60 protein-coding genes (1 of these 60 only partly in view) are annotated in these 57,671 nt (G+C 47.0%); 8 read left to right on the forward strand and 52 right to left on the reverse strand.

What is annotated here, in order from left to right; all coding sequences use genetic code 11:
• Positions 1-291, reverse strand: partial view of an ABC transporter substrate-binding protein gene (locus NST38_RS18880; protein ID WP_076250025.1) — the 5' portion only. 705 nt of this gene lie to the left of the window's left edge; the window shows 291 of its 996 coding nt (coding positions 1-291); it begins with the start codon at positions 289-291; its stop codon lies beyond the left edge, outside the window.
• 261 nt (positions 292-552) lie between these two features.
• Here NST38_RS18880 and NST38_RS18885 point away from each other — a divergent pair, with 261 nt between their 5' ends.
• The 7 genes from NST38_RS18885 (at position 553) to NST38_RS18915 (ending at position 7,980) form a co-directional block, all read left to right on the forward strand.
• Positions 553-1,761: a pyridoxal phosphate-dependent aminotransferase gene (locus NST38_RS18885; protein ID WP_076250024.1), complete on the forward strand. Its 1,209-nt coding sequence runs from the start codon at positions 553-555 to the stop codon at positions 1,759-1,761.
• Positions 1,762-2,122: 361 nt separating this feature from the next.
• Positions 2,123-3,226, forward strand: a complete 1,104-nt coding sequence (gene proB / locus NST38_RS18890) for a glutamate 5-kinase (RefSeq protein WP_047843533.1) — start codon at positions 2,123-2,125, stop codon at positions 3,224-3,226.
• 58 nt (positions 3,227-3,284) lie between these two features.
• On the forward strand, positions 3,285-4,532 hold the full coding sequence (locus NST38_RS18895) for a glutamate-5-semialdehyde dehydrogenase (protein WP_036671975.1): 1,248 nt from the start codon (positions 3,285-3,287) through the stop codon (positions 4,530-4,532).
• 36 nt (positions 4,533-4,568) lie between these two features.
• Positions 4,569-5,429 (forward strand): pyrroline-5-carboxylate reductase, encoded by an 861-nt coding sequence (gene proC / locus NST38_RS18900; RefSeq protein ID WP_036671976.1) that lies wholly within the window; start codon positions 4,569-4,571, stop codon positions 5,427-5,429.
• On the forward strand, positions 5,426-6,649 hold the full coding sequence (locus NST38_RS18905; protein ID WP_076250022.1) for a 2,3-diketo-5-methylthiopentyl-1-phosphate enolase: 1,224 nt from the start codon (positions 5,426-5,428) through the stop codon (positions 6,647-6,649). Before proC ends, NST38_RS18905 begins: the two co-directional genes overlap by 4 nt.
• Complete coding sequence (locus NST38_RS18910) at positions 6,646-7,323, forward strand: 2-hydroxy-3-keto-5-methylthiopentenyl-1-phosphate phosphatase (protein ID WP_076250021.1); 678 nt, start codon at positions 6,646-6,648, stop codon at positions 7,321-7,323. Before NST38_RS18905 ends, NST38_RS18910 begins: the two co-directional genes overlap by 4 nt.
• Before the next feature lie 3 nt (positions 7,324-7,326).
• Positions 7,327-7,980 carry a methylthioribulose 1-phosphate dehydratase gene (locus NST38_RS18915; RefSeq protein WP_076250020.1) on the forward strand — a complete coding sequence of 218 codons (654 nt, stop codon included), beginning with the start codon at positions 7,327-7,329 and terminating at the stop codon, positions 7,978-7,980.
• 163 nt (positions 7,981-8,143) lie between these two features.
• On the opposite strand, the gene NST38_RS18920 is transcribed toward NST38_RS18915, so the two are convergent.
• From NST38_RS18920 to NST38_RS19040, 25 genes are all read right to left on the reverse strand, one after another.
• Positions 8,144-9,433, reverse strand: coding sequence for a multi-tm2 domain protein (locus tag NST38_RS18920; RefSeq protein WP_076250019.1), 1,290 nt, complete (start codon positions 9,431-9,433; stop codon positions 8,144-8,146).
• A gap of 37 nt (positions 9,434-9,470) precedes the next feature.
• Positions 9,471-9,923, reverse strand: coding sequence for a hypothetical protein (locus NST38_RS18925; protein ID WP_047843538.1), 453 nt, complete (start codon positions 9,921-9,923; stop codon positions 9,471-9,473).
• Positions 9,916-10,416 carry an RNA polymerase sigma factor gene (locus NST38_RS18930; protein ID WP_237174728.1) on the reverse strand — a complete coding sequence of 167 codons (501 nt, stop codon included), beginning with the start codon at positions 10,414-10,416 and terminating at the stop codon, positions 9,916-9,918. The genes NST38_RS18925 and NST38_RS18930 overlap by 8 nt, the downstream gene beginning before the upstream one ends.
• A 247-nt stretch (positions 10,417-10,663) precedes the next feature.
• On the reverse strand, positions 10,664-11,368 hold the full coding sequence (locus NST38_RS18935; protein ID WP_076250018.1) for a DnaD domain-containing protein: 705 nt from the start codon (positions 11,366-11,368) through the stop codon (positions 10,664-10,666).
• Between the two features lie 20 nt (positions 11,369-11,388).
• Positions 11,389-12,684 (reverse strand): asparagine--tRNA ligase, encoded by a 1,296-nt coding sequence (gene asnS, locus NST38_RS18940; RefSeq protein WP_017687752.1) that lies wholly within the window; start codon positions 12,682-12,684, stop codon positions 11,389-11,391.
• A 101-nt stretch (positions 12,685-12,785) separates the two neighbouring features.
• A complete protein-coding gene (locus NST38_RS18945) occupies positions 12,786-13,991 on the reverse strand; it encodes an acetate/propionate family kinase (RefSeq protein WP_036671987.1) in 1,206 nt (401 codons plus the stop codon).
• Positions 13,988-14,860 (reverse strand): 3-hydroxyacyl-CoA dehydrogenase family protein, encoded by an 873-nt coding sequence (locus NST38_RS18950; RefSeq protein WP_017687750.1) that lies wholly within the window; start codon positions 14,858-14,860, stop codon positions 13,988-13,990. The genes NST38_RS18945 and NST38_RS18950 overlap by 4 nt, the downstream gene beginning before the upstream one ends.
• Positions 14,861-14,993: 133 nt before the next feature.
• Entirely contained in the window at positions 14,994-16,496 is a 1,503-nt protein-coding gene (locus NST38_RS18955) for an AAA family ATPase (RefSeq protein ID WP_047843540.1), read from the reverse strand.
• Positions 16,489-17,016 (reverse strand): hypothetical protein, encoded by a 528-nt coding sequence (locus NST38_RS18960; protein WP_017687748.1) that lies wholly within the window; start codon positions 17,014-17,016, stop codon positions 16,489-16,491. The genes NST38_RS18955 and NST38_RS18960 overlap by 8 nt, the downstream gene beginning before the upstream one ends.
• Positions 17,017-17,318: 302 nt before the next feature.
• Positions 17,319-17,849 (reverse strand): DUF5590 domain-containing protein, encoded by a 531-nt coding sequence (locus NST38_RS18965; protein ID WP_047843541.1) that lies wholly within the window; start codon positions 17,847-17,849, stop codon positions 17,319-17,321.
• A gap of 37 nt (positions 17,850-17,886) precedes the next feature.
• Positions 17,887-19,194 (reverse strand): amidohydrolase, encoded by a 1,308-nt coding sequence (locus tag NST38_RS18970; protein ID WP_076250017.1) that lies wholly within the window; start codon positions 19,192-19,194, stop codon positions 17,887-17,889.
• Positions 19,181-19,834, reverse strand: a complete 654-nt coding sequence (locus NST38_RS18975) for a redox-sensing transcriptional repressor Rex (RefSeq protein ID WP_076250016.1) — start codon at positions 19,832-19,834, stop codon at positions 19,181-19,183. Before NST38_RS18975 ends, NST38_RS18970 begins: the two co-directional genes overlap by 14 nt.
• Positions 19,835-20,053: 219 nt before the next feature.
• On the reverse strand, positions 20,054-22,915 hold the full coding sequence (gene dinG, locus NST38_RS18980) for an ATP-dependent DNA helicase DinG (RefSeq protein WP_076250015.1): 2,862 nt from the start codon (positions 22,913-22,915) through the stop codon (positions 20,054-20,056).
• 142 nt (positions 22,916-23,057) lie between these two features.
• Positions 23,058-23,681 (reverse strand): tetratricopeptide repeat protein, encoded by a 624-nt coding sequence (locus NST38_RS18985; protein ID WP_306068488.1) that lies wholly within the window; start codon positions 23,679-23,681, stop codon positions 23,058-23,060.
• 117 nt (positions 23,682-23,798) lie between these two features.
• On the reverse strand, positions 23,799-24,182 hold the full coding sequence (gene panD / locus NST38_RS18990) for an aspartate 1-decarboxylase (protein WP_017687742.1): 384 nt from the start codon (positions 24,180-24,182) through the stop codon (positions 23,799-23,801).
• Positions 24,175-25,071, reverse strand: coding sequence for a pantoate--beta-alanine ligase (gene panC, locus NST38_RS18995; RefSeq protein ID WP_076250013.1), 897 nt, complete (start codon positions 25,069-25,071; stop codon positions 24,175-24,177). The genes panD and panC overlap by 8 nt, the downstream gene beginning before the upstream one ends.
• The gene (gene panB / locus NST38_RS19000) at positions 25,068-25,946 is read right to left on the reverse strand and encodes a 3-methyl-2-oxobutanoate hydroxymethyltransferase (protein ID WP_076250598.1); all 879 of its coding nucleotides are present in this window, start codon (positions 25,944-25,946) and stop codon (positions 25,068-25,070) included. Before panB ends, panC begins: the two co-directional genes overlap by 4 nt.
• Positions 25,947-26,290: 344 nt before the next feature.
• On the reverse strand, positions 26,291-27,268 hold the full coding sequence (locus NST38_RS19005) for a biotin--[acetyl-CoA-carboxylase] ligase (protein ID WP_047843547.1): 978 nt from the start codon (positions 27,266-27,268) through the stop codon (positions 26,291-26,293).
• Positions 27,255-28,553 (reverse strand): CCA tRNA nucleotidyltransferase, encoded by a 1,299-nt coding sequence (locus tag NST38_RS19010; RefSeq protein ID WP_036672006.1) that lies wholly within the window; start codon positions 28,551-28,553, stop codon positions 27,255-27,257. Before NST38_RS19010 ends, NST38_RS19005 begins: the two co-directional genes overlap by 14 nt.
• A gap of 62 nt (positions 28,554-28,615) precedes the next feature.
• The gene (gene bshA / locus NST38_RS19015; RefSeq protein WP_036672009.1) at positions 28,616-29,776 is read right to left on the reverse strand and encodes an N-acetyl-alpha-D-glucosaminyl L-malate synthase BshA; all 1,161 of its coding nucleotides are present in this window, start codon (positions 29,774-29,776) and stop codon (positions 28,616-28,618) included.
• A 99-nt stretch (positions 29,777-29,875) separates the two neighbouring features.
• Positions 29,876-30,574, reverse strand: a complete 699-nt coding sequence (gene bshB1, locus NST38_RS19020; RefSeq protein ID WP_076250012.1) for a bacillithiol biosynthesis deacetylase BshB1 — start codon at positions 30,572-30,574, stop codon at positions 29,876-29,878.
• Entirely contained in the window at positions 30,571-31,011 is a 441-nt protein-coding gene (gene mgsA / locus NST38_RS19025) for a methylglyoxal synthase (protein ID WP_017687735.1), read from the reverse strand. The genes bshB1 and mgsA overlap by 4 nt, the downstream gene beginning before the upstream one ends.
• Positions 31,012-31,022: 11 nt before the next feature.
• On the reverse strand, positions 31,023-31,826 hold the full coding sequence (gene dapB / locus NST38_RS19030; RefSeq protein WP_036607633.1) for a 4-hydroxy-tetrahydrodipicolinate reductase: 804 nt from the start codon (positions 31,824-31,826) through the stop codon (positions 31,023-31,025).
• An 80-nt stretch (positions 31,827-31,906) separates the two neighbouring features.
• The gene (locus NST38_RS19035; RefSeq protein WP_017687733.1) at positions 31,907-32,431 is read right to left on the reverse strand and encodes a tetratricopeptide repeat protein; all 525 of its coding nucleotides are present in this window, start codon (positions 32,429-32,431) and stop codon (positions 31,907-31,909) included.
• A 50-nt stretch (positions 32,432-32,481) separates the two neighbouring features.
• The gene (locus tag NST38_RS19040; RefSeq protein WP_076250011.1) at positions 32,482-32,811 is read right to left on the reverse strand and encodes a nucleotide pyrophosphohydrolase; all 330 of its coding nucleotides are present in this window, start codon (positions 32,809-32,811) and stop codon (positions 32,482-32,484) included.
• Positions 32,812-32,982: 171 nt separating this feature from the next.
• On the opposite strand from NST38_RS19040, the gene NST38_RS19045 reads away from it, so the two are divergent.
• Positions 32,983-33,852: a YitT family protein gene (locus tag NST38_RS19045; protein WP_076250010.1), complete on the forward strand. Its 870-nt coding sequence runs from the start codon at positions 32,983-32,985 to the stop codon at positions 33,850-33,852.
• A gap of 121 nt (positions 33,853-33,973) precedes the next feature.
• Here NST38_RS19045 and NST38_RS19050 read toward each other — a convergent pair whose 3' ends face one another.
• The 26 genes from NST38_RS19050 to NST38_RS19175 all read right to left on the reverse strand — a co-directional run bounded on the left by NST38_RS19050 (position 33,974) and on the right by NST38_RS19175 (position 57,478).
• Positions 33,974-34,843 carry a sporulation protein YpjB gene (locus NST38_RS19050; protein WP_076250009.1) on the reverse strand — a complete coding sequence of 290 codons (870 nt, stop codon included), beginning with the start codon at positions 34,841-34,843 and terminating at the stop codon, positions 33,974-33,976.
• 66 nt (positions 34,844-34,909) lie between these two features.
• The gene (locus NST38_RS19055; protein ID WP_036607641.1) at positions 34,910-35,536 is read right to left on the reverse strand and encodes a DUF1405 domain-containing protein; all 627 of its coding nucleotides are present in this window, start codon (positions 35,534-35,536) and stop codon (positions 34,910-34,912) included.
• 113 nt (positions 35,537-35,649) lie between these two features.
• On the reverse strand, positions 35,650-36,534 hold the full coding sequence (locus NST38_RS19060) for a menaquinol-cytochrome c reductase cytochrome b/c subunit (protein WP_076250008.1): 885 nt from the start codon (positions 36,532-36,534) through the stop codon (positions 35,650-35,652).
• Between the two features lie 21 nt (positions 36,535-36,555).
• Positions 36,556-37,227 (reverse strand): menaquinol-cytochrome c reductase cytochrome b subunit, encoded by a 672-nt coding sequence (gene qcrB, locus NST38_RS19065; RefSeq protein WP_017687726.1) that lies wholly within the window; start codon positions 37,225-37,227, stop codon positions 36,556-36,558.
• A gap of 15 nt (positions 37,228-37,242) precedes the next feature.
• Positions 37,243-37,785 (reverse strand): QcrA and Rieske domain-containing protein, encoded by a 543-nt coding sequence (locus NST38_RS19070; RefSeq protein WP_017687725.1) that lies wholly within the window; start codon positions 37,783-37,785, stop codon positions 37,243-37,245.
• Between the two features lie 192 nt (positions 37,786-37,977).
• Positions 37,978-38,400 carry a DUF2487 family protein gene (locus NST38_RS19075; protein ID WP_076250007.1) on the reverse strand — a complete coding sequence of 141 codons (423 nt, stop codon included), beginning with the start codon at positions 38,398-38,400 and terminating at the stop codon, positions 37,978-37,980.
• Positions 38,401-38,553: 153 nt separating this feature from the next.
• Entirely contained in the window at positions 38,554-38,733 is a 180-nt protein-coding gene (locus NST38_RS19080; protein WP_017687723.1) for an IDEAL domain-containing protein, read from the reverse strand.
• A 23-nt stretch (positions 38,734-38,756) separates the two neighbouring features.
• The gene (locus NST38_RS19085) at positions 38,757-39,263 is read right to left on the reverse strand and encodes a gamma carbonic anhydrase family protein (protein WP_036607653.1); all 507 of its coding nucleotides are present in this window, start codon (positions 39,261-39,263) and stop codon (positions 38,757-38,759) included.
• A 44-nt stretch (positions 39,264-39,307) separates the two neighbouring features.
• A complete protein-coding gene (locus NST38_RS19090; RefSeq protein WP_036607656.1) occupies positions 39,308-40,426 on the reverse strand; it encodes a hypothetical protein in 1,119 nt (372 codons plus the stop codon).
• Positions 40,427-40,660: 234 nt separating this feature from the next.
• Positions 40,661-41,260, reverse strand: a complete 600-nt coding sequence (locus NST38_RS19095; RefSeq protein WP_036607658.1) for a histidine phosphatase family protein — start codon at positions 41,258-41,260, stop codon at positions 40,661-40,663.
• A gap of 43 nt (positions 41,261-41,303) precedes the next feature.
• Entirely contained in the window at positions 41,304-41,939 is a 636-nt protein-coding gene (locus tag NST38_RS19100; RefSeq protein WP_036607660.1) for an anti-sigma factor family protein, read from the reverse strand.
• A complete protein-coding gene (locus tag NST38_RS19105) occupies positions 41,936-42,529 on the reverse strand; it encodes an RNA polymerase sigma factor (protein WP_036607662.1) in 594 nt (197 codons plus the stop codon). The genes NST38_RS19100 and NST38_RS19105 overlap by 4 nt, the downstream gene beginning before the upstream one ends.
• Before the next feature lie 726 nt (positions 42,530-43,255).
• Positions 43,256-44,350 carry a prephenate dehydrogenase gene (locus tag NST38_RS19110; protein ID WP_076250006.1) on the reverse strand — a complete coding sequence of 365 codons (1,095 nt, stop codon included), beginning with the start codon at positions 44,348-44,350 and terminating at the stop codon, positions 43,256-43,258.
• A gap of 26 nt (positions 44,351-44,376) precedes the next feature.
• Positions 44,377-45,477, reverse strand: coding sequence for a histidinol-phosphate transaminase (gene hisC, locus NST38_RS19115; RefSeq protein ID WP_047843554.1), 1,101 nt, complete (start codon positions 45,475-45,477; stop codon positions 44,377-44,379).
• An 86-nt stretch (positions 45,478-45,563) separates the two neighbouring features.
• The gene (gene trpA / locus NST38_RS19120; protein ID WP_340029067.1) at positions 45,564-46,370 is read right to left on the reverse strand and encodes a tryptophan synthase subunit alpha; all 807 of its coding nucleotides are present in this window, start codon (positions 46,368-46,370) and stop codon (positions 45,564-45,566) included.
• Complete coding sequence (gene trpB, locus NST38_RS19125; protein ID WP_047843556.1) at positions 46,367-47,566, reverse strand: tryptophan synthase subunit beta; 1,200 nt, start codon at positions 47,564-47,566, stop codon at positions 46,367-46,369. The genes trpA and trpB overlap by 4 nt, the downstream gene beginning before the upstream one ends.
• On the reverse strand, positions 47,563-48,264 hold the full coding sequence (locus NST38_RS19130; RefSeq protein WP_341344267.1) for a phosphoribosylanthranilate isomerase: 702 nt from the start codon (positions 48,262-48,264) through the stop codon (positions 47,563-47,565). The genes trpB and NST38_RS19130 overlap by 4 nt, the downstream gene beginning before the upstream one ends.
• Positions 48,265-48,299: 35 nt before the next feature.
• Positions 48,300-49,088, reverse strand: coding sequence for an indole-3-glycerol phosphate synthase TrpC (trpC, locus tag NST38_RS19135; RefSeq protein ID WP_076250003.1), 789 nt, complete (start codon positions 49,086-49,088; stop codon positions 48,300-48,302).
• Positions 49,078-50,118: an anthranilate phosphoribosyltransferase gene (trpD, locus tag NST38_RS19140; protein WP_091034830.1), complete on the reverse strand. Its 1,041-nt coding sequence runs from the start codon at positions 50,116-50,118 to the stop codon at positions 49,078-49,080. The genes trpC and trpD overlap by 11 nt, the downstream gene beginning before the upstream one ends.
• A 68-nt stretch (positions 50,119-50,186) precedes the next feature.
• Positions 50,187-51,755 carry an anthranilate synthase component I gene (gene trpE, locus NST38_RS19145; RefSeq protein WP_036607674.1) on the reverse strand — a complete coding sequence of 523 codons (1,569 nt, stop codon included), beginning with the start codon at positions 51,753-51,755 and terminating at the stop codon, positions 50,187-50,189.
• Positions 51,756-52,258: 503 nt separating this feature from the next.
• Complete coding sequence (gene aroH / locus NST38_RS19150; protein WP_047843558.1) at positions 52,259-52,636, reverse strand: chorismate mutase; 378 nt, start codon at positions 52,634-52,636, stop codon at positions 52,259-52,261.
• 5 nt (positions 52,637-52,641) lie between these two features.
• Positions 52,642-53,736 (reverse strand): 3-dehydroquinate synthase, encoded by a 1,095-nt coding sequence (aroB, locus tag NST38_RS19155; protein WP_074095641.1) that lies wholly within the window; start codon positions 53,734-53,736, stop codon positions 52,642-52,644.
• A gap of 1 nt (position 53,737) precedes the next feature.
• Positions 53,738-54,907, reverse strand: a complete 1,170-nt coding sequence (gene aroC / locus NST38_RS19160; protein WP_017687707.1) for a chorismate synthase — start codon at positions 54,905-54,907, stop codon at positions 53,738-53,740.
• 178 nt (positions 54,908-55,085) lie between these two features.
• Positions 55,086-55,880 carry a CheR family methyltransferase gene (locus tag NST38_RS19165; RefSeq protein WP_047843560.1) on the reverse strand — a complete coding sequence of 265 codons (795 nt, stop codon included), beginning with the start codon at positions 55,878-55,880 and terminating at the stop codon, positions 55,086-55,088.
• Positions 55,881-55,905: 25 nt separating this feature from the next.
• Positions 55,906-56,349: a nucleoside-diphosphate kinase gene (gene ndk / locus NST38_RS19170; protein WP_017687704.1), complete on the reverse strand. Its 444-nt coding sequence runs from the start codon at positions 56,347-56,349 to the stop codon at positions 55,906-55,908.
• A 154-nt stretch (positions 56,350-56,503) separates the two neighbouring features.
• The gene (locus tag NST38_RS19175; RefSeq protein ID WP_017687703.1) at positions 56,504-57,478 is read right to left on the reverse strand and encodes a polyprenyl synthetase family protein; all 975 of its coding nucleotides are present in this window, start codon (positions 57,476-57,478) and stop codon (positions 56,504-56,506) included.
• Positions 57,479-57,671: the final 193 nt, after the last annotated feature.

Below are 57,671 nucleotides of genomic sequence, written 5' to 3' on the forward strand. Positions count from 1 at the left end.
GACAGGAACTACACCAAGCGCGAGCAGATCCCCTGTAACTTCTCCATGATAGATAACTCGCTTCGGATTTACAGGAATCTCAACTTCATGGCCAGTCCAGTCTTTGAATATCCGGGTCTCGCCCTCGTTCGTCTCTTTCGTTGCAGTTTGGGTCTCTGTGGTTTCTGTGGCTACTTTGGAATCATCTGCGCCAGCAGCAGGTGTTGCAGCCTGATTTCCACAAGCCAGTAGCAGGATGGATAACCATGTGATCGTTAATAATACTCCCGTATTTCGTATGCCCTTTTTCATTTCTATTTCTCCCCCTATATCATGTGCGTTGTGCTAGAAATTAATGATATTGATTATCATTATCGGATATTATCATAAAACATGGCTTCTCTCAGCTCAATGGACAAAACTAAATGAGCACTTTCAGTTTTGTACAATACTCCGCTCTTTGCCCCTATGTACTGTATATTCAAGTGCATTTCCCTCTATACAGCTCGGGATTGGCGTGATAAATTAATGAGAACTATTTGCCATTTTTAATAAACCGGAGTGATGAATATAATGACCCAATCAGACCATATAACTGCTCGTTCAGCTTTTAAGATACCGACTTCTGATGTGATGACACAGCTGCCAACGCAATTTTTTGCTACCCTTGTTCAAAATGTAAATCGTGAAATCGCAAGTGGACATGACGTGATCAATCTGGGTCAGGGGAACCCGGATACACCTACACCACCTCATATTGTGAAAACACTGCAAGAGTCGGCTGAGAATCCCCTCTACCACAAATACTCCCCTTTTAGAGGGTACTCTTTCCTGAAGGAAGCCGTCGCCAAACGTTATAAGGAAGATTACAACGTTGATCTGAACCCCGAGACTGAAGTCGCCATTCTGTTCGGAGGAAAAACCGGATTGGTTCAGTTACCTCAGGTCCTGCTTAACCCCGGGGACACCGTTCTCGTTCCAGATCCCGGCTACCCGGATTACTGGTCTGGTGTTGCACTCGCCAAAGCAAACATGTCATTTATGCCTTTGCTGGAGTCCAATGCATTCCTGCCGGATTATGAAACTGTTACAGCCGAAGATCGGGAGAAAGCCAAGCTGATGTTCCTGAACTATCCCAACAATCCAACGTCAGCAACGGCACCCCTTTCGTTCTACGAAGATACGGTTGAATTTGCCATTCAAAATCAAATCGTCATTGCCAGCGACTTTGCTTACGGTGCAATTGGATTTGACGGACATCGTCCCGTAAGTTTCCTGCAAGCCCCTGGTGCCAAAGAAGTGGGCATTGAATTCTATACGTTATCCAAAACGTACAATATGGCTGGATGGCGTGTTGGATTCGCGCTTGGCAATGCGGAGATTGTTTCTAAAATCAATCTGCTTCAAGATCATATCTATGTCAGTCTCTTCGGTGGAATTCAGGCTGCGGCAACGGAAGCACTTACTGGCTCTCAGGAATGTGTTACTTCGCTCGTTTCACGTTACGAATCCCGTCGCAATGCATTTTATGACGCTCTTTCCTCGATTGGCTGGCAAGCTTCGAAACCCGCAGGTTCATTCTTCAGCTGGTTACCTGTACCTCCAGGTTATACCTCCGCTTCATTTGCAGACTTGTTACTGCGAGAAGCCAAGGTAGCCGTAGCCCCAGGTATTGGTTTTGGTTCGCATGGCGAAGGCTATGTGCGCGCGGGGCTGTTAAGTGATGAAAACCGATTACGCGAAGCTGCCCAGCGGATTGGCAAGCTGAATTTATTCAAGTAATTTACAGGACGATAACCCCTTTGCATATGCCAAGTTTCCATGGTATGTTATAAGAAATATTGAACGAAACGTGATGACGGGACCAGTAAGAGAATATCAGTCGCGCCCAGAGAGTAAATTCCACCCTGCTGAAAGAATTTACCGCGGCTCTTCTCTGAAACCTACCCCTGAGCGGCCTGTTACGTGCAGGACAGTGCCTTCTGTTACAGGGCATGAAGCCGGATGATCTAATCATCAATAAAGGTGGTACCGCGGAAGTAACGAACTTTCGTCCTTTTTAACTAAAGGGCGGAAGTTTTTTTTGTACCCGCTAAAGCCTGCTCCAGAAGCACTTATTAATCATGTTTAAGGAAGTGAAACCATGACTTCACGTATTGTAGTTAAAATTGGAAGCAGCTCGCTTACAACGGAAGAAGGCGGTCTGGATCGCAGTTCGATCACTTTTTTTGCCGGAGAAATTGCAGCATTGGCTGATCAGGGCCATGAAGTACTTCTGGTCACCTCAGGAGCGGTAGCGGCCGGATTCCGGGAGATCGGTTACCCTCAGCGCCCCAAACTGCTACATGAGAAACAAGCCGCAGCGGCCGTTGGGCAGGCATTACTGATGCAGGCATATCAACAGGCTTTTGCAGCGCACCGCGTTACTACGGCGCAAATTCTGTTAACTCGTACAGACTTTCACAGTCGTAAACGCATGGGTAATGCAGGCATGACCGTAGAAGAGCTGCTCAAACAGCGAGTGATTCCGATTTTTAATGAGAATGATACGGTATCGGTGGACGAATTGAAGTTTGGTGATAACGATCTGTTGTCCGCATTGGTTGCAAATCTGGTGAAGGCTCAGCATCTGATCATTCTTACCGATACCAACGGCCTGTACACCGCAGATCCGCGTAAAGATCCTTCTGCCGTGCGTTACGACCGTATCCCCGAAATCACGGCTGAGATCTATGCTTTTGCCGGTGGTTCAGGATCATCGGTTGGTACAGGTGGAATGCGATCCAAAGTAGATGCAGCTAAGGTAGCTACACGTGGAGGCGTACCTGTATTTGTGGGAAGTGTGAAAGAACCCGGAGATATGCAGAAGGCGGTTGATGGCACGGGCAAAGGAACTTACTTTGAGACACGACTCGCTTCGTTATCCCGTAAAAAGCAGTGGCTTGGCTTCATGTCTACTCCGCTGGGAACCGTCGTTGTAGATGATGGTGCTGAAGAAGCACTTGTCCATGGGGGGCACAGTCTTCTACCTGTAGGGGTCAAGCGGGTACTGGGAACGTTCCACGCCGGAGACGTCGTAGAGGTCATCGGAATGGATGAAACCTTGCTCGGTCGCGGTATTGTCAATTATGATGATGACCAGCTTCGACTCATTGCCGGACTTCCCAGTGGCGAAGTGATGAAACAACTCGCTAGCATCCACAGACTTGAAGTTATTCATAGAGACGAATGGATTACGTTAAAATAAACATGAAGCTATATAGTGGTTGGAATACTCAACTTTATATATATGAGGAGGAATTACGATGAGTGAAGTCAGAGAAAAAGCCAGCAAAGCCCAAGCAGCGGTTCCACAGCTGAACCGATTGAATACAGAACAGAAAAATACGGCCCTGCGTGTCATGGCAGATGCTTTGATTAAGGAGACGGATTCCATCATTACGGCAAACGCCGAAGATCTGGCACGCGGCAGAGAACAAGGCACGCCGGAATCCATGCTGGATCGTCTCGCACTTAATCCAGAGCGGATCGCAGGCATTGCTGAAGGGTTACGTCAGATTGCAGATCTGCCTGATCCAGTCGGCGAAGTGTTAGAGACATTTACCCGTCCAAACGGATTACATGTTGAAAAATTAAGAGTGCCGATTGGCCTGATTGGCATCATCTACGAAGCTCGTCCTAATGTAACTGTAGACGCAGCCGGATTATGTCTTAAAACAGGTAATGCAGTGCTTCTGCGCGGCGGTTCCTCTGCCCTGTCCTCCAATCGTAAAATTGTGGAGGTGCTGCATCAGGCACTCACAACGACAGACATGCCTGCTGATGCTTTGCAACTGGTTGAGGATGCGGATCGTGCTTCCGTGGATGAAATGCTCAAGTTGAACGGACTGCTGGACGTCATCATTCCACGCGGCGGGGCTTCTCTCATTCGTAATGTGGTTGCCAATGCAACAGTACCTGTTATTGAAACCGGGGCAGGCATCTGTCATACCTATGTAGATGAATCAGCCGATCCAGTTATGGCAGCCGAAATTGCCATCAATGCCAAGGCACAACGTCCATCCGTATGTAACTCCATGGAAACGTTGCTGCTGCATGCCGCATACGCGGAAGAGCATCTGCCTGCTCTTGCCGAGCAATTCCGTGAGGCCAATGTGGTCTTGAAAGGTTGCGACACGGTGCGCCGTCTTGTTCCTTCTGCCCTTGAGGCAACCGAGGAAGACTATGCGACCGAGTACAACGACTATATTTTAAATATCCGGGTGGTCGAGAACCTGGACGAAGCGATGCAGCACATCGCACATTACGGAACCAAACATTCCGAGTGTATCGTAACCCGGGATACAGCCCATGCAGAGCGCTTTATGCATGATGTGGATGCAGCAGCCGTCTATCACAATGCGTCCACGCGTTTCACTGACGGATTTGAATTTGGCTATGGAGCCGAAATCGGAATCAGTACCCAGAAACTGCATGCACGTGGACCGATGGGACTGCCAGCACTGACGTCAACCAAATATCGTATTACAGGCAATGGACAGATCCGTCAATAATATCCCAGCAACAGTTATATAGGAGGAACGATAAATATGAGTCAAGAGCAACAGACGTTACTACAACAGAAGATTACTTTCCACGGAGCAGGCGCGATGGCTGAAGCCATCGTGCGCGGACTGATCTCCCGCCTAGTCGTTCGTCCTCAGGATATTACGATGCTGAACCGCAGCAACCAGAAACGTCAGGAGGAGCTCAGCACCCGTTATGCTGTACATACCGGAACTGCCTCGCAATCCTTGGATCACCTTGCCTCCACTCCGGTCATTGTACTCTGTATGAAACCCAAAGATGCTGCCGCAGCGCTGCGCGAGCTTGGTCCGCTGTTATCACCTGATCAACTGATCGTATCTGTCATTGCCGGATTATCGATCCGCACGATGCAGTCCTTGCTTGGTCGTAAACAACCGATCGCGAGAACCATGCCGAACACATCCAGTACCATTGGACTCGGTGCAACGGGTCTTGCCTTTTCTGCGGAGATTACGGATGAGCAGCGCAGTACGGTGATGACTATGTTTGAAGCGGTTGGTATCGTGACCATCGTGCCTGAAGATAAACTTGAAGTGCTCACAGGGATTTCCGGAAGCGGCCCTGCTTATGTATACTATTTAATGGAGGCCATGATTGCCGCAGGTATTCGTGGTGGTTTATCCAGCCAGCAATCTCGTGATCTCACTGTTCAGACGGTGCTTGGCGCATCACGAATGGTACAACAAACCGGTTTGGAACCGATGAAGCTTCGTAGTGATGTGACATCCCCGGGAGGGGCGACCCAAGCAGCACTGAAAACGCTGGACGAAGGAGATTTCTTTGAAAATGTAATCGCAGCCGTCAACCGCTGTGCAGAGCGCTCACGGGAGATGGGAGCTGCTTTGGAAGGGGATTTAAAATGAATAACATGTGCACAGCCACATATCGTCTGCATGATGATCATGCAGACTTTCGCAAGAAGGCTCAATCCATCGCGATTGGCATGACCGTGGGCAGTTGGACTGAGTTGCCGCAAGCCCAGCGTGAAGCGATGCAGAAACATCTGGGTGAAGTAATAAGCGTTGAAGTACATGAAGCTGATGGAATGGCTGCGGGTGAGCGTTACGCCGATATTACTATCGGATATCCTGATGTTAACTTCAGTCGTGACATCCCTGCCCTGCTCGTGACGGTCTTTGGCAAAATCTCAATGGATGGCCGGATCAAATTGACAAAGCTTGGTTTCTCGGATGGTTTCCTCCGTGCATTCCCTGGACCCAAGTTTGGACTGACTGGTGTTCGTGATCTGCTTGGGGTACACGACCGTCCACTGTTAATGAGTATCTTCAAGTCAGTTATTGGGCTAAATGCAGATGAACTGCGTGAACAATTTATTCGTCAGGCCCTTGGAGGCGTTGATCTGATCAAGGATGATGAAATTCTGTTCGAGAATAAATTGACTCCCATCGAAAAAAGAGTCGAGGTCTGCATGAAAGCTGCCGAACAGGCACGCCAGGAGACTGGCAAGAAACTTCTGTATGCAACCAACCTCACAGGGCCTACATCTCGTCTGAAAGAGCAAGCTGAACGTGCCATCGGCGCAGGAGCCAATGCCTTATTGTTCAACGTATTGTCCTACGGATATGATGTCCTGCATGAACTCAGCAGTGATCCAGATATCAGTGTGCCAATTATGGCGCACCCTGCACTTGCAGGTGCACTGTATCCTTCACCACATTACGGCATCTCAGCTTCGGTTGTACTTGGCCAGTTGATGCGTCTTGCGGGTGCCGATTTGGTGCTCTTCCCTTCTCCTTATGGTTCAGTAACGATGCCGAAGGAAGAAAATATGGCAATCACAGAGCAATTACTGACAGCTGATTTTCCTGTAAGAACCAGCATGCCAGTACCCTCAGCCGGTATCCATCCAGGCCTTGTACCGCTTATTTTGCGCGACTTTGGCACGGATGTCATCGTTAATGCTGGTGGCGGTATTCATGGGCATCCTATGGGAACTGAAGCAGGCGGACGTGCATTCCTGCAAGCCATTGAGGCAGCTCAGCGTTCCATTCCACTTGCTCAGTATGCAACAGATCATCCGGAACTGAAAAGCGCACTGGATCTGTGGGGTGGCGAACGATGAGAAGTGATAAAAAAACAGTCATTTTCTGTGATTTTGACGGTACGATTACCCTCTCGGACAATATTGTAGCGATCATGAAACATTTCAAACCTGAGGGCATTGAAGCGATTATGAAAGATACGATTGAGCAGAACATCTCGCTGCGTGAAGGTGTTGGAGCCATGTTTGCTCTGTTGCCTGCATCGCAAAAAGATGAAATTGTGGAATTTGTGCTTGGACAAGCGGGGATCCGTGAAGGATTCAGCGAGTTTCTTGACTACGTTCGCAGCGAAGGGATTGAATTCAATGTAACCAGCGGTGGTATGGACTTCTTTATCGAACCCTTACTCGCGCCATTCGATATCCCTAAGGATCATGTCTATTGCAATGGAGCTGACTTCTCGGGTGAAACCATTAAGATTGAATGGCCGAATCCCTGTCAGCCTCCTTGTGAGAATGGCTGCGGCATGTGCAAAACAACCGTGATTCGTACCTTCCCGGAAGAACAATACAATCGAATCCTCATTGGAGACAGTCTGACAGACTTTGAGGGTGCAAAGATTGCCGATCTTGTCTACTCTCGCTCCATTTTGACGGACAAATGTATTGAACTTGGTGTGGACCATGTGCCATTCGCTACCTTTTACGATATCATCGAAGATATGAAACAGAAGCAAACACAAGGAGTGCTGTAAACGATGGGCTTTGAAAAGATTACATTGGAACACAAACGTCAGGTCCTTGAAGAACTGGCTGATATTAAAGCGTTGTTCGCCAGTCGTAACTGGTTCCCCGGAACAAGTGGCAATCTGTCGATGCGTGTAGGAGAGTTTGACACGGAGCAATTTTATTTTGCGGTTACCGCCTCAGGCAAAGACAAATCTCTTCGCACACCGGAAGACTTTCTTTTTGTGGACAAACACGGCAAAGCGATTGAGACAACAACGTTGAAACCAAGTGCCGAAACATTGATTCACTGCGAAATCTATCGTTTGACGGGTTGTGGTGCTGTATTCCACGTGCATACTGTGTTTAACAACCTGATCAGTGAATTCTTTGGAGCAGATGGACACGTACCGATTCAAGGAATCGAATTGATCAAGGCTTTCAACATTTGGGAAGAAAATGCGGAGATTCGTGTACCCGTCCTGCCTAACTTTGCAGATATTCCATCTATCGCTGAATTGGTGCCAGGTGTACTTGATGCCAACGTACCAGGAATTTTGCTGCGTAACCACGGCATATATGCGTGGGGCAAGGATGCTTTTGAAGCGAAACGTCATCTGGAAGCGTTCGAGTTCCTGTTCGAAGTGATGTACCGTCAACTTCTGCTGAAGGGCGCTACGAAATAGCATTCATTTATTCGAAATCAAAGCTGTACAACCAAAAACACGCCAGAGGCTGATATACATAGCCCTTGGCGTGTTTTTCTGTTATGGGATAACAGCGATTGAAAGGTTGCTCTGTCATCGTAGTGTCAGTGTAACTAATCTTTAATTCAACTTGGATCGTAAATTACAGTCGATCATCCCGATCCTTGAATAAAAAGAGACTGTCTGCTCCCTCATCATTTCGATGAGCAGCACTTTGGATACCCGTCCCCCGTTGCTTGCCAAACAGCAGTTTCAAGCCGCCAAAAATGAGCAGCAAGGATACAATGACAGTGTTCAAATAGGAACGGATCTCGTATGTCATAAATGCATTAGGGAACAGCTCATTTAGCTGTGGAATGACAAGCCGGATCGTCAGATAATATAGACCCAGCGCGGCAATCCCGAATCCAATCAGACGCTGATGGCGGGCCCAGTCCTTGAAGATCGGTTGATCAACCAAAGGCTCGCGTCCATAGCGACTGGAGCACTGGAGCCCGTCAAAGAAGCTGTAAAACCAGATCAGTGGAATCATGAACAGAAACACCGATAAGTGAAGCAGGTCGAGAACATAGATGCTGCCCAGGAACAGGAACATCAATTGCATGCCTCTTTTTTGCAATCCCAGATATAGATGACCTGCACCTGGAAAAGCGGATAGCAGCGTTGCAAGCACTTTGCTACGTCGTCCGGCTACTCTGCCCATCTCCAATTCTTCGAACAATGTCCGATCCTGCAACACCTCACCAGCCTGCTTACGATGGACATGCTGCACCGCATCAAACATGCAGTATACCCATATTACAGGCAGTATGAGTAGAAACATCAAAAATACCGATTCATTGGTGATCGAAGCCACGAAAACCATCATGGCAAATGAACCAAAGAACGCCATCAGAAACGACAATCCGCGATGTAACAATCCCAGATGAAGATGTCCCAATCCCGGAACAAATGAGAGCAAAATGGTGAAGAACCGTTCACCCTCACTGCCTTTTCGGTACATGGGTTGACCATAGGGCCCCTCGGGCATACCATACACTCCACCATGATCCTGATGTGGCTCCTCCTGCTCCATCTGTCCGAGATGCCCTTCCTGACCAGCGTATGCTTCCTTGTAAGCGGGGCCTTGATGGAGACCACCGTAATGTGCCCCATAACCTTGGTAATGAGCATCATGCAGTGAAGGGGCACGGAGCAGAACGATAATCATATCCAGCATGCTGACACACCAGAAGAATATGGCCCCCAAAGCCCCGAAAATCATCAATTCCCTCTCACTCACCAACATGGCCAGCATGAACGAGCCAACAGCTGTTCCAAAGAAAAGCAATGGATAGATTACGGCTCTTGCGGCTCGACCCCAATACATAAAACCAAGACCGGGTATCAGGTTTAATAGAAATGCGAGTAATTTGTTACGATCTGAGTGCACAGTCGTCATCCTTTCTTTTCAGGCAATGCGAAACCATTTATGGTTTAGGCTTGAGGTTATCCAGCCATGAAGTGGCTGCCTCCGTCCATTTCTCGGTAAATGACCCTCTGTGGTCGCCATCCTGGAACTTGTGATATGGTGCTACCTTGTCAAAAAGTCCAGACGAGAGGAAGATCAATGTCAAACAGGCTGCTACCGCGTAATGGAACACTTTATGATCAAGCCAGCGCCGGTTTCGCCCAGCACGGGATTTGCGTTGTACCTTGGGTGATTGAATGCCCTCAATCCGATGCATGACTGAATCCGCAAACCCTGTTGGGTCATGTAGCGGAGGCAGTTCTCCATGGATACCAAGCGCTTCCAGATAGATGTCCATCGCATCCGGATCTTCCATCAGAAGCTGTTCCATTTGGTTCGCTTGAGTTTCACTCATATGGCCTTCAATATAATCGGTCCATTGTGCAGCGGTATACTTCTCCTGTTTACTCATACCATTCATCCTCCTTCCAATTTTTTCGAATCCACTGCCGGGCACGATACAAGCGGGATTCCACAGTCTTCACAGCCACCTGTGCATCACTGGCAATCTGCTCATAATTTTTTTCGCTTAGATAATACGCAGTGATAATGTCACGATGCTGAGCAGGCAACTGATTAATTCGTTCGCGAAGTTTATCCTGACGTTCTTCACGAACGAGACGGGTAAGAACGTCTTCATCCCGTCCGGGCATATTGATTATTTTTTCTTCTCCACCCAGATCCTCAGCAGTTCGTCTGCCCAGCTTGCGTTTGGCATCAATCGCTTTGTGAAAGGCAATTCGGGTTAACCACGTTTTGAAACCTTCAGAACGGTAGTCGGGGAGAGACTTATACATCTGTATGAACGCCTCCTGAGCTGCATCCTGTGCTTCCTGATCGTTCCTGAGTACGGAATAGGCCACATGGTATACATGCTGGCTATATTTATCAATCAGAGTACGCATCTGGGATGTATCTCCTTGACGGATTTGTTCGATTACGCGCGCTTCATCAATAACTCTCCCCTCCTCTCCAATACAATAGACGACAGCTTGTGCGTTAACCCCTGCGTGATCTATCAAATTTTTGTAAAACAAAATGAAATCATTGCCTGAAAGGTTGATGTTGCTGATCACTCATCCAATCTTTAATCCAAAAAAAACAGGCACAGAATGACTTCTGGCCTGTTTCTTGTCCCTGCCTACGCTGGAATTAACGTCCACCATTACGAAACCGCTGTGTGTACGCCTTCGCGTCTTGAACGGTCTTGACACGATTGCGACTCCACTCAAGCAGGATTCGATCGATATACCGGAAATGTACTTTGCCTGCAAAAACCGCTTCCTTCAGAGCCATTAGAATCAATTCCTCTTGATAACGGTCCTGATCCAACCAGCCGGATATCGTCTCGCACTCCATTGGAGAGAGCGGACGTCCAAATTCTTTTTCAAAGATGGAGAACATGTTCCGTTCTTCCTCTTCTTTTTGAACACTGTTCGAATCTTGACGTGCTGTATTGTTACTCTGCTGCTCCGCACGGAATGCGGCTACTTCTTCAGCAGTGCACTTTGCAAGCTTGGCATATAATCCATGTAAATCATATCGCTCGTACTGGATGTCCCGTTCTTCGTCACGGTGCTCGTCAATAGCAATATACCCATCCCTCATCAGACGTTGCAACATTCTGGCAATGCCTTCAGGTGCAAGTCCCATGCGCGCCGCAAGCTCTTCAAGCGTGGGAAACTCATTGAACTCTGCCTGACGGAACCCTAGCAGTTGAATCAGAAGAAGCACTTCTGCATCTGATAGACCAAGCTGGTGATAAAAACGTAACAAGGCATACGGCAGATGGGCTGTACCCGAAGTCATGCCATAAGCTGCTCCATCCAACCAAGCTTTGGATGTGGTGTCTTCCATAGACGCTCCTCGGTTAAACATTAAGGGTACAGACGATAGAGCATACGTGGGAATGCGATTGTTTCACGTACATGATCCAATCCACAGATCCATGCTACCGTCCGCTCCAATCCCAGACCGAAACCGGAGTGAGGAACCGATCCGTATTTACGCAAATCCAGATACCATTGGTAAGCTTCATCCGAGAGATTGTGCTCCTCAAAACGTTGTTGCATCAATTCCGGATCATCGATACGCTGCGAACCGCCAATAATCTCTCCGTAGCCTTCTGGTGCAATCATATCAGCACAGAGAACAACTTCAGGACGATTTGGATCTGGTTTCATATAGAAAGCCTTGATTCCAGCAGGGTAATGCGTAATAAAGACGGGTGTATTGTACTTCTCAGCAATTGCTGTTTCGTGTGGTGCACCGAAGTCTTCTCCCCAAGGAATATCAAAGCCTTGTCCATGCAGGAATTCAATTGCTTCATCGTACGTAATACGCGGGAATGGAGCTACGATGCCTTCGAGTTTGGATACGTCACGACCGATAGATTCCAGTTCTGCACGGCAGTTTTTAACCACGGATTGAACGACATGAGCGATAAATTTCTCTTGTACGCGCAAACTTTCCTCGTGATCTACAAATGCCATTTCCGGCTCAATCATCCAGAACTCAATCAAGTGACGACGTGTTTTGGACTTCTCTGCGCGGAATGTTGGACCAAATGAATATACCTTACCCAGCGCCATGGCTGCGGCTTCCATATACAATTGACCACTTTGTGTCAGATAAGCATCTTCATCAAAGTATTTGATGTGGAACAGGTTCGTTGTTCCTTCCGCAGACGATGGTGTCAAAATCGGAGGATCAACTTGTGTGAATCCGTTACCATCAAAGAACTGCTGAACAGCGCGAATAATCTCTGCACGAATCACCATAACAGCACGTTGCTTCGTAGAACGAAGCCACAGATGACGATGGTCCATCAAGAAATCAACACCATGCTCTTTAGGCGTGATTGGATAGTTTTCAGTCAGGTGAATGATTTCAACCCCTGTAACAGTCATCTCGTAACCGGACGCACTGCGAGGTTCTTCACGAATAATACCTGTAACATACAAAGAGCTTTCTTGTGTCAAGCTCTTGGCATTGTTCCAGATCTCTTCACTAACTTCACTTTTCACAACAACCCCTTGGATATATCCGGTTCCATCACGCAGCTGCAAAAACTGAATTTTACCGCTGGAACGTTTGTTGTTAATCCAGGCACCGATTGTTACGGTTTCGCCCACATGCTCGTTCACATTACGAATTACACAATTCGTATTCATGCCCATATCTCCCCTTGGTTCCTGAATTTGAAAATGCAGCGGGCAGGCTTATGCCTGTCCTCTGCACTTCCTTGTCATTCTATATTTACTTTACAGTTAGATTACTGAGAATTCAATACGATTCGGTGTGTATCGCGTGCAATTACCAATTCTTCGTTAGTTGGCACAACGAGAACTTCCACTTTGGAATTCGCTGTTGTGATCCGACGTGGTTCGCCGGAACGAATGGCATTCAGCGCTTCATCCAGTTCAACACCCAGATAAGTGAGCTGCTCACATACTTTTTGGCGAAGTACAACGGAGTTCTCACCTACACCAGCCGTAAAGACGATCACGTCTACACCGTTCATTGCAGCTGCATATGAGCCGATGTATTTACGCAGACGGTACTCGTACATTTCAAAAGCAAGCGTGGAGTTGGCATCGCCATTCTCCATACCTTCCGTAATCTCACGCATGTCACTGCTGATTCCGGAGATCGCAAGCAATCCACTGTGTTTGTTCAACATGGAGTTCACTTCGCTTACGCTCAGTTCTTCCTTGTTCATTACATAAGGTACGATGGCTGGGTCAAGGTCACCAGAACGCGTTCCCATCATCAGTCCTTCAAGCGGAGTCATACCCATCGAAGTATCCACGGATACGCCACCTTTAACTGCTGTTACACTACCGCCGTTACCGACGTGACAAGTGATAATTTTCAGATCTTCCACTGGACGATCCAGATATTCAGCAGCTGCCTTGCTTACGAAATCATGGGAAGTACCATGTGCGCCGTAGCGACGTACTTTATATTTTTTGTAAAGTACACGCGGAATAGCATACAGATATGCTTTTTCCGGCATCGTTTGATGGAACGCCGTATCGAAGACCATTACCTGTGGCACACCAGGCATATTTAATTCAGCCGCACGAATACCCATCATTGCTGCAGGGTTATGAAGTGGAGCCAAGTCGAACAAACGACGAATTTCAGCTTTGGCAGCATCATCTACCAATGCAGATTCTTTAAATGCTTCACCACCGTGAACAACACGGTGTCCAACAGCTTGAATTTCACTTACAGAATCCAGTACACCATTTTCTTTGTGAGTCAAAATATCAATGACTTTACGGATCGCTGTTGTATGCTCCAGAATCTCACTAACTTCTGTAACATCCTCACGGCCTGTCGGTTTGTGTGTCAGGATGGAGGAATCCATTCCGATCCGTTCTACCAAACCTTTAGCCAGTACAGATTCGTCAGTCATATTATACAGTTGATATTTGAGCGAGGAACTCCCCGCATTAATTACGAGTACTTTCACAGTCGGTCACCATCCTTGTCGTACTTGAAGAATCCTTCGCCTGTTTTGGCACCCAGGTGTCCTGCACGCACCATTTTCTTCAGGACTGTAGAAGGACGATATTTCAATTCTCCGAATTCACGGAACATTCTTTCGAGTGCAGCTTCAACAGAATCCAATCCGAAACGGTCAGCCATTTCGAGTGGTCCATGTTGGAAGTTGTATCCGATACGCATTGCATCATCAATATCTTCAGCAGATGCAACACCTTCTTGCAATACATGCAACGCTTCGTTAATCAGCAGGCAGATCAGACGGGAAGTTACGAATCCAGGGGATTCATAAATCATGACTCCTTTTTTGTCCGCTACTTCTTCAACAAAACGTCTGGTCTCTTCGAATGTTGTATCCGAAGTTTTCAGTCCACGAATAATCTCTACAAGATCAACCCGGGATACCGGGTGAATAAAGTGCATACCAATAACACGCTCTGGGTATTTGGTCGAGCTTGCAAGCTCGGTCAAACTCAGCGTGGATGTATTACTTGCCAGAATGACATTGCTTGGACAAACTTGGTCCAGTTGGCTGAATACTGCTTTTTTCGCATCCAGATCCTCTGAAATTGTCTCAATGACCATGTCGCAAGTTCCAAGTTCAGCTAAATGAGCTACCTTGGTAATACGGGAAAGAATTAATTTCTTCTCCGCTTTTGTAATCGCCCATTTCTCCAGTTGTTTATCCAGATTGGTTTCGATCATGTCATATGCATGATCCAGCTTTTGTGTTGTATGCTCCACGAGAAGCACATCAAGTCCTTTGGCTGCGAGCATCTGGGAAATACCTTGCCCCATCGTACCGCCGCCGACAACTCCTATTTTTTTGAAAAACATGGTTCTGCTCCATCCTTTCGGTTCTCTATTTCTCTATTGTACCCTGTTCGCCGAAAATTACAAATTTCGACCCAACATATAATAATATCTTAGCACGAGTGAAATGTAAAAAAAAATAACCAGCATAAATAAATTATGCTGGTAGAAGGGCACTGTCACGAAATTGACAACGAAATTGTTCGCCAGACAAAACTTCCTCACGAATCAAAATGTCGAGTGAATTGTCGAAAATTGTCCGTTGTTCTTCAAGTAACCGCTTTGTCTGCTCCATCAGTTCTTGCAGAATTAATTTATTCTCTCGCATCAGTTCCTCGGTTGTGACCATATCCATGTTCACAATCCCAAGTGAAGTCAACCCCGAAGCCATCATCGTCTGTACAACATTGGTTGCCTGATCAAAGTCATTGCGTGAACCCGTGGAACGACCACCGTAGTACATTTCCTCCGCAGCTGCTCCTCCGAGTGCAATCATGATCTGCTCTTCCAGAAAGCGCTTCGTATAGAGGAACTGTTCCTGTTGCGGGTTATGACGTACATATCCCAGCGCCTGACCACGCGGACTAAGTGCCACCTGACTAACACTGCCTGGACGAACGAGTTCAGCCATAATGGCATGTCCCAACTCATGAATGGCGACCCTTTTCTTCTCTTCCACGCTGGACTCACGGTCTGTCTTCTCACCCATCATGACTTTATCAATAGCCAGGGACAAATGCCGCTGTTCAATGTTTAACAGCCCGTCTCTCATGGCGTATATTGCTGCTTCGTTCATCACACTTTCGAGCTGTGCACCGGAGAAACCATATGATTCTTCCGCTGTTTTCTCCAGATTAACTTCCTTCAACAGAGGTTTGTTCACCGCATGCAGTTCCAGAATATGCTTTCTGCCCTTTTTGTCAGGCAAGTCCACTTGAATGTGGCGGTCAAAACGTCCCGGTCGCGTCAGGGCACTATCCAGCATCTCTTTACGGTTCGTTGCAGCGATAACCAGAATTCTTGGCGTATCGGAAGAATAGATTCCATCCATTTCCGTCAGGAGCTGATTGAGGGTCTGATCATATTCACGCTGTTGACCACCCTCACGTTTCCCCCCGATGACATCGATTTCATCGATAAAGATAATAGCGTTTTCCTTATTTTCCTTGGTGGCACGGGTTCTCGCGTCCTTGAACAAATCCCGAATTCTGCTGGCACCCACACCAACATACATTTCCACGAACTCACTACCCGATGCTGCTACAAAAATAGAATCGGTGTAATGGGCAGCAGCCTTGGCCATCAACGTTTTCCCTGTCCCTGGAGGGCCCGTCAGCAAGATCCCTTTTAACGGGCGAATCCCGAACTTCCGGATTTCTTCATGTTTGATCAGAAAGTCAAGCGCTTCACGCAATTCCTGCTTGGCACTGTCCTGTCCGCCAATTTCTTCAAAAGTAAGCTTGGAAGGTCCTTTTTTCTTCCGTTTACGTTCCTGTGCAGCGCCTACTGTAATCCCGCCACGCATTTGCATCATGAACAGCAAAGCTCCGACAAGCACTGCTGCAATCAGGATCGGAACAATATTAACACCAGTAAAAGCAAGGAAAATAATCAATACGGGAAAAAATCCGATGGCAACTTCTTTTGTCCACTTAGGCATTAGGCCACACTCCTATCTGACCGGGCACACGCGGCAGAATAATAAACTTGCTGGCATCTCCGTCTCTGAGACTGACATATACATTGTTGTCATCCATCGCTGTATTTACCTTAATTCCATTCGTCGCCATCTTGGACAACGTTGGTGTAATCTCGGTGTATTGCTTGTTCTCCATCGCCTGAGCTACGGTGAACATCGCATCCCCCCACCAACTTTCCAGTGCTTCACTGGAATGATCCACAACATCCAACTTTAGTGAGCGTGTTCCAATCAGGGTCTGTCCTTCTTTGTGAATATATTGTACCAGTCTGCCCAAATCAACATCAGGTTGCAGATCCAGTTTCAATTGTACGTCATTGCGGTTAATAGTTAATTGAACGTCGTTGACTCCATCGTACTGGGTTACCATTTTTTCAATCGGATTCTGCACAGCCACCTGACGATATACAAACCAACCTCCAAACAACACAACGGCTGAAATGACGGCAGTTAAAGCAATAGGCAATACTTTTAGCTTCAAGTGAATTACCCCTCCCAGAATTTGGCCCAACCTACTGGCTTATTGGTATATACGAATATGTGCACATTGACTCCTGCGAGAATTTCGACAGGATTATTTGTTTTTGAATGTAACTTTGAGTACATATCTGAGTATATCACATCGTATATACAATTTCGAAGGCGAAAATATGAATAAATTATTAATTTTAACTATTTAAATCAAATATATTTACAGGCAACACAAAGAACCGGTTCAGTCGGATATCCGTCTGCCGGTTCTTTCATTTCTTTACATTCTCTAGTTATGTCACTCTATTTGTTCTAGCTGTTCGGGAGTGTGTAGACCAGGTCCACCTGTTCTCCGTTGCTAAAACGATAAAAGCGATAGTGGTTATGCGTACCGTCTTTATAATACACTTGCCACACATATATTCCATTCACAACTCCGGGCATGATTCGTTTAATCTCACCGGCAGGAACTTCAGAACTGAAGCGATTGCGTATCTGCGCTTCGGACATGCCATTCTGCAGCAGCTCACTGTGTACAGCGTTTGCACCCTTAACCGGTTGATTGTTTGCGTCGAACTTAACCCAGACCATAACATCCTGGTTATCCTTGTTTTTGCCGATCAGGGTCCAGTAGATGTTGTCAGAGCCTTCTTTGTCTCCCCAGATGTACTTACGCAATTCATCATAGGATGTAATGCCCAGTTGCTCCTGTGCTGCTTGTATGGCGAGCGCTTCTTCCTTGCGTTGGTCCTGCGTGACATGAACGTAATAACGCTGAAGTCCAAACAGAATCAGAACCAGTGCAAGCAGCGAAATCCATATCCACTTCTTTTTTTTCTTCAAAAGCCGAACTTCCTTTCCCTATGATGCTGTCCTGCAATTAACGAGCAAGCAGACCATCAAATGCCAATTGAGACTCACGCAAAATGCGTTCTTCATCCAGCGTCAGACATTCGCCATGTTTCACTACTTGTTTTCCATCCACCCATACGTGTTCAACATCTTTGGCAGAAGCCGAGTAAATCGTATGTGAGATCAGGTCTGTATGTGGATAGAAATGTGCCTGTTCAATGTTAAGGGCGATAAAATCAGCCTTCATGCCAACCTGAAGTGCTCCGGTATTATTCAAGAAGATGGATTTGGCACCGTATGACGTTCCGAGTAATAACGCTTCGCCTGCTGGCACTGCCGTCGGGTCACCAGATACACCTTTGTGAATCAATGCAGCCAGTCTCATTTCCTCGAACATATCCAGGTTGTTGTTACTTGCTGGACCGTCTGTTCCGAGTGACACGGTAACTCCTGCTTTCAGCAACGCAGGTACCCGCGCAACACCGGAAGCGAGTTTCAGATTACTTCCCGGGTTATGGGATACAGCCACATCATGGCGGGCCAGAATCTCAATCTCTTCGTCATTCAGATGCACCGCATGTGCAACCAGGGATGGACGAGAGAAAAAGCCCAGTTTCTCCAGATGTGCCACAGGACGCAGTCCATAATCAGCCACGTTCTGCTCGACTTCACGAAGCGTTTCCGACATATGTGTATGAAGGGGAAGGTTTAGGTCGTTCGCGACCTGCACAAGCTTCTCTATGTAGTCAGGAGGGCATGTATATGGGGCGTGTGGCGAGATTACGGTTGTAATGCGACCATCTGCCTGTCCATTCCACTCACGTGCAAACGCTGCCGACTCCTCCAGCTTCCGCAATTGTTCTTCTTCCGAGCACAGCCCGATTACACCACGTGCCAGTGCCGCTCTAACGCCGGATTGCTCCACAACTTTGGCAACTTGATCCATGTGATCGTACATGTCCAGGAAAGCTGTAGTTCCGCCTTTCAACATTTCAAGCACTGATAGCGAAGTTCCCCAATATACATCTTCTGAAGTCATTTTCGCTTCCATCGGCCACATTTTTTCCTGCAACCATACTTGCAATGCAAGATCGTCTCCGTGCCCTCTGAGCAACGACATCGCTGCATGACCATGCGTATTGATCAGACCCGGCAGGAAGAACAGTCCTTTTCCATCCACTTTGGTACAATTTTTGTCTTCATCCGGCAATGTCTCACCAATATGCACAATCTTGTCATTCTCAACAACCATGTATCCTTGGACCACGTTCCATGTTGTGCCGCCTTCATTAACAGCAAATTTGCCATTGTGAATTACCCATCTATTTGTTGTCATCTTCCTCGTCGTCCTTTCCAGTATCCAAGTAATAGGCCAAACTAAGCAGATCTGTTGTAAAGTCAGCATGGTGAATGCGGATATGCGGCGGTGTTTTTAGAATGGTTGGTGCAAAATTAAGGATCGCTTCAATTCCTGATTCAATAAGCTGATCGGCTACATTTTGGGCTTCCGTATCCGGAACCGTGATAATTCCGATGCGAATGTTTTCCATTTTAACCGCTTCCGTCAATTCATCCATTGGTTTTACCGTCAAACTGTTGATTTGACTACCTATCTTCGGTCCATATGCATCAAATACAGCAACAATCTTCATGTTGTCTTTCAGATATGCGTTGTAGTTGGACAAGGCTTGACCGAGGTTACCCGCTCCTACCAGAGCTACATTAATTTGCTGATCGATTTTGAGAATGTGACGAATTTTCTCGATCAAATAGGATACATCATACCCGATCCCTTTACGACCAAAATCACCGAAGTAAGCCAGGTCTTTACGAATTTGGGCCGGATTCAGATCCAGCCTCTGTCCAAGCTCTTGAGAAGAAACAGTAGCCACCTCACGCTGATGCAACTCGTTCAAATAACGCAAGTAAACAGGCAGACGTCGTACCACCGCTTCCGAAATTTTATCCGATTTCATTCTTGCTCCCCCTTACCAAGGCCACGATAAAATAATAGATGAAAAGATGAGCATTCTGTATAAAACTCAAAGATAAACGTGACATTTTATACAGAATGCTCCTTGTAATTTAGGTTATAAGTTCTTACGTGCAACTACTTTAATCGGATACGGAAATATCTAATAAAGTTTAACGCCAAACGATAGTGTCATGCAATGATATAACGAACAAAACAACCATTATTTTTGTTCATTAGCAGGTTTTTCCAACCACTCGGTAATTCGTGGAACCATCTGCTCCGTGAGCATATGCTCCATTTTGGGTCCAGGTAATGAATATAAAAAGAATTTACCATAATACGCTTCAATCACCCGTGTATCATAAACAATGACAATTCCTCTGTCCTTTGCTGTACGTACCAATCGGCCAAATCCCTGTTTGAAACGAATGACCGCTTGTGGCACGGACAGTTTCATGAACGGATTTTTCTTCTGCTCCTGAAGCAACTCACTCTTGGCTTCCACCAACGGATGATTCGGTGGCTGGAACGGCAGTCGCACAATAGCGAGACAAGTTAACGCCTCTCCCGGGATATCTACACCCTCCCAGAAGCTGCTTGTGCCCAGAAGTACCGTTGCTTTGGCATCTTGGAACCTGCGAGTCAATTTGGAACGACTTCCACTGTCAACGCCTTGCCCAAGCAACGAGATGTCGTTGCCAGACAGTGCCTCCTTCAGCGGATCATAGACCTGTCGCAACATCTTGTATGAAGTAAACAGAACCATCATGCGTCCACGCGTAGCAATTGCCGTCTCTGCAAGTGATTGCACCAGCATATTAACAAAGTGCGCATCACCCACACTTCCCTTCACACTCGGGAAATCACGCGGAATCACCAGAAGTGCCTGATCGCGATAGTTGAAAGGTGATGGCAGCATCGACGTTAACAGCCGATTATTCTCAGAGGCTTCCTGTAAGCCAAGCTGCTCAATCATGAACTGGAATGACTTATCTACCGAGAGCGTAGCCGATGTAAGCACAACACTTTTCTTTTTGTCAAAAAATAAATCCTTAAGTTGGGCACTGACATCTACAGGTACGGCATACAGCTGAAGAGATTTACTGCGGAACTGACCGCTGGCTTCCATCCAGTACACCGTTTTGGCGTCATCCATACGCATGAAGAAACGTAGATTCTCCTTCAATGTGGTCAGATCTTTCAGCAATCCTGTAATGTCCGTGATCAGACTATCCGATTGATAATCATCCTGATCCTCTTTCACTTCAAGCAGCAATTTGTCCCCTTTGCGAACCAAATCGCCCAGAGTCACATAAATCTGGTTCTCCAGATCCTGCAACTCCTGCCATTTTGCAGGTTTCTGAGATGCTTTCAGACGCAGTGAAAATTGCCCCGTCTCTCCCGGTGAAGCATCACTTCGTTCAGGCAAGAGACCAAACAAGGCATCGCTCATACGATCCCACAGCTCCTTAACTTCAAGAGCAAGCGGGAACATCTGATCCACCATGGAGCCCCATTGCACCGAATTTTCATGCCCGGAAAACTGCGAACGAAGCATAGGTAGCTGACCATTACGACTGTCTTTAAATAGGCGGGTCAGTGTATGAACCAAGGTGAAATATTTCATATGCATTCCAAGATGTTTACCAGCGACATCCTCCAGATGATGTGCCTCATCGATCACAAGACTCTCATAGGCTGGCAGCAGCTGATGCGCGGCTTTCACATCCGTAAATAATTTGGAGTGATTGGTGATTACGATATCAGACAACCCTGCTTCATGTTTGGCACGATGGTAGAAGCATTTACGGAACCATGGACAGGATCTTCCCAGACATGATTCGGATTCACTCTGTACGGTCTCCCAGAAGTCCCCTCCGCGTCCGCTAAGGTTAAGTTCCTCATCATCTCCGGTTTCGGTCTGCGTAAGCCAGACGATCATCTGAGCAGCTGTGAAATAATCCTCTTTCGGTGTGGCGAATTCACGTTTATTGATTTTGTGTTCAAATTTGCGCAGGCACAGGTAATGTCCACGTCCTTTGAATACAGCAGCCTTAAACGGGAACGGAACCACTTGAGTCAGCATCGGAATGTCCCGCTCTCTCAATTGCTCCTGCAGATTGATCGTATGCGTGCTAACCATAACTTTCTGTTCTTGCTTCACACTTTCGTAAATAGCAGGCAACAGATACCCTAGAGATTTACCGGTACCCGTTCCAGCTTCGATCAAGAGATGTTTCTCTTCATCCAGGGCTTGCCTTACACTGCTGAACATCTGAGTCTGCGCTTCACGCTCTTCGTAATGATCCAGCGTATCCTTCAGGTTCTCCCGAACCTGGTCCATAAACTGTTCGAAGCTTACACCATCGAGGGGGTTAGCCTCCCGCTCATCGCGTGGTGCACCAATATCGGTCCAATCACTTACATTAAGAGCAAGCTGACGATAATAGGTATGTCCGTCCAGATCCTGAATCGGCTCTGCTTCCTTCTCACTGCGCATCCCGTCCAAGAACCAACCCAAGTCACTGTCTTCTGGTGCAAACAGGTCACTGAGGCGCTGAATCGTTATGAGCGGTAATTCCTTTAACTCATCCAGACACTTGAGTAGCACATAGGCTGTCGCCAGTGCATCACTGTCTGCCTGGTGAGGGCGATCATGTTGAAATCCAAATTCGGAAGACACATAACCGAGTTGATAAGAACCCAGTGATGGGAATGTGATCTTCAGAAAATCAATCGTGTCCAGAATGCGGCCAGTGAACGGCAAATAACCGCAACGGTCAAGAGCATTCTGCAAAAAGTGAAAATCAAAAGCGACGTTGTGTCCAACAAGCACCACATCATTAAGCAGCGGAACCATCTCCATCATCATCTCTTCGAGTGAAGGAGCGTCCGCCACATCTGCATCGGTAATACCCGTCAACCCCGAAATAAACGGGGGAATCGGTACACCAGGGTTCACATAAGAACTATATATTTGAGTTATGCTGTAGTCATGATCTATGATGGCAAGTCCGGCCTGTATAATCTCACCGTCGGACTGCGTGCCGGTTGTTTCGAAATCCAATACGGCAAATTTCATTGCAATGTACGGTCCCTTCCATTCCAGTCTATGTTACAGCATAGCAAAAAAAAGGGGATTTGAAAATTAACTAACAAAAAAGCGGTGTCCCCGCCGCTATGCCAAAGGAGGGAACACCGTTTTTTTGTCGCCGAATTCCCGCTTAATGAAGGGTCGTCAGCTGATTAGCATATTGCAATTTTCCCCTGTTCAACCTGCAAGCTTCCATGTTGTACAGTGGTTCGGTCAATGTCGGGTCATACTGAAGGGCCTGTGCAAAGAGTGAACATGCAGCTTCGGGATTCGCAAGCTTGACTTGAATACAGCCCAGGGCGTTACACACAAGCCCTTTCAAGCGAGGTGAACCTTTAAGGTACATGATCTGCTGTAAATGTGTTCCGGCTTCCGCCATTTGTTCCAGATTCAGATACGCCAGCGCCAGGTAAAAACGAGTTAATGCACTCTCCGGATGGTCGGTCACAACCCGGGAGAATTGCATGATCGCCTGCGGATACATCTGTAATTTGAAATAACCCTGACCTCGACTGAAACATTCCAGATGGAGTTCAGGCAGAGCGGTAACAGCTTCCTGTTCCGGTTCAAGGGAAGCAGGCTTATCCATCTCTCGCTCCCTCACCTGGCTCATCTTTTCTTCAAACATCAGCCATTCATCCAGCATTCCGTCACTCATCCGCTTAAGCAAGTTCCACTTTTGCAACAATTCTTGTTTGTTCAGGCCTTCAGCGGAAGGATAGCTCTTGATAATTTCATCTAACATGTCGTTCATTTCTGCGAAAACATGCTGGAACATCGATGCATCCCCACCCTTGAAAAAATGGATTAGTGCAGTGACCTGTACTCATTTTTTGCTTCAAGGGCCGATTTCATTCTCCTTACCAGTCGATTACATAATTGTTGCGTGGACTTCCTGTTTCATCGTTTGTACAGGTTTATTCTGTCCATCTACAAATACAACGGTTGGTTTGTGAGTATTTGCCTCTTCTTGCGACATCATGGCGTAAGAAATGATAATGACGTTATCTCCAGGCTGTACCAGACGTGCAGCTGCGCCGTTAAGACATATGACCCCGCTTCCGCGTGGTCCTGGAATCACATATGTTTCCAGACGTGCACCATTGTTGTTGTTCACAATTTGCACTTTCTCGTTTTCCATCAAGTCGGATGTTTCCATCAAGTCTTCATCTATGGTAATACTACCCACATAGTTCAAGTTGGCTTCCGTTACCGTAGCCCGGTGAATTTTGGATTTCATCAGTGTTCTAAACATGGGACAGTACCTCCGATTTTTGCAACCTTATATTGTCAATCAATCTTGTTTTTCCGAATTTCACCGCAAGTGCAATGAGCAGATCGTCACGGCCTTGAACTTCTTCCTGATCTGTGAGCGGCTCCAGACTTGGAAAAGCCTGAATCTCGGCGTAGTCGATAACGGCAAGCGGTGAGGTTGCAATGTGCTCGCGCAGAATACGACGGATATCTGCGGCTGTAGTAGCTACACCTGTATCTGCGGCTTCCTGAGCTGCACGTAGTGCCTTCGATAGAACCAAGGCCTGTGTGCGCTGTTCTGGGTTAAGGTAGACGTTACGTGAACTGAGGGCAAGGCCATCCTCTTCGCGAACAATCGGACAGGGTACAATTTCTACAGGCATATTCAAATCATTCACCATCTGTTGAATGACCGCAACCTGCTGAGCGTCTTTCATTCCAAAAAATGCACGCTGTGGCTGTACGATGTTGAAGAGCTTGGAGACTACAGTTGTTACCCCGTCAAAATGTCCTGGACGTGAAGCGCCACATAAGCGCTCCGTCAGTTTTGAGACAGATACGGTCGTTTGCGTTGCCTGTGGATACATCTCTTCAACAGAGGGAATAAATACGATATCCACTCCTTGTGAGCGTGCTGTTTCCACATCTCTGGCTTCATCCCGCGGATAGCTGTCAAAATCTTCATTAGGGCCAAATTGAATTGGATTAACAAATATGCTTAATACCACGATATCGCTCTGTTGTCTGGCTGCCTGCATCAAGCTTGCATGACCTTGATGAAGATAACCCATTGTTGGTACAAGACCTACAACAGACGCACTGGACCGAATCGCTTGACGCTTCAAACTTAGTTCCTGTCTTAACTCTGCGATTGTCCGTAATACTTTCATGAGTTACTCGCCACCTTTTCCTTGCGTTGTCCGCCGTACAGTTGATCCAGAACACCATCCGCCGCATTGAATACATGCTCTTCGGCCGGGAACGAACGATCTTTCACTTCTTTCACGTAAGCTTCGATGCTGGTTCTGATTAATGTACCCACATCTCCATAGGTTTTGACAAATCGTTTGGGCGTATACGGAGAGGCGTATTGAACCACATCGTGGAATACCAGTACCTGACCATCACAGCCTCGTCCTGCTCCAATTCCGATGGTAGGGATGGACAGTTCCTCCGAGATCGCCCGTGCAACTTCTTCCGTAACCAGTTCAAGCACAATGCCAAACGCACCTGCAGCTTCCAAGGCTTTGGCTTCGTCCATCAGACGTTTCGCATCCGCTGCATCCTTGCCCTGAATGCGGTAACCACCAATCTGATTAACCGATTGAGGTGTCAGTCCGATATGTCCAAGAACAGGCACGCCTGCTTGCACAACTGCTCTGACGGTGTCCGCTATCTCAACTCCGCCTTCCATTTTAACCGCATGGGCATGCCCCTCTTGCATCAGTCGACGGACACCCTTAAGCGTCTCATCCACGCTGCCATGATACGTCATAAAAGGCATATCAGCCACAATAAACGTCTTCTCAGCACCGCGCACTACGGAACGTGTGTGGTATACCATGTCGTCGATGGTCACCGGAAGCGTCGAATTATAACCCAGTACTACATTGCCGAGTGAATCACCAACCAGGATTAGATCGATACCTGCTTCCTCTGCGAGGAGCGCTGTTGGATAATCGTAAGCCGTGATCATGGTAAGCGGCACGCCATCCTGCTTATATTTTTTCATTTTCACAATATTCAACGCTTGTTTGTTCGCCATTTTTTTCATGGCTCCTTTCTTCTTTTCAAATAAACGCAACAAAAAAAACCTTTTAGTTTTCCACTAAAAAGTCCCGAAAAGTCAAAAAAGAGTCACTTGCGATCGTCCCTTCTGTCTCGGTCCTCTTCGGCTCAGAGCAGAATCCAACAACTCACTTAAACGTATTTCATTCTTGCACTGCGGTCTGCTTGTATAAAACACATCAAAGCAGAACAAAGGTTACTGTTACGGGAGTGCAATTCGGTCTGCATTTGCCGATATCGCCTCACGAACACAGTATACCAAAGTTCTGCTCAAACTTCACGTCTTATGTTCATTTTACCAGTGGAAATTCGACAAATTGTTTATGATTTCCAGGAAATCTCACCAGAGATGATTAGTGTATGTTCTCCATCGTGCTTCTCCACGATAAGTGCACCAGAAGGGTCAAGACCAATTGCCTTCCCTTCAATGACACCATGAGGATTCGTCACTGTAATCTCTCGATTCATCGATACGGACAGGGCCTCCCATAGAGCTGAGATTACGCCAAATCCTTCTTTTTGATACAAAAAATACAACTGTTCAAGCTCCGTCAAAATGGCAGCCGTTAGTTTGGTGCGATCAACGGATTGACCCGTCTCCATCTTGAGCGAAGTAGCGATTGTGGTCAGATCTTCCGGATAATCCTCGGGATCAAAGTTCACGTCAACGCCTATACCTGCGATACAGTATCTGACTTCATGATCTTCTACCGTAGATTCAAGCAATATGCCACATACCTTGCGTCCGTCAATCAACACATCATTTGGCCATTTGATGCCCGCATCAGCTCCTGAACAAGCTCGAACGGCACGACATACAGCCACTCCTGTTAATAAAGTTAGCTGCGGCGTATGCTGAAGTGGTAGATCAGGGCGTAACAGGACACTCATCCAGATTCCTTTACCCGGAGGAGAGAACCACTGTCGACCGAAACGTCCTCTTCCTCCTGTTTGTTCTTCCGCAATGACCACAGCGCCTTCTGCCTGCCCTTGCTCAGCTAGCTTGAGAACATCCCCTTGCGTAGACAGGGTCGAAGCCAACAAAACAGCCTTACGGCCAAATACGGTTGTATCCAGGGCCAATTGGAGGCCAGTAGCGTCAATGCTATCCGGCTTCGTTAACAGACGGTATCCTTTGCGGGATACCGCTTCAAACTCATAACCCATGTCTCGCAACTTGTTCACATGTTTCCACACAGCGGTCCGACTGATGGACAGATTACGGCTGATCTCTTCACCCGATACGAATCGTCCTTCTGCATTTAATAACATATGTAACAGATCTTCATGTTTGGTCATCTTGAACCACCCGCTTCACTTCTGCACTTAGTGCTTCATGCTGATTCGCTATCGTTCCAATCGCCGTTTCTCGTAACAAATGTTTCATTAGTTGCCCCAGCCAAGGCCCGCCTTTGCGCTGCACCATTTGTAACACTTGTTCCCCTGTAATATCCAACTCTTTCAAGTCATGCACAGGGATCGATTGACTCCATTCGGCTGCAAGCTCTTGTACTAATACAACCTGCATTTCTGCCGGTTCGGACTGATTCCGCCATTCTGCTGGCAGTGCAGACTGTATTCGAAGCCAATCATCCGCCGCCTGAACGCCACAAGCCAGAACAGTAACGATCCAATCGGAACGGAGACTGACCGTATCCTTCGGCTCCTGAACGGAAGTATGAATCAACTGTTCCACCTGAAGGACCCCTGTTATACGAGAACGATGTTCATTGGAGAATGTCCACTGACGTAATAATACATCTGCTTCATCCTTGCTATAACCGCCAGCAATCAGGATGAGTGACCAACGAAGCAACACATGCTGACCTGACAATTGTTCCAAATTGGATAACAACATCTTGTTAAATCGGGTCGAGCTTACCGGCGCTTTGATATGCGCAAGGGAATCACTTCTGTATAACAGCTCCAACCCTCTTAAAGGATGCGGTCCAGACATCATTTTTACCATCTCGGTACGTACCCGTTCCATTGCTATATGTTGAAGCAGGTCTTTCTGCCTTACAAGACCCTTCCACGTGTTATGGGCAATTTTGAAATCAAATACGGAAGCAAACCGGACACAGCGGAGCATCCGCAGTGCATCTTCACCAAATCGTTCCATCGCAGAACCCACACATCTGACTCGCTCTTCCTTGATATCTGCCTGTCCACCGAACGGATCAACGATTGTCCCAGTGACGTCCATAGCCAGAGCGTTCATCGTGAAGTCGCGCCGCTGTAAGTCTTCCTTGATATCCTGAACAAATTGAACCGCAGCAGGTCTGCGATTATCCTGATATTCGGATTCTGTTCGAAATGTGGTCACTTCAAAGTAATAACCGCCTGAACGAACGGTAACCGTACCGTGTTGTAAACCTGTAGGAATACAATCGTCAAACAGTTCCATGACTTGCTCAGGAGAAGCAGATGTCGTGATATCCATATCGTCCACAACACGTTCCAGCAATTCGTCACGAACGCAACCACCTACCCAATATGCCTTGTAGCCATGTTTGTTTAATGTTGTGAGTACATTCTCACTCTGCATTGCCATTTCACGATCTACCTGTGTCCATTGAACCACCACATATCACCTCTTCTCTTGCCTGTTGTGGTATGCACAGTATGATTTCGTCAAAGAAATGATTAACCGCAAACCGGCTTCAGATTCGGAACTTCCCTTCCCAACACCCGGTAATATATCTGTTCATATTCATGCCGAATAGCATCATTGCAAAAGTCGTGATGCGCGCGCTGAAGACATGCTTCCCTGAACTCAGCAGCCAAACGATCGTCCGTCAATAAACGGATGGTGTTCTCGGCCATGGATTGTGTATCCCCAATCGCGGATAAATACCCCGTCTTACCATGTAAGACCAGTTCCGGAATTCCTCCGGCCTGTGAACCGATTGTGGGTACGCCACAAGCCATTGCTTCGAGCGCCACAAGTCCGAAACTTTCCTTCTCCGATGGAAGCATCAACACGTCTGCCATGGAAATGACCTGAGCAATGTCATCCTGTTTGCCAAGGAAATGAACTTTATCATTCAAGCCGAGATCATTAATCTTCCATTGCATCTTCGGCAAATCAGGTCCTTCACCAACAAATAACAGTTTGGCAGGAACCTGCTCCTGTACCTGACGGAAGACCTCTACCACATCCTGAGTTCTTTTCACCGGTCGGAAATTGGAGATGTGCATTAATATTTTTTCGTCAGGCGTAGCAAAGTCTCTTCGCAGACTGGCAGCATCCCGCGGATAATATATTCGTTTGTCAATAAAATTATAGGTTAGATCGATTGGACGCTGAATATCCAGCAATTCGACCGTTTCTCGAATCAAATCTTGTGATACGGCAGTAACCGCGTCACTTTCATTAATGGCTAGACGGATCAGATCCTTCAGAGATTCATCCTGAGCCAGAACCGTAATATCCGTTCCGTGTAACGTGGTAACCACTTTAAGGCCGTCCCCTACCATTTGTTTCGCAAGAAAGGCACATACTGCGTGGGGCACGGCATAATGAACATGCAGCAGATCCAGCTGCTGTGACTTAGCCACCTGAGCCATCTTTGTTGCCAGTGACAGGTCATACGGAGGGTAACGGAAAACATAATAATCATTTACTTCAACTTCATGATAAAAAATATTTTTCTGGAACGTACCCAGTCTGAACGGGATACTGTTGGCAATAAAATGAACCTGATGCCCCTGTTCGGCAAGTAATTTGCCCAGCTCCGTTGCGACAACGCCAGACCCGCCGAGGGACGGATAACAGGTGATGCCGATTTTTAGCTTTTTATCCATCCTGTGGACGCTCCTTTGATCTCCCGCTTCATGCAGGTTGATATAATGCAATGGAATAATGAAACCCTTCGTTTCATTAAACGTAAAATGTGAAATCGTTTATTGGGCACCCGGGCCAAATTGATGAACCACGTAAGGTGTAATTGTAGCAAAACCTTCTGCAAACGGGATGAGACTGCGTTGTCCGAGCAAGGAATCACGGGCTCTTACACGTTCAATATACCCTTGATTCAATGGCGTCGAGACCGCTCCGTCTCCCAGTTCGAATTGGGAACGATAAGAGAGCAATGATGTTTCTTTTTGCTCATAGTGTTCCGTAATATCAACAATCAAATCCGTAGGCCCGATGTCATTAATAAAGTAAAAATAAAGTTCCTTCACCTGCACGGCAGGCATGTCCGGCATGTAGTTGCGAAGCTTGGCGTTAAATACAGCCTCCTGTACAAGCTTACTGCAATTGACATGATCCGGATGACGATCTTCCCAATACGGAGCAAACACCATCCGAGGGGCATGACGCCGTATCTCAGCCGTCACCTCCTGTACATGTTCAGGCGTAAGATATAAGCCACGATCAGGAAGCCCCAGATTCGTTCGACACGAAAGACCGAGGACGCGGGAGGCTTGCTCCGCTTCCTCGGTTCTGCGCTCTACTGTTCCGTTGGAAGACATCTCAGCACGAGTCAGATCACACACGCCTACTTTCAAGCCGGCAGCGGTATGTTTGGCAATCGTTCCACCCATACCAATCTCCGCGTCGTCTGCATGTGCTCCAAAGATGAGAATATCCAGACTCATTCGGAATCACCTGAATTCAATCCAGCCTCCGGCTTGTACTTATGTACCAGCTCTCTCCAGGCAAAATCGCCACGATCCAGAGCCTTAACCAGAATCTCAGCGGTTGCGATATTGGTGGCAAGTGGAATTCCCTGCACATCACAAAGACGTAGCAACGCATTAATATCCGGCTCGTGAGGTTGTGCCATCAATGGATCGCGCAAGAAAATAATCAGATCCATCTCATTTTGCGCAACCAAAGCTCCAATCTGTTGATCTCCGCCCAATGGGCCTGATTCGAATCGATGAATCTTCAGAGACGTTCCTTCCATAATACGAAGGCCTGTTGTTCCTGTAGAATATAATTGATGGTCCGTAAAAACAGGCTCATATGCCGTCACGAAGTTAACCATCTCTTCTTTTTTACGATCATGGGCGATAAATGCTATTTTCAACATGACAATCTCCTTTAGTCGATAAAGTGGTCAAATCCGTAGATCATTCCTGTATACTCCATAACCTTTTGCACACCAATCTTAACACCAGGCATATAACCTGCGCGCTCGTAGGAGTCATGCCGAATTTTGAGTGACTGTCCATAGTCTCCGAAAACAACTTCCTGCTGCGCGAATACACCAGGCAATCGTACACTGTGAATTCGGAAGCCATTGTAATACCCGCCGCGTGATCCTTCAATCGTTTCTTCCTCATTCGGATTACCTTGACGAAGTTCTTCCCGATTGGCAGCAATCAGTTCCGCTGTTTTGATCGCAGTTCCTGAAGGAGCATCCAGCTTCTGATCTCCGTGATATTCGATGATCTCCACATTTGGCATATGTTTGGCAGCCTGTGCTGCGAATCGCATCATCAAAATGGCACCAATCGAGAAGTTAGGGGCAATAAGCCCTCCAATTCCTTTGTCCTGGCACTGCTTGTCCAACTGTTCGATCTGCTCCGGCGTGAAGCCAGTAACACCCATGACAGGTCTGACTCCATGACGGATCGCGATCTCAGTATGTGCAAACGCAAATTGTGGTACTGTAAAATCAACCATAACCTGAGGTTTTGTTTCGGCAAAAGCCATTTCGATATCATCAGTCACCAGCACCCCACACTCTGGCAAACCAACAAGGGTTCCTGCATCCGTGCCTGCTCCGGAGCGGTTGACAGCCGCTGCAAGCTCCAATTCCGGGTCCTGAAGTACCAATTTCACAACTTCACGGCCCATACGGCCAGCCGCTCCGATCACGGCAACTCTGATTACTTCACTCATATTGACTGCATCTCCTCGCTATGTTGGATCATATCGTTGAATCCATTTCTACTCAAAAGAAATCTTTGCAAAATGAATTCTTATTGAATGGATTTCATACGTTGCTTGATTTCCTGTAACATCTGATGCAGTTGCCCATTCTGCGGGTCCAGCAAAATTGCCTCACGCAGCGCCTGAATTGCATAGTCAAATTCATTTAAATCACTATAAGCCAGCGCAAGCATAACATGAGCTTCCACTGAGAGCGGATCAAGTTTGACTGCTTCTTGCAGAAGCGTAGACGCTTCCACATAGCGCTCCTGTGTTGCAATACCCGCCTGCTCCAACAGCAACTTCGCTCTGGAGGTCAATTGTTTTGCTTCCAACGTCTGCAGATGTAAAATATACTCTTCGGTTCCTGGCGACAATTCAACCGACTTGCGCGCATATTCAAGCGCTGGAACCAGATGTTTGCTGCGGGCGTGTGTAATGGAACAGCGATAATATAACTCCGCATGTTTTGGATGAGCATGAATGGCTGACTCGAACCAACGAATCGCCTGCTCAAAATCATTTTGCAATATACAGCGGTAAGCCTGCTGCATATATTCTTCCGGTTTCATCATTAAGCTGACCCTCCCCGATCGGGTGATGGTACAGCATATGTAATCTACGCCTAATCGGTGTTTTTGGGAGTCCACCGATTGGCATCGCGGGTGTTAAATTTATGCATGACTTTGTCGTGCGCCTCAGCCAGATCAATTCCCAGTGAGTTCGCAAAACAAATCGTGATAAATAAAATATCTCCAAGCTCAAGTGCAATGGAATTGGCTGCTTCGGAAGATTTCTTCGGCTTCTCGCCGAATTCATGATTCACTTCCCTGGCGAGCTCCCCAACCTCTTCAGACATCCGGGCCAACATGGCCAGAGGACTGAAATACCCCTCCTTGAACTGGGAGATATACTGATCAACCTCACGTTGCATTTCTGCGATGCTTTTCTCCATGAGAACGGATTCTCCTTTGAAATGATGTCGTATTTGTTCCTAATAATATCAGTTATTTAGATTCACTTCCACCATCATCAGCGACAAATCATTTTTAAAGAATCAATAAACAGGTATACTAGATGGGAATGATTGCTTCTTCATTCTAATTTATCTACAGCGAGGGATCTTATGAGCACTGCCAAAGCCTGGATACAAGTTAAACTGGTTCTTCCCATCGTGCTGGGTACAGCCTTATATGCCTTTGGGCTCCTCTATTTCATTATCCCCAACCAGCTTATGGAAGGTGGCCTCACTGGGGTTACGGTGCTGATCAATTACGCTTTTGGCATCTCACCTTCACTTACAACCTTGATTCTGAATGTTCCCCTCTTTCTGATCGGGCTCAAAATTTTGGGCGGTAGACAGATGATCTATACGGGTATCGGAATCGGGGCACTGACCGTTTTTCTATGGTTGTTTGAGAAGTTGATTCACCTGGGCTGGATTGAACCATTACATACCGAGAATGACCTCCTGCTCGCAGCCCTATATGCAGGTGTCACCCTTGGAGCCGGCCTTGGCATTGTATTCCGTTGGGGCGGAACGACGGGCGGTTCAGACATCATTGCCCGTATTCTCAACCGCAAGTATGGATGGAGCATGGGCCGAGTATTACTGGGCATCGACTTTGTCATTATCGGGCTCTCTCTCATCTACATCCCCAAAGAAAAAATTCTGTATACGCTTGTAGCTGTATTCATCGCCTCCAAAGTCATCGACTTTATTCAGGAAGGTGCATATTCTGCCCGGGCATTTATGATCATTAGTGACCATGCACCCGAGATTGCGGATCAGATCACACGGGATATGGATCGTGGCGTTACTCTCATTCCAGCCATTGGCGCGTACTCTAAACAGGCCAAACACATGGCCTACTGCGTGATCTCCAGGCAAGAGTTCAGGCGATTGCAGACCATTGTACGTTCCATTGACCCGAGAGCTTTTGTCATCATCAGCGATGTTCACGATGTACATGGCGAAGGTTTCAAAGAAAGCTGATATAACACAGAAACTACAAGAAAACCTCTTTTACATGAAGAGCCGTTAGCGTGGCTATTCATGCGGAAAGAGGTCTTTTTTTTATATACCACTTATAGATCAGGATCAAGTTCATATCCGATTAGCGCCGAAAAGGAAAAATCCCCTGCTGCTGCGCACGATATTTACGATATCCGGCGTAACTTAACGTCGCCACAATGACTGAACTAATGAGCAGCCCGGCTGCCCTGCGATCGGGACCCTGTACAAACGGTACAAAGGCACTCTCGTCCTTCTCGCGACCAAACAACTTGTTCACCAGTTCCTCCCCATGGCCAACCATGCTCTTTAATTGAGCCAGATCAGGTTGCTTGGCAGCGGTAAGCCCTTTGGTATGAGATAACCAGGCGTCTATCTGAGCAATTTCATACGGTTCACGGCGAATCAGTGCGGCAGGACGAATCGTCTCATAATGCTCCTCCAGAACGGTGTAGCGGTTTGCCAGTACGGCCGCAGTTTGCCCTTGATTTGTAGCAGCGGATAAAGCGTCCAGATCGTTTTTCACGATTTTATAATATTGAAGCCATAAAGGCTTGGTTGGATTCGCGAGACTATCTGCTGCAAGTCTGAGCTTGGCTGAGGACTGCTGAAGAGAAGCATCGTCATTTTTCACCTTCACAACGGCTTGTTTCACTTCAACTATGGTTTCGGACAAGGCGTGAATGCCCTCGACTGTTGTTTGTCCCTCAAAGGAGATATGCTCCAGACTTTTACTGATACGCAGAATGCTTCCGCGCACTTCTTCAATATTATTCTCGAGCGCCTGACGATACAATATGGCTGCTTCCTCATTCAGTTGTGCAATTGAACTGCTTGTGGACACTTGCTGATTTGAATTCGAATTCAATGCTTCACTTTGCGCGGATACACGATATGCTAAGTTCGTCCACAGCATTAGAGCCATGAACGATACCACCAGTAAGCCAGTTTTGATCCCAAACGTTCTCTTCATGGACATCCCTCCCACCACCAATGTATGGCGGGGGACAGTTCATTAGAACAAGCTCAAGATCGGATATCAGGTTCGTTTCGCCTGTCTTAAGGCCAGCCACGCGCACAGAATGCTTACCAGTGTCAGTCCGAATGTGAAATTACGCACACCATCTACATGATCATAGAGTGATGCGGGTAACCAAGGGTAAATATCATATGTATAATCCATCGTATCGTTCAACAGCGTCCAGAGACCTGCAACGACAAGGGAAGTCCAGCGGAAGCCGAAAAAGCGTACAAAAATTAGAGCTTCTATGGCCATCGCACTATGCGAAGCAATCAACATCCAGTCTTGCCAGTGCTGTGTACCACCTTGCATCCAGCCAGCGAAAATAATGGATACGGCCCACACGCCATATTTCACAGATGTAACCACGGCAAGCGCCTGAATCACATGTCCGATCCGTTTGATAATGATGGACCGCGGTGGGTACAACACCCATAACAACGCTAAAGTAAAAAACAAACTCGCTGTTGGACTATCCGGCACAAATACGATCTGCCAAACCGGCTGCTCAGCCAGCGTCAATTTCATTTGCTCTCCGTACCAGATGTATCCGTATACCGTTCCTACCGCATTACACCAAAATAATAGCCACAGGAAATAACGATTGGTTAGAAATTCCCTACTCCAGAAATACGATAAAGCCACATTCCCTGCCCCTTCCTTCATCAATATTGTGCACGATACAGTGCTGTCCAAAAAAAAACACTTCAAAAAAACCTGACCGCATAAACGATCAGGTTTCATTGGTTATTTCGATTTTACTGTTCTGCTTTCTGTTTCGCAAGCCATTCGGTCAGATGAGTGATCTCTTCATCCGTGACACCTTGAGCGAGGGCGTTATTGTACTGAGGAGGCATCTGGTTATAACCATCTTTAATGATGGTCAGAATCTCTTCCTGGCTGTGCTTGTCACCCACACCCCGAAGTGAAGGTCCACTTGCGCCCTTCATATCAGCCGCATGGCAGCCAATACAACCGGCCTTCTTGTACGTTTCCATTGCAGGATCATCCTGTTCCACGATCGCAACTTCTTCTTGCTGTCCAGGTGCATTGGAAACGGGTGGGAGTCCCTGTTCACGCCTCTCCAGCGCTTCTTCTTCACGTTGAATGTGTTCAGGTTTCTGTCCACTTGCTTCCAACTCATGCTCGTAGTGCGTCCACGCTACATTTGTCAGGTAGAATACAGAAATGACCGACAAAATCATCAGTGATGAAGCAATTGGGCGTTTGTAGAAACGCCGCTCCTTGCCTGTGTCCAGGAATGGTGCCAGCAGCAAAGCTCCAAAAGCGACTCCGCTGACCCCCAGTACCCCGAGCAGAACGTAATCGCCCGATGCGTATGGATACTTTAAGTACTGATACAGAAAAAGGAAGTACCAGTCCGGCATAGGAATTACGGATGCGCTCGGATTGGCCGGATAGCCTAAAGGTGCAGGTTCTGAGATCGTGAGAACCAGAATCCCCACCAATACAACGACACCAACCATCCATTCTTTCAGCAGGAAGTTGGGGATAAAGGCTTCTGATTTGCCGGGATACGCCGTGTAATCAGGAGGGGTAATGAAACCCGCCCCTTTACGGACCCGTGAATCACCGACAAAGATAACCTTTTCCTCATCATCCTTCTTATGTCCGTGAGCCATTGCGATTCCTCCCTTCTCAGTTTATAGTGGTCCCGAAATGCCCTGTCTGCGGATCATGATAAAGTGTCCGACCAGAAGCACCAGAAGCACAGCGGGGAGGAAGAATACGTGCAGGGCAAAGAATCGGGTTAGTGTCTGTGCACCAACAATCGTACCGCCTTGCAGGAATTCTTTAATAATCGGTCCCAGCCAAGGAACCGTATTGGCAATCTCCAGTGTTACTTTTGTTGCAAAATAGGCTTTGTTATCCCATGGCAACAAGTACCCTGTCAGCCCCAGGCCCAACATGACGAAAAAGATCAGCATGCCGACAACCCAGTTCATTTCACGCGGTGCCTTGTAAGAGCCTGTAAAGAACACACGCATCGTATGTAAGAACATCATTACGATAACCAGACTGGCTCCCCAGTGGTGCATGCCGCGAACAATTTGGCCGAAGGCTACTTTGGTCTGCAGGTACTCCACACTTGCGTAGGCATTGATAATATCAGGTACATAATACATGGTCAGGAACATGCCTGACAGAATCTGAATAACAGTAATAAAGAACGTCAATCCACCAAAGCAGTACACGAATGCGGAAAAGTGATGAGCCGGATTTACATGCTCTGGAACTTCATGATCCGCAACGTCCCGCCAGATTGGCGTGATGTCAAGACGCTCGTCAATCCAGTCATAGACATTTTTAAACATCTGCGTTCACGCCTCCTAATTCACTCGGGTGTTCGGAACAATGTCGCCCAGATATACCCAACCCTGCTCTTCCTTGACTACGTACTCATCCAGCGGTTTGGGGGCTACGGCAAGATTCTTCCCTTCCTTGTCATAGTGCGCGCCATGGCAGGGGCAATGATACTCGTCAGGGTACTGCTTGTCACTATTCCAGCCTACTGTACATCCCAGATGTTTACAGATAGGTGAGAGTGCATAAATTTTACCCTGCTCGTCTTTGCGAATCCACGCCACTAACGATGCATTACTCAGATACCAACCATCCTGTTGTTTAAGTTCAAAGGTGAATTCTTGAGGCTCATTCGTAATTTTGCTGATTTCAGCTACTTTGACAGAGGTGCCTTCTCCCTTATGTTGCAAAATCGGGTCCACCGCAAAACGGACCATAGGAAGGATTGCACCGGCGGCCATGTAGGCTGTAGCTCCACCAAGCGTGTACGTCAAAAACTGCCTGCGTGACATCTCCATGCGGCTTGGCAATTTCAATGAAGCTTCGTGGTGGTCATGCTCACTGCTCATACTGTCTCCAACCCCCTTTTTCAGCCAACTCTCTCAAACGTTTTCATTTTCATAAATTCCACGACTTACTAGAACATACATAATCATATAGTAGCCCTAGAACACCGTCAAGAATTTGTCACACATTTTTAAGGTTCAATTGTAAGCGTTATTAAAAAATTGTTGTAAAATTGTCACATTTGTCGCTAAAAACTATTTTTTCCACAACTCTCGTATCTTTTCCCCTACAAATCTCGCAATCCCTTCTTCTCCAACCTCATGAGTTAAGACGGACCGACTCAAAACCAGGTCAGCAGCTGGAATTTCCACGCCATGCAAATGACCATCTGATGACATAATAACCACATATTTGAATCCTGAAGATTTAAGCTGTGCGGACAAGGAATTTAATGTCATTGACAATTCCGAATTAGAATAATGAAAGGCTGGATAAGTCATGATTCTCCCTTTGAAAGGAATTTCGACCAGATCCAGAAAATCTCTCAGCCGCTCCAACGCCTCGGTAGCTTCAACTGGCGACTGCTCACCGCTAAGAGCTGTGTATGGAATAAGGCATGTATCCAGATAGAGTTGCAGTTCAGCCCAGCTGTCTTGAGTCATCTCACTGAATTTCAATTCCCTATATCCCCTCTCTATCCATTTTATTCCCATATTATATATGACTATATCTTATAAATCCAGACATTCATTTCGGAATTAAACATATTAAAAAAAGGAAACACGCATCTGCGCATTCCCTTTTATCTCAGAAAGGAACTATTTTGCTAATCAGTTTATGGTCCTCAGTTCATCCGTCAGACTCCGGAAAGCTACTTCGTCTCCGGTAGCTAACGCTTTATCGATTTCCAAATAGAGCTTCTCGCTGCGCTGTTTGCGAAGCGCTTCGTCCCAAACCATCTCAGCTGCCAGCCCCAACATGACTTCATACGTAACTTTCATTTTATCCAATAGGATGCACCTCCAAAACGGATTTAAGAGCTCCTATATTCTTTTCCTTTGGTAACATAACCCAGTGAAGTTCTGGACATCCGCTCCAGATCGGCATCAGTCAGCTCACGTATCACTTTGGCAGGTGTCCCCAAAGCAAGAGTATAGGGCGGAATTTTACTATTCTCAGTAACAACAGAACCGGCTCCAATCAGCGTATATTCGCCAATATCGGCTCCATTCAGCAGAATGGCTCCCATGCCGATTAATGATCCTGTTCCAATACAACAACCATGAATGATCGCTGTATGTCCTACTGAGACATCATCTCCCACGATCAAAGGTTGATCAGTATTGACATGCCCGACAACGTTATCTTGAATATTACAGCGCTTTCCAATGATAATAGGAGCCAAATCAGCCCGAAGGACTGCATTGAACCAGACGGAAGACTCTTCTCCCATTCTCAAATCACCGATCAGTTTTGCACCTTCAGCCATATATACCGAAGGGTGTAACTGAGGTTGTAGACCTTTGTATGGAATTATCATTATTATCACTCCTTAATTTGGGAGTGATTTTAGCAACTTGTCCTTCACTTGTCAAACATAATAGGCGTAATGTCTCCTGAGATGGAGCGACAGGATGCAGCAAGACGTGTGCCCCAGGCTGTCATTTGAATAGTCCTGCCTTCCTCATGTTCCCCAATACGGACCATGCCAAGATGCAACATCATTTTAACAATTCTGTTATCATAAATGGCCTCGGCCGTATCATAGTAAAACGGCTGAATGAACGGACCGATCTGACGAAACAGCGACTCGGCGGTTGACCATTCTTGGGCACATTCGCCTGTCCAATACACAATAGAGGACAGATTGGGAATAGCACCTTTATACAATCTTAACCAAAACCTAAATAGCTGTATCATTTCGGCTGTTTTCTCAGCTCCCAGCTTGTCTTCTCCAGCTGGTGATAACTTCAGCGTGCCTTGCTCCTCACGAACCAGCCGATGGTGAAATGCATAGTCGTAGAGAAGTGCGAAACGATCCGGGTAATCCTTGAAGGAACGGCCATATCCGAATCTCCATCCACCTTTGCCCACCAATTCCTCACTAATGTGCAGATGCTCCATAATCTGCTGTTGAGAGCGACGGTACATCATGCCTTCAGCGTTAAGGGCAATTTCGTGCTGCTGGACAAACTGCAGGAACAACTTGAGATCATCCGCTAAGAGATGATACTCATCCCGATACATGGGTGGTTCCGTTGTTTTGGTAATCCCTGCTCGCAGATGTGTGGATAACACATCCCTGAATCTTAATTTCAGATCCTGGGGTACCTGATACAAATACCTGGTCTGCTGCGTTGTCCCATTGAACAACCATCCACTCTTATTGAAGCGAACGATGAGATCACGTGGACTCGCGCCAGCCTCACTCTCCTTTTTGTCCATCGATTGACGGGCTATGGCAATGAGTTCTTCCATACCATAATACTGGCGAGGATCAAACAACAAGTTGTTCAAAAAGCGCTGATCTGCTTGATTCAGTTGACGTACCTGCTGCTCAAAAAAGGGTCTGCTGCCCAATGTAGTGAGAATACTCTGGATGAGTTCATGTTTGGAATTGGGCTTGCATTCACATTGGTAATAGTCTGCTATTCGATTAAGCTGGCCAATATCGGCAAAAGTAAGCATATCCGCTAGATTCATGGGTCCATCGCCTCGCCCGTTAACTACTTCGACTACTGATTCAGAGCCTGAAATAGTTTGGTTTTGTAAACATCGTTGACGGAATTCCCATAATCTAAACCTCTTTTTGGAAATCTTTTATGTTTTAAACCATACTATGCCCCGAGTTGGTCAATCAGAAGAAAAATGAGAGGTTTGAAATCATATACAGTCTTTATTTCCCCATAAAACGCAAAAAAAACAACCCAAGTTGGATTACTCAGGTTGTTTCGCTGTGTCCAAAGACAGATGTCGTGTGCAATTATACAACAGCGGACTCCAGTCATCACGTTCCTTTTCCAGGATCGTCAGTGACAGGTTTCCAATGCGTTCTGTATACCGATCTTTAAACAAAGCTGTTAACAGGTTGGCTAAGAAAGCTCCGTGAGTGACAATGAGTACGTTTTGGTCCGAATAGGCAGACCATAGATCTTCCAGAAACGCCAGTGCACGAATCTGGATATCCGCTATCTGCTCCTGTCCCAAGTCCAATGTCTCCCAGGCTTGGCCCCAACGGGCAACCCGTTCTTCTGAAGTCAGACCTTCAATCTGACCAAAAGCCCTTTCTTTCAACCGTGCGTCCGGCTCAAGCAAAGGTACATTCAACAGCTTGGAGATAATCTCCCCTGTTTCCTGTGCCCGCGATAATCCACTTGTGATGATATAGTCCCATTGGTATTCTTCCGTCAGCAGACGTCTTCCCAGGCGCTCTGCCTGTTCACGACCTTCTCCATTCAGAGGAATATCCGTCTGACCCTGTATACGGCCCGCCGCATTCCAGTCTGTAAGACCGTGACGAATAAGTCCGATTCGCACTTACATCCCTCATTTCTCCACACGGCGAACGAAAGGTTATTACCTATGCACTCGCACCTTGTTTGCGTTTATTCGTTGTTCGATGCATACGTCCAAGAGAAAATAACGCCATTCCTATTGCAAGTAAAGAGAGGGCCATCCAATACTGCGGATAAGCAGGTCCCATGCTCACAACAAAAGGTTCTATGATACTTCCTCTGTCCGCTCCAGTCATGTTGTACTGATACATGCCAGAGGACGATGGTCCGCTTCCGGCAACCCCTGTCTCCAGGATACCCGTAGTAACAACTTTGGTTTGCTCAGCTTCTGATACGTCTGGCTTAAACATTGCCATATACAGAAAGCTGCATAAAAAAATAGCCAGGAACGCGGCAATCCACAAAGACATATGCTTGCGGATCACAGCAGAGAAACGATTAACCTTTACCTCTTCCGGCAGTAACCATGGAGACTCCGCGTAGATCCGGTCCATAACGTTACGGTTCACTCTCTCTGCTTGTTGTTCTGTCACTGGAACCGGAATGCTGTGCAGCAAGATCTGAGCTTCTTCCCAGACCTCAAACTGCTCGGAGCACTCTTCACAACCAGCGAGATGAGCATGAAATGCAATCCGCTGAGGATGAGTTTCCGGCAAGTCCCAGACCAGTGCAAACAGTTCCTGGGCTTCATTGCAATTCATCGGTTCTTCATCCCTTCATATGGCTCGTACACCGGTTCGAAGAAATAAGGTTCCAATTGAGTTTTTACGCTTGATCTTGCTCTGAATAATAGCGATTTCACAGAACTGACGCTCTGCCCAAGAATATTCGCAATCTCTTGGTAGTCTAGTTGATCATACTCACGGAGTATAATCGCAGAACGCTGCTTCTCCGGCAAATTGTTAATCGCATCCCTAACCAGCATCACCCGCTCGCTGCGAAGTACAGCATACTCCGGTGTATTCTCCGAAGGAGCAACGGGAACAATCCCGCTCTCTTCAAGTGGGACATTTCCGCTACGCTGTTTGCGAAGCTCACTCAGTACCGTATTTCTCGCAATGGTATATAACCATGTTGAGAATGAGGCATCCACCTCACGGAAAGAGTGCAGACTGCGGAACGCCTTATAGAAAGTCTCAGAACAGAGATCTTCCGCAAGCAGCTCCATATTGGAACTTTTCAACATATGATATACGAAAGCCAGTATTTTACGCTGATAACGACTCATCAGCTCGGAATATAACTCCAGGTTACCTTCCTTGATCTCTCGAATCAACTGGGAATCCGTCATTTGAGTGCGACCCCTCCTCGCCCATCCATGTGCTTCTCCCCGTTCGACTCTATCCATGTATTACCGAACAGGCACAAAAAAGTTGCGGTTCTCACCGCATATAAAAAGCGTTCAGCGCCATAACTGGCCTTCCCGCCAAATTCCCCTATGTAATGGCAATTTCCCCAACGTTTCTACATTAACAGTATTTATTGTACAACGGTCTGCATCATCCTGGCAAATCCATTGGTATCCACAGAACCCGACCTGTCATTCATATGCAGTCATTTTCACGTTCATGACTTCATTTTGAGCCTTTTTGGTAACTCTTGCTTATATAGACGGACGACATACCGAAAAGGTTACAAAAATGTGATATTTATTGGATCTAAGGTATCCTAACAGATTAAGGAGGGAGATGTAAATAGAGGATGTAAGTTCAAATGTAACTATTAACATATCAATGCCTTTCCCATAACTTTTTAAGACAAAAAAAAGACCGCTTACATAAGCGGCCATTGCTCACGTGGAGCAATACAGTTATTGGATAGGAGTGGAGAGAAACCATACTGTACCCTTATTATATGTATACGTTTTCATTTTGTCAACACTTTCAGTAAAATTGTTTGAATTAATTATATCTTTCGGTAAATCAGGATAATACATCCTTTTTTTGTGTGACTGAAAATCAAATAACAACTCCAATATAACCTCACAAAAAAGAGGGCTTTCGCCCTCTTTCTCGTCTTATATCCACACTTGATAGCCTAAGGAATCCAATAACGTCTTGGCTCGTTCCATATCTTCTTCCTGACGGAAAGACAGACGCATAATGCCCGGCACATCCACCCGGTTTTCGATAATCTCCAAGTTGCTCAAGTTGATATCATTCGCCCCAAGCTCAGTTGCAATCTTACCGATCATACCCGGTGCATCCTGAACATCAGTATATAGATCAAATAACGGCGAAATCATGCCTTTGCGTCGTTCTGGTAATATACTGCGGAACTCGCGGGCCTGACGGAATGCCTCCTCTATACCTTCACCGTTCTTATGTTCCAGCATATCCGTAAAGGCCGTCATCTGGCTATTCCAGTCCTTAAGCAAGCCCAGCAGTACATCACGGTTGCTAAGCAAGATATCTCTCCACACAATCGCATCACTGGACGCAATCCGGGTAATATCCCGAAAACCGCCTGCAGCCAGCATTTTATACAGTGGATTCGACTCATTATATTCACGTACCTGATTCACCAGCGCAACAGCAATAACATGTGGCAGATGACTAATCGCCCCCACGATGTCATCGTGCAGCAGAGGCTCCACACGCACGATCTGTGCCCGCGTATACGCAAGCAGCTCAGACAACCTGCTGTAGGCTTCCTCAGGTACATGTTCTGAAGGGGTTAAGACATAGTATGCATTCTCAAATAACACGGCTGAGGCCGCATCTACGCCTGCACGCTCCGACCCCGCCATAGGGTGACCACCAATGAAATAAGCGTCAGTCAACCGCACATGCTCGGCACAAGCGGCAATGGAAGCTTTAGTGCTTCCTACGTCCGTGATGATACATCCTTTTTTCAATGGCAGCTTGGAGAGCTTTTCGAAATAGGATTCTAGCAAACCTACGGGAACGCACAAAAAAATAAAGTCGGCATCCTCTACCGCTTCTTCCAGAGAGAGCGTAGCATCATCCACTACACCGCTCGCTATGTACTTGTCCTTCAGTTCATCCAAGTGGGCGTAGCCCATCACGGTTACACCTGGCTTGCCTTTGAAGCAGAGCGACAGTGAACCGCCGATGAGTCCTACACCAATCATTGCAATTTTTAGTTTCATGGGTCCTCACTCTTTCATCGCCAGTATTAAGGGCGTGCTACCGCCTTCTCAGCCAGCGTGTTCTCCAGTGCCGTGACAAATGCACGGTTCTGTTCTGATGTTCCGACGGACACACGAATGTAAGTTGGGTATACGTGGAATCCTGAGCGAACGATAATGCCTTGTTTGAGCAAGGATTGGAACGCATTTGCCGAAGGCATATTCAGGTCAACCATAATGAAATTACCCTGTGAAGGGAAATACGACAATCCGAGACGTGCAAATTCATTTTGCAGGTAATCCCGATCCGTTGCATTCCGCTTCGAGCACTCTTGAACAAAATCCTGATCCAGTAGTGCAGCTTTTGCCGCAACCTGTCCAAAACGGGAGGTGTTAAACGGTTCACGTACACGGTTAATCAAATCAATAATTTCGGGACGTGCAATACCATATCCGATCCGGAGCGAAGCCAAACCGTAAATTTTGGAGAATGTCCGCAGGATGACCAAGTTCGGATACCGTTCGATCAATGGTATACTTTGCGGGTATGCTTCATCGGTTACGAATTCATAATAAGCTTCGTCCAGTATGACCATCACATGAGCAGGCACACGGTCCATAAAGGCTGTAAGTTCCTGCTCGGAGATAATCGTACCTGTCGGATTATTTGGATTACACACCCATACTGCTTTGGTTTTGTCGTTAATTTGCGCGAGCATCGCGCTCAGATCATGCGTGCCATCTTTCAGAGGCACTTCGATGGACACGGCACCCTCAATATCTGCATTGCTTTTATATACAGAAAATGTCTGATCTGCCATGATGGTCTCGTCACCCGGCAAGAAGAAAGCTCTCGTGATCAAAGCAATAATCTCATCGGAACCACAACCAAATATTAAGTTGTTCCGTTCAACGCCAAGATGCTTGGCAAGAACTCCCGTCAGCTCAACCGAGCTACCGTCTGGGTATATGCTTATATTAGTCATTTCTCTCGTAATGGCTTCCAGGGCGGCAGGAGAACTGCCGTACGGGTTTTCGTTGGAGGCCAGCTTGATGACTTGTTCAAGCCCCAGTTCACGTTTCACTTCTTCAATCGGTTTGCCCGGCTGGTACACAGGCAGATTGACAATCTGGGATTTCGGTTTCAACCCGACCGCCTCCTGTTATTGAAATAATGTTAGACACGAATCAGCGTGCACCTTACGTGTCCAAAAGATGTCCTTTCAGGACATCTCTATCCCTTTAATTGTGCCACAAAGTTGCGAATTTGCAACAGTCCCGCTACACGCGTATCCGGATTTTCAAGCAGAGGAATCGCATCTTCCACCTGACGAACAATGGCACTACCTACAACAACGCCATCGCAGATGCGGGAGAAATGTGCTACCTGCTCATGACTAGAGATACCAAAACCCACCGCAACAGGGAGGTCTGTCAGACTTTTCACCGTCTCAATAAAGCTCTCTACGCCATCAAAGAAAGAAGCTCTCTCTCCGGTTACCCCAAGGGATGATACACAATAGATAAAGCCCCTCGCGCCCGTTACAATCCGCTCAATCCGGGCATTAGATGTAGGTGCAACAAGCGGCACCAGATGCACACCAGCACGATTTGCGCGTTCTCGCATCTCTTCCGCTTCCTCAATCGGCAGGTCCGGAATGATCATGCCACTAATATCGTGTTTGACCAATTCATCAAAGAATACATCCAGGCCTGTCTGCAATACCGGATTATAATAGGTGAACAGTACAAACGGCAGTTTCACACCTGCCTTACGAGCTTTTGCAGCGGTTTCCATAACAGTACGAATGGTAATCTGGCTTTTCAGCGCACGTTCGGAAGCGCGCTGAATGACTGGGCCATCTGCAAGCGGATCGGAATAGGGAACACCCAGTTCCAAAATATCCGCTCCAGCCTGTTCAAGCTCCTTGATGATATCAATCGTTGTGTCCACATCCGGGTCTCCCACGGTTAAGAATGGAATAAGTGCCGTACGATTCTGTTCCTTCAATTGCTGGAAGGTCTGGTCCATCAGATTCATCCCAAGTCACCTCCCGTGTATTTCATGATGGATTCAACATCCTTGTCTCCACGTCCCGACAGACAAATGACTACAATATCATTTGCTGTAAGTTCAGGCGCCAGTTTGACAACTTGGGCAACCGCATGTGCAGACTCCAGAGCAGGAATGATTCCCTCCGTCCGACATAGGAGTTGCAGGGCATCCAGTGCTTCCTGATCCGTGATCGGTACATATTTTGCCCGTTCAATATCCTTGAGATAGGAATGCTCTGGACCAACACCCGGATAATCAAGTCCGGCCGAGATGGAATGCGCTGGCTGAACCTGTCCATACTCATCCTGCAACAGGTAACTCATAGATCCCTGGAATACACCATGCGTGCCTTTGGTCATCGTTGCAGCGTGATACTCGGTTTCGACCCCTTTGCCTGCGGCTTCAACACCAACAAGTTTCACATCCTGATCACCGATAAATGGATAGAACATACCGATCGCATTACTTCCTCCACCAACAGCGGCTACAATTACATCCGGCAAACGCCCTTCGATCTCCTGAATCTGACGACGGGTCTCATCACCAATCACACGTTGGAAATTCCGCACCATCATCGGATATGGATGAGGACCAACGACTGATCCGAGCACATAGAATGTATCCTCCACATTGCTGACCCAGTAGCGAAGTGCTTCATTACCAGCATCCTTCAGTGTCCGTGTTCCAGACGTCACCGGAATCACTTCTGCTCCGAGCAGCTTCATCCGAAATACGTTTAACTGCTGACGCTCTGTATCTTCTTCGCCCATAAATACTTTGCATTCCAGTCCAAGCAATGCGGCTACGGTTGCGGTCGCAACGCCATGTTGACCTGCACCCGTCTCGGCAATAACTTTCTTTTTGCCCATCCGTTTGGCAAGCAAACCTTGTCCAATGGCGTTATTAATTTTGTGCGCGCCTGTATGATTGAGATCTTCACGTTTTAGATAAATTTTCGGTCCGCCCAATCGGCGTGACAATTGCTCTGCATGATACAATGGCGTTTCACGTCCAGAATACTCGCTTAGCAGATAGTTCAGTTCCTTGTTAAATTCCTCATCTTCAGAGAAGTGGCTGTATGCCTCCTCCAACTCAATAAGTGCGTTCATTAGTGTCTCAGGTACAAAGCGGCCTCCGAAGTGACCGAAACGCCCGTGTTGATCCGGCAATTGATGTGTCATGCCTGCTTCACCCTTTCTACGAATGCTGTAATTTTGGCAATATCCTTCACACCTTCAGTCTCCACGCCGCTGGATACATCGACGCCGAAAGGTGCATATGTCTGTATTAGTTGTTGTACATTGTCCGGCTGCAAACCTCCTGCAACGAACAGAGCAATTTCGCGACTTTTCGCCCATTCAGCATAGGCAGGGATTCGCTCCCAGGCAAACGTTTTCCCGGAGCCCCCTCCATATAGAGGATCATGGGTATCGAGCAATATCGCATCCACGAATTTATCATAAGTATCAAGAGCCCTTATGGCTGCATCATCAGCTTCCGGTCCCGTTTCATCTTTGGGAAAAGAAAAAACTTTGAACACTGCGACATTCCACCGCTGCTTCACCTGCTGGCAAAATTCCGCAGTCTCCTGTCCATGCAGTTGAATAACATCCAGCTGAGCAATGTCCATAATGTGTTCCAGTTCTTCGAGCGTAGGATTCACAAATACACCCGCAAGCTTCGGCCGATCATAGGTAGACCATTCGAACAACACCGTTCTTAATGCAGCAGCCTGCTCGGGTTCGATTCGGCGGCGTGATTTGGCAAAAACAACACCAATGTAATCCACAGGCAAGTTTATCATCGATTTTAGCACTTCAACGTCCTGAAGTCCACATATTTTTACGGACGCTGGCAGCGGGTTTCTCAGTTCTGACATACTGTCGCCTGTGCCATCGTGTATGGAAGTATTCATCATTTTGGTCCCATCAGATCATATACAGCCGCCTCGACATCATCCTTGCGCATGAGATGCTCACCTACGAGAATACCATGAACACCTGCCTGAATCAGAGGGACTGTTGATTCTGGTCCGTCAATACCACTTTCGCTAATCAAGGTAACGCCGCTTGGAATCAATTCCATCAAATCCAGTGTCGTGTTCAGACTGGTTTCGAATGTTTTCAAATTACGATTGTTGATGCCCACTAGTGTTGCCTGCGGAATCTCCAATACCTGCTCCAGTTCTGTTCGATCATGGACTTCAATCAAGGCATCCAGCCCCAAACTTTTGGCAAATTCCAGATATTGACGAATCTGTTCAGGTGTCAGAATGCTGGCAATCAACAGTATCGCATCCGCACCCAGTAATCTTGCCTCGGCAATCTGTCGTTCATCTATAATAAAATCCTTGCGTAATAGCGGAATGTTCACTGCTTGATGGATAGCCTGCAAGTACTCGTTGCTGCCTTGAAAATACGACACATCTGTTAATACGGAGATGCAGTCTGCACCCGCTCGCTCATAAGCAGCAGCAATCTCTACCGGATGAAAATCCGGACGAATTAACCCTTTGGATGGCGAAGCCTTCTTCACTTCAGCAATAAGGCCGAGTTTGCGATTGCGTCCGCTCGATAGTGCTTGTTCAAACCCCCGAGTTGCGGGTAGTTGTTCGATTTTTTGGATAGCTTCATCCATGCGAAATGTCTGTGCAAGAACTTCAACTTCTTTATGTTTGGTTGCAACGATTCGATCAAGATACATGACTATACGCCTCCGTTGTATGAATTAACTGTTCAAGCTTCCCGGCAGCTTTGCCCGAATCTACCGCTTCTGCGGCAAGTGTCACCCCTTCAGCAATGCTATCTGCAAGACCGGATACATAGATGCACGCTCCGGCGTTCAACAGAACGACATCGCGGTAGGCACTCTGCTCACCCTGGAAGATCCTCTTAATAATTTCGGCATTCTGTGCCGCATCTCCTCCAAGTACCGCTTCAAGCGGGTGCAGAGACAAACCCATATCACGTGGATCAATATCATAGGTGTGCACTTCACCATTGCGAAGTTCAGACACCTGAGTTGGTGCCGAGATACTGATTTCATCCAGACCATCATGGCTGGCCACAACCAACGCTCTTTTGAGACCAAGACGATTCAGTACTTCAGCAATCATCGGCGTCCGGGAACGATCATACAGGCCAAGCAATTGGCGATCTGCTCCCGCAGGATTCGTTAACGGTCCGAGCATATTGAAAATGGTACGAACCCCCAGCTCTTTTCTTGGTCCTGCCGCATGTCGCATGGAAGGGTGATATACTTGGGCAAAACAGAAGCAGATTCCGATATCATCCAGACATTGTCTGGCCTGCTCACCGTTCAGATGGATATTTACACCCAGTGCCTCTAATACATCTGCACTACCCGCTTTGCCTGAAGCTGAACGGTTGCCATGTTTGGCGACCCGAACCGAGACGGCCGAAGCAATGATGGCGGATGCTGTGGAAATGTTGAATTTGTGAATACCCGATCCACCTGTTCCACAAGTGTCCAGCAAGCCGCTGCCATCCGTTAGAATTCGTCCGCCCTGACCACGCATGGCTTCAGCAAAACCGGTGATCTCATCTACCGTTTCACCCTTCATCCGTAGCGCCATCAGCAAACCTCCGATTTGAGCCGGCGTTGCCTCACCTCTCATGATCGAGTACATCAAATCTCTTGCTTCGGCTTGCTCCAGATGGCTGCCCTCTAGAATCTTCGCCAGGCCATTTTTCATGCCTTCCTCACGAGTAATCTCAGCAATAGGGGTTACAGGGTTCTCATTCATTATTGGGTTTATGTTCATCTCCGGTCTCTCCTCTCTCAGTTCTTAGCGGCCGCTGGTGTGACAAAGTAGTCTGCATTCGCCAGTCTCAACGTGCTGTCCTTTTCTTTGGCAGGAAACATTGCTTCTGCTGTTCGAATCGCCTTGAGCAATGCTTTAGCTTTGTTAACCGTTTCCTCATATTCATTCTCAGGCACAGAATCCCATACGATTCCCGCTCCGGCCTGTACATACGCTTTTCCTTTTTTAAAAATAATCGTACGAATCGTAATACAGGAGTCCATGTTACCCGAGAAACCAAGGTATCCGATTGCTCCTGCATAAGCTCCACGTGCCTCTTTCTCCAGTTCCGCGATAATCTCCATTGCACGCAGTTTCGGTGCTCCGGATACAGTACCCGCTGGCAAGCAAGAGAGGAATGCATCGAAGAAATCCTTATCTTCTCTAAGCTCGCCCGTAACGTTGGATACCATGTGCATAACGTGAGAATACCGTTCAATCTCCATGAACATGTCACACTTCACACTGCCGAAACTGGATACCCGGCCCAGATCGTTACGCCCCAGATCAACCAGCATCAGATGCTCCGCGCGTTCCTTCTCATCCTGGAGCAGATCAGCAGCGAGTGCACGATCTTCCGCTTCTGTTGCCCCTCTTGGACGTGTACCTGCAATCGGTCGTGTCTCCACACGATTCCCGTCCACCTTGACCAGCGCTTCTGGCGAAGTACCCACGATAATCTCATCATCCATTTTGAGGTAGTACATATAAGGTGATGGATTCAGGGTCCGAAGCACACGATACACGTGAAGCGGAGAAACTTCCGTATCAATGTGGAAACGCTGGGATAATACCACTTGAAAAATATCACCTGCGCGAATGTAATCTTTGGCTTGCTCCACATTACCGATAAACTGCTCTTTCGTGAGGTTGGAGCGAATATCCCCCAGTTCCACGTCTCCCGGAATGGAACGCGGATTCAGGTTCTCTCCTGGTCCTTGCTGCTGCAAACGTTCTGCCGCCTGCTCCAGCTTCTCCGAAGTCACTGCATACGCTTGGCGTATCTCATCATCCGTTGCACCGTCCTTGACGTGTACATTACCAACGAGCAACATCTGCTGCTTCACATGGTCAAAGACGATAATCTGGTCACAGAACATAAAGCGAATGTCATCCATATTCAGGTCATCCAGCGCGTGGGCTGGAAGCTTCTCATAATAGGACAGCAGGTCATATCCGAAGAAACCAATTGCCCCACCTGTGAATGGTGGCAGTTCATCATCTTTTGGACTGCGGTACTTACGCAGCAGTGCTTTCAGTTCTTCGATCGGTTTGCCTGGCAATTCACGGGTTTTCCCTGCTTCTTCTACAACAATCCGGCCTTTCTTGGCCGAAATCATCAGGAACGGATCTGTACCGATGAACGAGTATCTCGCCCATTGGATACCGCCCTCTACACTTTCCAACAGGAATGCCCGGTCGTTGTCAGCATAACGGCGGAATATTCGAATCGGAGTCTCCATATCTGCCAGAATCCGTTTGACTACCGGAATCAGATTATACTCATTCGACATTTTCAGTACTTGATTAACGTTTGGCGTTATCATCAGATCACGTCCTTTCAGATTTAGGTAGAAGAAAAGGTTATATGTACAAAAAAACCTCTACCATCAGGTAGAGGTTTGGTTATAAGCTGTATTTAACAGGGTGATGCTTCATAAATAACAAGTCCCTATACTTCGCTGTCGGATTATTCACAGGTCGCTGAATTGATGCATCTCACATCATCCAAATCGGGAAAATAAATTAGTTATAACACTTCAACTACTCATTCCAATATTACGTAAAATATAGGAGAGTGCATTGATTGTGTTTGTACCAAAATATATCAAAACAAAAGATGTCCTATGACACGTTTGTTTTCCCTATTCCTGTTACCTATTCCGTAGCACGACGTACCGTGAATCAGTTGACCGGTTTCTGTTGCCCCGGTTACCACCCACTGGACTCTGCTATATACTCCACTAGCTCAGCTGCTCTCAGCTCAATCTCAACTCTACTCAACTGGTTCTCACTATACATCATTATGATCGGTTTGACAACCCACTACTTAAGAGCCGGAAGGTGCTGCCAAATCGGGACGTAATGCCTGTGCACCGTTCAGATACACATGGTTGATTTCATTCTGAGCTTTGTTTGTATTCACATGCACCATGAAACGAATGCACTGCGCCAAGGCACCTTTAACAGGAACCTCCAGTGCACACATTAGTGGTACGAGTTCCCAACCATCCAGTTGACGAATAGCTTTTGCCGGGAAAGCAGCATCCAGATCCCCAGTTAACGTAATCCACACACTGCAGATATCTTCCGGTTGGATCTCATTGCGATCCACGATCTCCTGCAACAATACAGCCGTTTCCTTCAAAATCTGTTCTTCGTTGTTCTGCGTGACTGTTGTAGCCCCGCGAATTCCCCGTGTGACCATTGCTGTTATTCTCCCTTCCTGAGCATTTCAATGACGTCCCGAACTTCCGACACAGGTACGTCCTTCACAATTCTTGCAGCTCCAATCCGATCAGGAATGATAAACACCATATGACCTTCACGGAACTTTTTGTCATGCATCATCGCTTCCATTAATGCATCCGTGTCGAGATGCGCAGGCATCGTTGTTGGAAGGCGAAGTGAACGCAACATGCGGACCGTATCTTCATAGAGCCCTGCTGGCGCACCAAGCTTCTCACCAAGCAATGCTGATCCAGCCATACCGATCGAGATCGCTTCTCCGTGCAGGAATTCTCCATAACCGGCAATCGCTTCAATGGCATGACCAATCGTATGTCCCAGGTTCAACAACGCACGTTCTCCATTTTCACGTTCGTCTCTGGATACAATCTCTGCCTTAATGCCACATCCACGTTCCAAGCCGTATCCAAGTGCTTCCGGATTAAGCGCAAGCAGTTCTTCCGCATGTTCCTCACACCAATGTGCAAAAGCCTCATCACGGATCAGCCCGTGCTTCAGCATCTCTGACAACCCTGCCGATACATCTCGTGGCGGCAAGGATTGAAGTGTGTCCACATCATAGAGCACTAGCTCGGGCTGGTGGAATGCACCAATCATATTTTTGGCCAGCGGATGATTGACAGCCACCTTGCCGCCTACACTGCTGTCATGCGCCAAAATCGTTGTAGGTACTTGAACAAACTTGATTCCACGCATATATGTAGCGGCAACAAAACCAGCCAGATCACCTACGACACCACCACCTAAGGCCAGAATCGCAGAACTCCGATCCAGTTTGCCTTCGATCGCAACGGTCATCATATCCTGGTACACCGAAAGGGATTTCGACGTTTCACCAGAGGGTACAACCGCCGATACGACTGTATAACCAGCCGTACGCAGCGTTTGCTCCAAACCTGACAAGTATTTGGGAGCCACATTTTCATCTGTAATGATGAGCAACGGACTTTTTTTGGTCAACCCATATTGCTCAAAATATTGAGGGGCTTGTGCCAATAGACCGCTGCCAATCAGAATCGGATATGAGCGTTCCTCCAACTGTACCGTCAGCTGACGCATATTAGTAATTCTCCAGTTGAGCATTATAACTAGCAACATTAGCACGGATCTCTTCCATGGAATCCCCGCCGAATTTCTCCAGGAATGCTTTGGCAATTTCCCACGCTACAACATGCTCCATAACCACACTCGCTGCTGGTACAGCACAAGCGTCCGAGCGCTCAACCTGAGCCGTAAATGCTTCTTTTGTATCAATATCGACACTTTGCAGTGGCTTATACAACGTTGGGATCGGCTTCATCACACCACGTACAACGACTGGCATACCGTTTGTCATACCACCTTCGAATCCACCCAGACGGTTGGTTGCCCGGTGGTAGCCGCGCTCATCCGTATGCATGATTTCATCATGCACCTGTGATCCTCGAATGACTCCGGCTTCGAATCCGATACCAATCTCTACACCTTTGAATGCATTAATGGACATTACGCCTTGAGCGATTCGTGCATCCAGTTTGCGATCGTATTGAACATAACTACCCAGACCAATAGGTACACCTTCAACGATACATTCCACTATTCCTCCGATGGAATCGCCTTCTTGTTTAATCTGGTCGATGTAGGCTTCCATCTTCTTCTCTGTCTCAGCATCCGTAACACGTACAGAGGAAGCTTCTGTCACTGCGATCAGTTCATCAATCGGAAGGTCCTGATATGGAGCTTCGATCTCTCCAATGCGAAGTACACGTCCAGCTACCTTGATTCCGAATTCAGCCAGGAATTGACGAGCAATGGCACCACATGCCACACGTACCGTTGTCTCACGTGCACTGGAGCGCTCCAGTACGTTACGCAAGTCTTTAAGATTATACTTGAGTCCACCGTTCAGATCAGCGTGTCCGGGACGTGGACGATGAACGCGACGTTTCTCTTCGTCACTGCCTTCAATCGGCTCAATATTCATAATATTCTGCCAATGTTTCCAGTCGTTATTTTGAACAACCAGCGCTACCGGAGCACCTGTTGTATATCCGTGACGGATACCACCAACGAAATTCGCCTGATCCTTCTCAATCTGCATCCGGCGTCCACGGCCATATCCCTTTTGGCGGCGGTGAAGCTGGAAATTCAGTTCTTCAAAATCAATCGTCAAATTACTTGGCAATCCTTCAATAATAGCGGTCAATTGGGGTCCGTGCGTCTCCCCTGCGGTTAAATAGCGTAAACTCATAATACGTTCCCCCTTTAAACTGTTAAACTTCACATTGCTAAAATCCCATAATTTCTTTGCTTATTATAGTATAGCTGACCGGCTTTGACAAGAAAGTCGGCTCTTTCTTGTACTTGGTATACAAATAACCGCCTGAACACATGTACATGTGCTTCAGACGGCTGAACAACCATTATCATTATTTTTTCCGATAGAAGAATGTCTCTGCTGTCTCCAGACCATATTGTCCCGGGGAGAAGATCTGCTCCGTACTGCCCACAAACAAAATACCGCCTGGACGCAAACTTGCTGCAAATTTGTGATACAACAGGTTTTTGGCTTCCTCGGTAAAATAGATCATGACATTTCGGCACACAATCAGATCGTACCCATCGTCAAAACGGTCCACCAGCAAATTTTGTTTCATGAACTTGATCGAATTTTTGAGTTGCTCATCAATACGGTATACCAAGCCATCCTGCTTGAAGTAACGGTTCGCCGTTTCCTTTGGCACATCCTTAAGCGAGCGTTCCATATAACGCCCTTCCTTGGCTTTGGCCAATGCACCTTCATCCAGATCACTTGCCGTAATGGAGCTGTCCTTCAAAATGCCCATCGTGTCCAAAATCATGGCAAGTGTATAAGGTTCTTCACCTGTTGAACAGGCCGCACTCCAAACTTTAGCACGACGCTTGGACCCCAGCAGCTCAGGCAGGATCTCGTCCCGCAGCACTTCCCAACGATTGGGATTACGCCAGAATTCCGACACGTTAATCGTCATACGATCAAGGAATTCGTAAAACAATGATTTATCTTTCTGCATAGCTTCAAAAAAGTTAGAAAATGTATGAAACCCGTTTTTGTTGCGAAGTGTGGTCAGCCTTCTTTTCATCTGGCCTTCCTTGTATTGAGCAAGATCAATGCCTGTGCTCTCTTTGATTTTACGAATGAATCCGGTGTAATCCGGGTCTAGTAGTTGTTCTTGCTCCAGCATCGTGTATCACCCTTTTGGCTAATAATTACAACCAGGCTGCGATGCTCTTGTCGTATACCACCAGTTCATCTGAAGCAAAGAAATTTGCTGCTTCACGGGAAGCACTTTCCGGTGAATCTGCCCCATGAATCAGATTATGTGGTGTGTGGCTGGCGAAGTCTCCGCGAATGGTACCCGGAGCTGCTTCCTTCACATTGGTTTTTCCGATGACGATGCGCGCAAGCGCCACAATATCGTCGCCTTCCCACACCATGGCAAATACAGGCCCAGATGTGATAAAACGAACCAGATCATCGAAAAATGGTTTACCCTCATGTTCAGCATAATGGCGTTTTGCCTGATCCTCAGACATCTGCACCAATTTGCCTGCCACCAACTTAAATCCTTTGTCTTCCAGACGGCTAATAATTCGACCGATCAATCCACGCTGCACACCATCCGGCTTCACCATCAAAAATGTACGATCCATCAGCTCACTCCTCACTCACGGTTCAAAGTTAATCACTATGTAAACGCAATCCCTCTGATTGTAACATACATGTCCAAATCCTCCCAATGAGGAATCTCACAGTTCTGTTCAACTTTGGGTATGAGTAATCTGAGAGTCGAAGGTCATACATTGTTTAATGCGTACGTTTAACCACAAAATGAGCGATATCACGCAGGTTTTTGGTCGTCTTGATGTTAGGTAGCTGATCGAGAGCATCGAGCGCTTTCTTCATATATCGGTCAGCAAGGGCTTCTGCTTTAGCAATTCCTTGACTTTGTCGAATCATTCCAATTGCATCCGATGCACTTGCCCGTCCTTCTTCATGCTGGACACGGGAAATCTCCTTAAGCAAAGGTTCCCGCAGATCGGATTCTTCCAGGGCATAAAGTACAGGAAGAGTAATATTTCCTTGCTTCATGTCACTGCCAGGTGGCTTCCCAAGTTGTTTCTCGGTACCTACCAGATCAAGTACATCATCTTGAATCTGGAAGGCCATCCCCACATTGTATCCGTACGTATACAGCAGGGAAGATACATGCTCAGGCGCACGTGTAGCCAATGCCCCTAACTGACAGCTAACTGCAATCAGAAGTGCTGTTTTGCGGCGAATCCGCAGCAGATAGTTACGAACACTTTGTCCCGTATTGAAAAAGTCGCGAATTTGCTCCATCTCACCAATGGACATTTGTACCATAGCTTTGGCAAGAATACGATGAATCGCTGGATCGGATAATCCGGCAGTCATTTCAAGTGCCTTACCGTAGATATAGTCTCCAGTGTACATGGCAATCCGGTTATCCCATTTTGACTTCACCGTGGGTTTGCCTCGGCGTGTCTCCGCATTATCAATGACATCATCATGAACGAGGGATGCCGAATGGATGAGTTCCAGCGGAACCGCAACCAGCTTCAGACGTTCAATGTCGTATGTACCAAATTTCCCACCAAGTAACACAAAAACGGGCCGCAACCGTTTTCCTCCTGCTTTGAGCAAATGAAGTGACGTTTCACTCAGCAGCTTCTGTTCTCCTCGAACACTGCGATACAACTCTTTCTCAATGTAATCCATGTCCTTTTTTAACAACCCGAAAATATCCAATAGTTTCATTCGTTCACCCGTATCAGCGTATTGTCAGTCCATAAATTCATGCTTACCTTCCCCTCCAGCAAGTCGGGCCTGCAGGCATTACGAGAAACCCGGCTTACCGTTCTTGCTTGTGTTGTTCTATAAGGTAATCTAACGTGTTTTTCTTCTCCGAATGTCATAGCCAACACCCGAAAATTAAACTCTGCGACTTGTT

Origin of the sequence: Paenibacillus sp. FSL H8-0104, assembly GCF_038050215.1 — a bacterium.
GTDB lineage: Bacteria > Bacillota > Bacilli > Paenibacillales > Paenibacillaceae > Paenibacillus > Paenibacillus amylolyticus.

Excerpts from the sequence above, each read along its gene's own strand:
- NST38_RS18915 (WP_076250020.1), top strand. The coding sequence starts at position 7,327 with ATGGGCTTTGAAAAGATTACATTGGAACACAAACGTCAGGTCCTTGAA.
- NST38_RS19040 (WP_076250011.1), bottom strand. The coding sequence starts at position 32,811 with ATGGAGAAAAGCATCGCAGAAATGCAACGTGAGGTTGATCAGTATATC.
- NST38_RS18985 (WP_306068488.1), bottom strand. The coding sequence starts at position 23,681 with ATGAACGACATGTTAGATGAAATTATCAAGAGCTATCCTTCCGCTGAA.
- NST38_RS18925 (WP_047843538.1), bottom strand. The coding sequence starts at position 9,923 with ATGAGTAAACAGGAGAAGTATACCGCTGCACAATGGACCGATTATATT.
- NST38_RS19035 (WP_017687733.1), bottom strand. The coding sequence starts at position 32,431 with ATGATGAAACCGGAAGAATATATGCAGCAGGCTTACCGCTGTATATTG.
- aroB (WP_074095641.1), bottom strand. The coding sequence starts at position 53,736 with ATGCGTCAGCTGACGGTACAGTTGGAGGAACGCTCATATCCGATTCTG.
- NST38_RS19090 (WP_036607656.1), bottom strand. The coding sequence starts at position 40,426 with ATGAATCTAGCGGATATGCTTACTTTTGCCGATATTGGCCAGCTTAAT.
- NST38_RS18895 (WP_036671975.1), top strand. The coding sequence starts at position 3,285 with ATGAGTGAAGTCAGAGAAAAAGCCAGCAAAGCCCAAGCAGCGGTTCCA.
- trpC (WP_076250003.1), bottom strand. The coding sequence starts at position 49,088 with ATGTATCTTGATCGAATCGTTGCAACCAAACATAAAGAAGTTGAAGTT.
- NST38_RS19130 (WP_341344267.1), bottom strand. The coding sequence starts at position 48,264 with ATGTCAGAACTGAGAAACCCGCTGCCAGCGTCCGTAAAAATATGTGGA.
- trpB (WP_047843556.1), bottom strand. The coding sequence starts at position 47,566 with ATGACACATCAATTGCCGGATCAACACGGGCGTTTCGGTCACTTCGGA.
- NST38_RS19110 (WP_076250006.1), bottom strand. The coding sequence starts at position 44,350 with ATGAAACTAAAAATTGCAATGATTGGTGTAGGACTCATCGGCGGTTCA.
- mgsA (WP_017687735.1), bottom strand. The coding sequence starts at position 31,011 with ATGTTGAAAATAGCATTTATCGCCCATGATCGTAAAAAAGAAGAGATG.
- bshB1 (WP_076250012.1), bottom strand. The coding sequence starts at position 30,574 with ATGAGTCTGGATATTCTCATCTTTGGAGCACATGCAGACGACGCGGAG.
- NST38_RS18935 (WP_076250018.1), bottom strand. The coding sequence starts at position 11,368 with ATGGAAGACACCACATCCAAAGCTTGGTTGGATGGAGCAGCTTATGGC.
- panC (WP_076250013.1), bottom strand. The coding sequence starts at position 25,071 with ATGAAAGTATTACGGACAATCGCAGAGTTAAGACAGGAACTAAGTTTG.
- trpA (WP_340029067.1), bottom strand. The coding sequence starts at position 46,370 with ATGAATCTGATGGACCAGACCTTCCAGCAATTGAAGGAACAGAATCGT.
- ndk (WP_017687704.1), bottom strand. The coding sequence starts at position 56,349 with ATGGATCGTACATTTTTGATGGTGAAGCCGGATGGTGTGCAGCGTGGA.
- NST38_RS19045 (WP_076250010.1), top strand. The coding sequence starts at position 32,983 with ATGAGCACTGCCAAAGCCTGGATACAAGTTAAACTGGTTCTTCCCATC.
- NST38_RS19070 (WP_017687725.1), bottom strand. The coding sequence starts at position 37,785 with ATGAGCAGTGAGCATGACCACCACGAAGCTTCATTGAAATTGCCAAGC.
- aroH (WP_047843558.1), bottom strand. The coding sequence starts at position 52,636 with ATGGTCACACGGGGAATTCGCGGGGCTACAACAGTCACGCAGAACAAC.
- NST38_RS18955 (WP_047843540.1), bottom strand. The coding sequence starts at position 16,496 with ATGCCTAAGTGGACAAAAGAAGTTGCCATCGGATTTTTTCCCGTATTG.
- trpE (WP_036607674.1), bottom strand. The coding sequence starts at position 51,755 with ATGATAACGCCAAACGTTAATCAAGTACTGAAAATGTCGAATGAGTAT.
- NST38_RS18950 (WP_017687750.1), bottom strand. The coding sequence starts at position 14,860 with ATGTTTTTCAAAAAAATAGGAGTTGTCGGCGGCGGTACGATGGGGCAA.
- panD (WP_017687742.1), bottom strand. The coding sequence starts at position 24,182 with ATGTTTAGAACACTGATGAAATCCAAAATTCACCGGGCTACGGTAACG.
- NST38_RS18905 (WP_076250022.1), top strand. The coding sequence starts at position 5,426 with ATGAATAACATGTGCACAGCCACATATCGTCTGCATGATGATCATGCA.
- panB (WP_076250598.1), bottom strand. The coding sequence starts at position 25,946 with ATGGCGAACAAACAAGCGTTGAATATTGTGAAAATGAAAAAATATAAG.
- NST38_RS19175 (WP_017687703.1), bottom strand. The coding sequence starts at position 57,478 with ATGAAACTATTGGATATTTTCGGGTTGTTAAAAAAGGACATGGATTAC.
- NST38_RS19105 (WP_036607662.1), bottom strand. The coding sequence starts at position 42,529 with ATGACGGATTCCCAGTTGATTCGAGAGATCAAGGAAGGTAACCTGGAG.
- NST38_RS18970 (WP_076250017.1), bottom strand. The coding sequence starts at position 19,194 with ATGACAACAAATAGATGGGTAATTCACAATGGCAAATTTGCTGTTAAT.
- dinG (WP_076250015.1), bottom strand. The coding sequence starts at position 22,915 with ATGAAATTTGCCGTATTGGATTTCGAAACAACCGGCACGCAGTCCGAC.
- NST38_RS18975 (WP_076250016.1), bottom strand. The coding sequence starts at position 19,834 with ATGAAATCGGATAAAATTTCGGAAGCGGTGGTACGACGTCTGCCTGTT.
- bshA (WP_036672009.1), bottom strand. The coding sequence starts at position 29,776 with ATGGATAAAAAGCTAAAAATCGGCATCACCTGTTATCCGTCCCTCGGC.
- NST38_RS19165 (WP_047843560.1), bottom strand. The coding sequence starts at position 55,880 with ATGCTGGAGCAAGAACAACTACTAGACCCGGATTACACCGGATTCATT.
- NST38_RS19060 (WP_076250008.1), bottom strand. The coding sequence starts at position 36,534 with ATGGCTCACGGACATAAGAAGGATGATGAGGAAAAGGTTATCTTTGTC.
- NST38_RS19005 (WP_047843547.1), bottom strand. The coding sequence starts at position 27,268 with ATGACCAAACATGAAGATCTGTTACATATGTTATTAAATGCAGAAGGA.
- aroC (WP_017687707.1), bottom strand. The coding sequence starts at position 54,907 with ATGAGTTTACGCTATTTAACCGCAGGGGAGACGCACGGACCCCAATTG.
- NST38_RS18910 (WP_076250021.1), top strand. The coding sequence starts at position 6,646 with ATGAGAAGTGATAAAAAAACAGTCATTTTCTGTGATTTTGACGGTACG.
- NST38_RS18930 (WP_237174728.1), bottom strand. The coding sequence starts at position 10,416 with ATGCGTACTCTGATTGATAAATATAGCCAGCATGTATACCATGTGGCC.
- NST38_RS19085 (WP_036607653.1), bottom strand. The coding sequence starts at position 39,263 with ATGATAATTCCATACAAAGGTCTACAACCTCAGTTACACCCTTCGGTA.
- NST38_RS18885 (WP_076250024.1), top strand. The coding sequence starts at position 553 with ATGACCCAATCAGACCATATAACTGCTCGTTCAGCTTTTAAGATACCG.
- qcrB (WP_017687726.1), bottom strand. The coding sequence starts at position 37,227 with ATGTTTAAAAATGTCTATGACTGGATTGACGAGCGTCTTGACATCACG.
- NST38_RS19100 (WP_036607660.1), bottom strand. The coding sequence starts at position 41,939 with ATGAATTGCAATGAAGCCCAGGAACTGTTTGCACTGGTCTGGGACTTG.
- NST38_RS19050 (WP_076250009.1), bottom strand. The coding sequence starts at position 34,843 with ATGAAGAGAACGTTTGGGATCAAAACTGGCTTACTGGTGGTATCGTTC.
- proB (WP_047843533.1), top strand. The coding sequence starts at position 2,123 with ATGACTTCACGTATTGTAGTTAAAATTGGAAGCAGCTCGCTTACAACG.
- dapB (WP_036607633.1), bottom strand. The coding sequence starts at position 31,826 with ATGAGTGAAGTAATCAGAGTTGCCGTGATCGGAGCGGCTGGCCGTATG.
- proC (WP_036671976.1), top strand. The coding sequence starts at position 4,569 with ATGAGTCAAGAGCAACAGACGTTACTACAACAGAAGATTACTTTCCAC.
- asnS (WP_017687752.1), bottom strand. The coding sequence starts at position 12,684 with ATGAATACGAATTGTGTAATTCGTAATGTGAACGAGCATGTGGGCGAA.